The sequence below is a fragment of the Chryseobacterium sp. SORGH_AS_0447 genome (assembly GCF_030818695.1).
Lineage (GTDB): Bacteria > Bacteroidota > Bacteroidia > Flavobacteriales > Weeksellaceae > Chryseobacterium.
Map to the genome: position 1 here is coordinate 3,457,719 of NZ_JAUTAR010000001.1, position 57,671 is coordinate 3,515,389.

The window sequence follows — 57,671 nt, forward strand, 5'->3', positions numbered from 1 at the left end:
TATATTTCCGACAATGAAAACGGTAATATGTTCCTGAGATTCCATGATCATTTCGTAACCTTTCTGCGGATTCGGGGTTTCTTTACCCCATGTTTTTACAAATACGGAATACACTGTTACAGCAAGCATCGTAGGCACAGCCAGGAAGAATGAAAACTCCGCCGCTGCTTTTCTTGTCAGGCCCTGCGTCATTCCGCCGATAATGGAGGCCGCACTCCGGCTGGTTCCCGGCATCATCGCAAGACACTGCCAGAACCCGATGGTGACTGCCTTTTTTATGGTAATTCCTTTTTCGTCATCTATTTTTGGATTTTTAAACCATTGGTCGGCGAACAGCAAAACAACTCCGCCCAGCACCAGTACCGAAGAAATGGCGATCTGATTTCCTAAAACCGCTTCAATTTTGTCGTCAAACAAATATCCCAGCACCAACGCCGGAATAACTGCAAAAGCGAGTTTAAAATAAAACTGCAGGTTGTTCAGATCAAAAAATTTCTTCCAGTAAGCAACCACTACCGATAGGATCGCTCCAAACTGAATGGAAACCTGAAACATTTTTAAGAATTCGGTTTCTTCCAGACCCATTAAATTGGCGGTAAAACCCATATGGGCCGTTGAAGAGATCGGAAGATATTCCGTTAGGCCTTCTACAATAGCAATGATGATTGCTTTGATTAAATCCATAATATATTTAAAATTAAAAGATTAAGAAATTAAGAGATCCAGACCCTACGTTCTAAATTTCTCAATTCCTTAATCTCTGCAATAAAAGTTTATTTCTATTTTCTTTTCAGAATCGCGTAGACTTCGATCACAAAACCGATTACCACAAACAACGGGGCAATACGGATCCTGCGGATGGAAAAAATCCCTTCATTCCAGGAATCAGGGTTATACTTTCCGTCTACGGTGTTGGCATCAGGTCCCATCATCAGAAGGAAACCCACTACGATAAATGCGAAGCCGATCAGCATCCATTTAAAGTTCTGCTTCCCGAAATAGAACGTGTTTTCCTGTGGGGCTTCGGCTGTTTCTTTACCGAAGCTGTCGGCGGAAAATTTATTTGTTTTTTTGCTCATTGTTAAGAGTAATATAAGTCGTCAACGTTTGATCTTAAGAATCTCCAGGTAGCCACCACCGTACTTAAAACCGTGATGAAAATCCCCACGCCCAATACCAGCAGTACCAGCCAGAAATATTGGTTGTTGTCCTGTACGAAAGCAGATCCGATCTGGCTCGTAAAGTAATACCACACTCCAAAAAGTGCCAGAAGCCCAATTACGGAGCCGATAGCTCCCAATACAACCGCTTCGATAATGAAAGGCTTCAGAATAAATCTTCTTTTTGCCCCTACCAGCTGCATAGTTTTAATGATAAATCTTTTAGAGAATATTTTCAGACGGATGGAATTGTTAATTAATACCACCGCAAGAATTAAAAACAGAATGGAAAATCCCAATATCCATTTAAGAATCCGGCTGAGGTTGTTGTAAACATCCACCATCAGCGTACTGTCGTTCTTCACATCGATAATTCCCGGAACGGCTTTAATCGCCTTAATTGCCTGATCAATCTTTGTAGGATCTACATATTCCGGTTTTAAGGCAATTTCTACAGATGAGGGAAAAATGTTTTCTTCAAAAAGTGCATCCGCATCGATTCCCATTGCTTTTTTCGCTTCCTGGGAAGCCATTTCCCTTGTAATATAAGTGGCTTTTTTCACGGGTGCCAGTGTCTGAATTTCTTTGAAAACTTCGGCTTCCATTTTCGCAATCTTAGCAGAATCCTTTGCCTCATAGTTTTCATCAAAGTAAGCATTTACCACCAGCTGTTCTTTGATGTAATCGGAATATTTCTGGGCATTGATCAGAATAAGTCCCATTAATCCCAACAAAAATAACACTAAGGCAATACTTATTACTACTGTAATATTGCTAGACCTAAGCCTTTTCTTATTAAACTCATCTACAGATTTAGCCATTAATATTAAAATTTTTGGCTAAAATAGAAAAAATCTTCCGAAATTTGGGAACGAAAAGAGAAAATCACTGTTAATAAAATCATAAAAAACATTGAGTGTAAAAGCAAAAAAGCATCTTGGTCAGCACTTTCTGACGGATGAAAACATCGCAAGGAAAATCGTGGACGGTCTCAGTTTTGAAGGCTACCGGAGCGTAATGGAAGTAGGTCCGGGGATGGGTGTCCTTACGAAATACCTGCTGGAAAAAGACCAGCATATTTATCTTGCAGAAATCGATAAAGAATCCATAGAATACCTGAAAGACAATTACCCTAAAGTAACGGAAGAGACTTTTGTCGGGGATTTTCTGAAACAGGATTTTCAGTTTACGGATGGCGAGCAGATCGCAATTATCGGGAATTTCCCATACAATATTTCTTCACAAATTCTGTTCCAGATCATCGATCATTATGAATTGATCCCTGAAATGGTAGGGATGTTCCAGAAAGAAGTTGCTGAAAGAACGGCTGCTGTTCCGAGAACCAAAGATTACGGGATTCTTTCTGTTTTAATACAGGCGTATTATGACACCGCCTATCTGTTTACGGTTCACGAAAACGTCTTCAATCCGCCTCCAAAAGTAAAATCGGGAGTGATCCGGATCACGAGAAATCCGAAGGAAGGGCTTGCCGGAAATGAGGTCCTTTTCAAAAAGATCGTAAAGGCCGGTTTTAACCAAAGAAGAAAAAAACTTTCCAACGCCCTGAAAATTCTTAGCATTCCTGAAGCCCTGAAAACGCATGAATTTATGGATAAAAGGGCCGAGGAGCTCAGTGTAACGGACTTTATTGCCTTTACCCAGCTGTGGAAAGAAAACCAATAAGAATTTGATAATCAATAAAAAAACAAAGCCCTTCAGTTTCCTGAAGGGCTTTTGCATTGCATTATCGATTGATTTGATTATTTATTCTCTGTTTTTCAGAAGGATCCATCCCGAATGGTCCATATTCGCCTTAGATTTCGGATACTGGAAATTAAATTTATACCAGTACGTTGCCGTAGGCAATCTTTTTCCACCTAGCGTTCCGTCCCAAACCGGTGCCTGTTTCGAGAACCTGAATATTTCAGAACCATAACGGTCGTAAACAGATCCTGTAAAATTATTGAATGATCCAAGAGCCGAAAGATCCAGTGTATCGTTAACCCCATCCTGATTCGGCGTGATGATATTGGCAATGTTGAATGTAAAGAATTCCAACGCTCCTACACAATGCGTTCCTACGGTTCTTACCTGAATATTATAGTTGGCATTATTGATAAGACCAGTAAACACATTCGATGCCTGCCAGGTAATCCCGCCATCAACTGAATATTCTGCTGTCTGAGGGATATTGTTTATCATCGGCACTTCTGCCGTAATCGTCAGGGTATTGTTGCTGTACTGAAGATTTGTTACGTAAGGAGAGGCTGCAGCCATTACCTTAGCTGTGAAAGTTCTTTCGCAGAATCCGTTATTGATCTTCACCGAGTAAATTCCCCATTGGTCTACATCGATGGTTCTGGTAACGGCACCTGTACTCCACAGATAAGTATAATTCGGACCAGCTCCGGCATCAAGGGTTACCCGGTCTCCTGCACATATTTCTACATCACGTAAAGAAGAAACAATTTCCGGTACTACCTCAACGGTAATTTTAGCAGGAAGCAAAGATTTACAGCCTTTCGCTCCGATCGCGTATACCTGGAAGGTAGTCGTGTTATAGACGGTTGCCGACTGGGTGTTTCCTGTTCCTGAAAAGTTCGCCCATTGATATGTTACTCCGCCGGTCGCTGTAAGGTTTACCGTTGTCCCCGGACACACCTTAATAGCTGATGCCACAAGGCTTGCCGTAGGGGTAGTTTCTTTTAGCAGTTTTAATTCCACCATTTTACTACAGAATCCTCCGTTTGAAACCACTACATACAGGGTTTGACCATCAGTTCCATTATAGTGCAGAATATCGGTAATATAATTATTATTCGGAACGAGCGCGTCAGCCTGGTTCACGTAAAAACGGAATACTGCTCCGGGAGTTGTGCTTATGGATGGCATGGCATCCGTTAAATCGAACCAGGTTACATCCGGTGTCGCACATAGCAATAAAGTAGCATTAGCTGCTGCCGGAGTTGTGCCTCCGTTGATCTTAATGTTTGCTTTTCCCGGACAAGGACTCCCAGGGAAAGTTACCTGGATTTCGTAGTTCCCCGGCTGTGTTGCCGTAATGGTAGGTGAGGTTGCTCCCGGGATCGCTACTCCATTAAAGTACCATTGGTAATTCATATTCGGATCACTTACAGAAGCCGTAATTACCTGTGGAGTATTGTCACAGACATTAATTTCTTCCGGCAGTGTATCCCCAGAAGGATCAAGTAACTCCACACCGATGTTAAAAGATCCACCGTCTAAAAATACTGAAGAATCGTAACTGCTGTCAATAGCATCTGCCAAAACCATTTTGAAATGATAGGCCTGTCCTGGAACTACCGTTGCCGTTGCCTGCAAAGGAACTGTTCTTCCGTTAAAATTCGTTTCGATATTGGTCGTATTATAACCTCCAAAAAATGTAACATTTGGCGCGCCACATCCCATATTTGTTCCCGTAAAACTGTTTTGCGGGTGAATATTGGTTACGCTTACCGGTCCGGTTCCCGGAGCAGGCAATACAGCCATGTTGACATACGGTCCGCCAGCTACAGGTTTTAATAATAAAGCAAACGCATCTGAGAAACTACAAGGAAAACTTCCTGTATATTCTTCAGATGCAAAAAGATAATTGAATTTTACCTGGCTTGAAGTCGGAACAAAGTCAAATTCTAAAACAACCGCGTCATTAAGGGTTACAGACGGGTTTGTAGCCGCTACAAGATCAGGATCGCTACCTGTAGGCAAATCATCCCCTAAAGTAGAGCTTATATAAGCATTACCTGCTTTTTGGGCATATCCGGTGGATAATACGATTCCGTCTTTAAAAGGAAAACTGGTTGTTCCCCTGTTAAAATATCCCCAGGATCTATTCGTATTGGTTGCAGGCAGGTTTGGACTTACCTGGACATTAGATACATTAGGGGTAACACATGAATTTGTTCCTGAAGAAATCAAGACATCCTTTACCAGCTGCAGTGGCGTATATGCTGACGCAGGATAGGTTGGGACATTTACATCAATAAAAGCACCTGCCTTCATCGTCAAAGCAGAAGCCTTTTCTTGCTGAGGCTTTCTGTTTAAAGTTTTTTGCGAATATAGTAAACCCGATGAGGAAGCTAAAAAGGAAAACAGTAGGAGATATCTCTTCATAATATTTTTGTTTTAACAAATTTAATTTTTTTTTACAAAAATCATATATATAATATCATTTTTTATGAAGAAGTAATAAAAAAACCTCTCAAAATGAGAGGTTGTAATTTATATATCTTTTAATTTCTGTTTTTCAGCAAAATCCATCCACTGCGAAGCTCCAGTTTTTTACTTGCCGGGTTTTCCCACTGTACGCGATACCAATACGTTGCTGTAGGAAGGACAAGGTTTCCTCGCAGCATTCCATTCCAGACGGTATTGCTTTTACCGGCCTTAAACACTTCCTGTCCGTACCTGTCGAAAATAGAAGCGGCAAAATTATTATAATTGCTTATTCCGGTAAAGTCTACGGTATCGTTTTTACCATCCGAATTCGGAGTCACAGCATTCGTTACTATAAAAGTAAAGAATGAAAGAGAGGTGTAACATTTAGCGTCTTTTACCCTTACGAGCAAGGTATAATTCGTATTGTCCAGTACATTATAAAAAACATTGGACGCCTGCCAGTTGACTCCTCCATTAATGGAGTATTCCAGCGTTCCGTTGGTAGGATTTGTTGCTGTTAAGGTAAGTACATTCTTTTCATAGGTAACATTGGTAAACTGCGGCAATGACGGATTGATCAGCTGAGCCGAGAATACTTTGGAACAAGTTCCGTTGCTGATGGTTACCGAATATGTTCCCGGGGCAGTTACGGAAATCGTCTGTGTAGTTGCTCCCGTATTCCATAAATAGGTATAATTCGGTCCAGAACCTGCGTCTAAGACCGCGCTGTCTCCTGCACATGCATAAACGTCCTGTAAGCCGGAAACGATAGCCGGTACAACTTCTATGGTGATGGACGTTGGTGTAGCCACTTTACAGCCGTTTCCTCCTAAAGCATAAACAGAATATGTTGTTGTAGCTGTCGGGGAAACAATCTGCGTACTTCCGTTACCCGGCAATCCTACCCATTCATAAGTTACGCCGCCGGTCGCCGTTAAGGTAACCGATTCGCCTGCACAAATTTTGGATTTTGAAGCAGCAAGCACAGCTACTGGAGGACCTACAGTTACTGTAACCGTTGCTGGGTTTGTCGAAACGCAACCGTTAGCTCCTACAGCAAATACAGAATAAGTCGTTGTATTCGTTGGAGAAACAACCTGCGTATTTCCATTTCCGGAAAGACCACCACCCCAGTTATAAGTTACCCCTCCTGAAGCTGTTAAAGTAACCGATTCTCCCGGACAGATCTGTGCAGCGGTAGAGGTTAAAGCCGCTACCGGAGCGGTTGTATTTTGTGTTACCGTTCCATTAGCCGTATAGCTGCAATTCAGGTTACCTGGTTGGTTAACGTTCGTTACTGTTAAAGTATAGGTTCCTCCTGCATTTACGACAGGCGTTAATGTATTTCCTCCTGAAACAATGTTTCCTCCACCGGCAGCCGTCCAGGTTATTGTAGATCCCGAAGGAATAACCGAAGTAGAAGCATTTAAAGTAATCTGTGGCGTTGTACAGGTTATCTGCTGAGGCGAATTGATCGTTAAAGTCGTCTGTGGTGTCGACAGCAATTGTAAAGTTACTACATTACGGCATCCGCCATTAACCACTAGAACATAGATCGTCTGTCCTCCCGCACTGTTAAATGATGCAGGATTCGTAATGGTGTTGGCATTTCCGGCATTGGCATCTGCTGCAGTAAGATAATAAGAGAAGGTCACCCCGGAAGCCGTCGTAATCTGCGGTTGGGCTTCGGTTAAATTATAATTGATTCCTCCTTGCTGATAGCATTTCAGTAACGTTGCATTATTCACGGTAATCGGCTGTGAAACCTGGATGGTAATCGTTGCCGGAGTCTGTGAAACGCACCCGTTCGCTCCCACTGCTGTTACGGTATATGTTGTCGTTGCTGTCAGGGAAACCGTCTGGGTGGCTCCGTTTCCGGTAAGTCCTGTCCAGTTATAGGTTACTCCGCCGGAAGCTGTTAAAGTAATGGATTCACCGGAACAAATTAGCGTTTTGGAAGCTATAACTCCCGTCGTCGGTGGTGCACTGTCTCCAGTAACCGTAACACTTGCCGAATTCGTACAGGTTAAATTTCCAGGCTGATAGGTATTTGAAATAGTAAGTGTATAAGTTCCTGCCGCATTTACTACCGGGTTTAAAGTATTGGCCCCTGAAACGATATTTCCGTTGGTGGTTGTCCAACTGAAGGTTGCACCGGTAGGATAAACCGAGCCGGAAGCATTCAGTGTAACCTGTGGGTTTGCACAGGTAAGAACACCCGGCGTTGCGATGGTTGCTGTTATCTGAGCGGCTTTTACTAATTGCAACTCGGCTACTTTTGAGCAGAACCCGTTTTTAACCAATACATACACTGTCTGCCCCGCACTTGAAAAAGCGGTCGGTGTGGTAATCGTATTTCCGTTTCCGGCTAAAGCGTCCGATTGATTAATATAATAGGAAAATGTTGCCCCCGGCGTTGTACTGATTGAGCTCTGCGCTGAGGTTAAATTAAATACCGCATTTCCCTGGGTATAACACGCGGTGAGTGTCGCATTCTGTACAGTAGGTGATGTTCCGCCGACTACCGTTATAGAAGCGGTTCCCGGACATGTATTTCCAGGTAAAAATACCTGAACACTGTATACACCGGGCTGCGTAGCGGTATAAGAAGGCTGGTTGGCTCCGGGAATCGGATTTGATCCCAGATACCACTGATAGGTCGCACCTCCGCCCTGCACCGAAGCTGTAAAGGTTTGCGGCGCATTATCACAGACATTAACTGATGAAGGAAGCGCTACGCCTGCAGGGTCCAACAACTGAACCCCTATATCAAAGGATCCTGCTTCAAGAAAAACGGCAGAATCGAAGTTTGAATCCTGGTAATCCGCCAAAACCATCTTGAAATGATAGGTCTGTCCGGGAATTACGGTCGCCGTTGCTGTTAAAGGAACGGTACGGCCGTTAAAGTTGGTTTCTACCTGCGGAAGGTTATACCCTCCGAAATAAGATACATTAGCTGCCCCACACGACAACGGCGCACCGGTTTGATATTGCGTGGCAGGATGTATATTCGTTACACTCACAGGCCCAGCTCCTCCGGGAAGAACAGCAAGGTTGGTATAAGGATCCCCTACTCTTTTCAGCAACAGGGCAAAACCGTCACTGATGGTGCAGGGAAAGTTAGTCTGATATTCTTTTGAAGCGAAAAGGTATCGGAAACTTACTTTGGTAGATGCCGGAACGAAATCAAATTCAATAAAGGTGGCATCGTTCAGCTGGTTATTCGGAACTCCTAATGCTGCTGCCAAATCTGCGTCCCCGCCCGAACCAAGAGGATCACTCAAGGTTCCCTGAAAATCATTTCCGGCTTTTCTAGCGTATCCTGTGGTAAGAACGATTCCTTTAGCAAAAGGAAAGTTAGTAGATGCTTTATTAAAATATCCCCAGCTTCTGTTTTGGTTGGAAACTGCTAAATTCGGAGAGACAGTAACATTGGTTACATTGGCTGCTGAGCAGGTAGATCCGCCACTGATCAGCACGTCTTTTACCAGCTGGGTGATGCTGAAGCCGGATTCCGGATATGCGGCGGTATTTACATCTATAAAAGCTCCGGCTTTCATATTTTCCGCAGTTTTTTTACTGGCTACTCCTTTGCTGTCCCTGTTTTGGGCTGAAAGGAAGCCTGCTGCAAAAACTAAAAACAAAGCCAAAAATAAATTTTCTGTCCTCCTATTTAACATTTTATATTATTTTAAACAAAAATACTATTTTTTTTAATTGTATTTCAATTCCAAGCAAATTGCGTTGTCACTAATACAATTAAATTTATCGTAAAAAGATTAATTTTCATTCTTTTAAAACGAAAAAAAGACCAACAAATTGTCGGCCTTTTTTAGATATATTAAAAAATATTATTCAAAATTTTTCAGCAAGATCCATCCGGTTTTTACGACCGGCTTTTTGCTGGCTGGATCCTCAAAACTTACCTGATACCAATAAGAAGCGGTATTAAGACGTTTCCCCTGAAAATATCCATCCCAATAAGGCTGCAGTTTGCTTTCCCGGTACACTTCTTTTCCATAACGGTCGAAGATGGAAGCTTTGAAATCTTTATTATCATTTACTCCTCTGAAGTCGATGATGTCATTTACATTATCTCCGTTCGGCGTGATAACGTTTTTAATTACAAAGGTGAAATATTCCAGAAAACCTACACAACTTGTATTTTTTACCCTAACCCTAATGGAAACTACCGTATTTCTCGGTACATTGGTAAAGGTATTTGAATTCTGCCACGTTAATCCGTTATCTATTGAATATTCAAGCGAACCGTTACTCGGATTACTCGCGGTAAGGATCATGGTTCCGTTCTCGTTATAATTTACGTTAATGATTTCAGGAATAATCGCCTGAATAACCTGTACTGTAAATGTTTTTGAACATACTCCATTATCAATAACTACGGTATATGTTCCCGGCGTTCCTACAGAAATGGTCTGTGTAGACGCTCCTGTATTCCAAAGATAAGTGTAATTCGGTCCCGATCCGGCGTCCAATGTAATTTTGTCTCCCTGACAGATATAACCACCCTTCACATTAGAAACAATAGCAGGTACTACTTCTATGGTAACTGTTGCTGGAGTAGCAGACTGGCAGCCATTGGCAGCAATTCCATTTACAGTGTAAGTTGTTGTTACATTCGGAGTAACTGTTTTTACTGCTCCGTTCCCTGAAAGGCCGGACCATACATAGGTAAGTGCGCCTGCAGCAGTAAGCACTACCGATTCGCCCTGACAGATTTTATATCTTGGTGCAGTAAGTGTTACCACGGGCTTTACAAGATCTTCTAACACATTTACAGAAGCAGTAACTGTACAGGTAGCACCAGGCTGATACACTTTTGTAATCGTCAAGGTATAAGTACCTCCTTTATTAATTACCGGATTTGATGTGGTAGCCCCTGAAACAATATTTCCACCTGCAGAAGCTACCCAATTAAAGGTAGAACCTGTAGGATATACTGATGCTCCGGCATCCAGTGTAGTCTGTGGAGCAGCACAGGTAAGTTTTTGAGGAGTCGCAATAGTAGCTGTCATTTGCGGAGCTTTTACCAGCTGCAGCTGGGCTACTTTTGAACAGAATCCTTTTGCTACATTCACATAAATCGTCTGTCCGCCTGCGCTTGAAAAAGTGGTAGGGGTTGCAATGTTGGAATTATTTCCTGCTACGGCATCTGCCTGGGTTAAGTAATATTTAAATGTTACGCCGGTTGTGGTTGTTAAATACGGTTCTGCCTGGGTAAGATTAAAAGTAGCGTTTCCTGCAGCATAACAGGCCGTGAGTGTCGCATTCTGTACAGTGGGCGATGTTCCGCCGATAATGGTGACCGTCGCGGAAGCCGGACATGTACTTCCGGGAACCATTACTTTTACTTCATAAACTCCCGGTGTGGTCGCAACATAAGTACCGCTGGTCGCACCGGCAATAGCAACTCCGTCTTTATACCATTGGTAAGTAAGCCCAGTAACATTTGAAACCTGCGCTACCAAAGTTTGAGGGGTATTGTCGCACATATTAAGCGAACTCGGCAAAACTGCTCCGGTTCCATCCACAAGCTGGATTCCTATATCGAAAGAGCCTCCTTCGATAAATACAGCAGAATCATATGCGGTATCCCTAAAATCGGAAAGAACCATTTTGAAATGATATGAAACGCCTGGGGTTACACTGGCAATAGCCGTTAAAGGAACCGTTCTTCCTTCATAATTCGTTACAATATTAGATGCAGAATTATATCCCGCAAAATAAGTTTCATTAATCGCAGGACATACTCCTGAAATGGCCGGATGAATATTGGTCATTGATACAGGACCTGCTCCTCCCGGCAAAACCGCTACATTCACATAAGGTCCTCCTGCAGTAGGCTTGATCAGCAATGCGAAAGCATCCGAATACTGGCAAGGAAAAGAACCTGTATATTCTTCAGAAGCGAAAATATAGTTGAATTTAACTTGGCTGGAATTCGGCACAAAATCAAATTCCAACATAACATTATCTTTATAGTGATCATCAGGATTGGTGCTGGTATTAGGGACTGCTGCCAAAAGATCAGGATCGTCCTGCCCTGCCCCAGTTACCAATGTGCTTACACTGGAAGCTACGTTCCCTGCCTGCCTTGCATAACCGGTTGTTAAAACAATCCCATCCGTAAAAGGGAAATTGGTAGTTCCTTTATGAAAATATCCCCAAAACCTGTCGTTATTGGAAGTCGGCTGGTTTGGCGTTACCGTCACGTTTGTTACGTTTGGAACCGAACAGGTAGATCCGCCGTTGATCAGTACATTTTTTACAAGCTGCTCCGCTGTATAGGTTGACGGTGTATAACCGGCAGCATTTACATCGATGAAAACACCGGCTTTATTGTTTACCGAGGTTACAATATTTTTAGGTGGTTTTCTCTGGCCAAGTAATGACGCTGAGAGGGTTAGAAACACTAAGATAAAATAGTAGTTTTTCAGTCTATAATTTAACATTTTATTGTTGTTTGTTCAAAATTAATGATTTTTTTATTAAAATATTACCAAAATGGCGCTCATTTTATTAAAAATTTAAATCACCTTAAAAAATATATTTGTAAAGATAATATATCTGTATAAACGAAAAAGACTGATAAAAATTATCAGCCTTTTCATATATTTTGAGTCGTTATAAAGTATTTATTCCTTTTTAAGCTCGTCGATTTTATTCTGCAGTTCTTCGATTTTATCTTTCAAAGCTTTTATTTCGTTCTTATTAGAGCTTACATTGCTTTTGAGCATCACATTTTTAGCCCTTTCGCTGTGATCTTCGTCATCCTCCTCCTCATTAATTTCCTCAATATCTTCCTGGATATCTTCGATATCTTCGTTAATCTCTTCAATATCTTCACTGATTTCTTCAATGTCCTCGCTGATCTCCTCAATATCTTCCTGGATGTCCTCGATATCCTCCTGGATGTCTTCAATCTTTTCGTGGCTCTTGTTTACCGACATCTGAATGAAGATAGCCAGATAAATAGCTTCCAGCGAAACCACCGTCGTCAGGATCAGCAGCATTTTATCAAATTCCACCAGGTGCAGCACCGGTAAAAGGAAAGAAATAATAAAGAATAAAGTATGAGCGATGAGTGATGGTATAGAGCCTATCCACCAGGTGATGCCGTTTGCAATTTTTTCTAAAGCTTCTGTTTTTTCCTCGTACTTTTTCATTGTGTTCTGTTTTTTTATAACAATTCTTTGGTCACTCCCAAACCGAAAAGGGCAAAATCATATTTTGCGGGATCTTTATCGTCAAACGTTCTGATCACTAGATCCAGTTCTTCGACGGTTTTCCAGTCGTTCTGTTTTCTGGAGATCAGTCCTAATTTACGGGAAATATTCCCCGTATGCACATCAAGCGGAATCGACAAATACTTCGGATCAATTTTTTCCCAGATCCCAAAATCCACGCCGCGCTTGTCTTTACGGACCATCCAGCGAAGAAACATAATGATTCTTTTCGTGGAAGAATTTTTATAAGGCGAACTTACGTGCTTATGGCTCCGATGTTTTTCAATTCCCAGAAAACGCGCTCTGAACCGCTCGATAGCATGTCCGAAATTGGTCTCCGCATCCTGGACGGCAAATAGATCTTCCAGACTTTCATTTTTAGTATAGATCTTATTAAACTGCCTGATGAAATAAACAAAGTCTTCTCCGTTGAACGTCCTGTGAATGCTTTTATCCTCTATTCCTTTTAAATCTTTTTCCGAATGGTTCAGTATAAAATCATACGGTGAGTTTCCCATAATATCCAGCATCTTATCCGCTGATTTAATAATGGCTTTACGGTTTCCCCATGAGATGGTCGCTGCCAGAAATCCTGCAATTTCAATATCCTGCTGTAAGGAAAAACGGTGCGGGATCTGGATCGGATCATTCGCTATAAATTCCGGATGGTTGTACTGATCCGCCTTTTCATCTAAGAAGATTTTTAATTCTTCAAACTTCAACATCATTTTTTTAAATTTTTACGGGTTCCAACGCTTTCGGTAAAAAAGTATTCGGAAAAATGGTCCTCGCTTCGTCCGTAAACACCGTTAAATCTCCATACCTGTTGGAAAAATGTCCCAGTATAAGTTTACCGACCTCAGCTTTCTGTGCGATGACAGCAGCTTCACGGGCGGTTGTATGGCCTGTGTAATCGGCCATTTCTTTAAGATCGTGCAGAAAGGTAGCTTCATGATACAATACCGTCGCATTTTTTATAATCGGGATTACGCTTTCCAGGTACCGTGTATCGCTGCAGAAGGCATAAGAGACAGGCGGGGCAGGATCCACCGTCAGGATTTCATTTTTAAGGACATAACCGTCGCTCAGAACAAAATCCTTCCCTGCTTTCAAATTATGATAGTCACAGGTCTCAATTTCATTGTATTTGGCGATTTCCTTCATGTTCAGATGGCGATCTTTGGTCTTTTCCTTAAACAGATAACCGTTGCAGTAAATCCTGTGGTCCAAAGGAATGGTATAGACCTCTACCCGGTTGTCTTCATAAATTTTTTCCGAATAGTTTTTATCCAACTCGTGATACACCACTTCAAAACCGCGGTGGGTTTCCGTAATGGTGAAAATGGTTTCCAGCATTTTTTTAATGCCTTTCGGGCCGTAAACATGCAGCGGTGTTTCCCTTCCCAGCAGCCTGAAAGAGGCAATAAGCCCCGGTAAGCCAAAACAATGGTCGCCATGAAGATGGGAAATAAAAATATGATTGATCTTCGAAAATTTTGCCTTTGCTTTTCTCAGCTGCACCTGCGTTCCTTCCCCGCAATCGATCAGGAAAGACCGTTCTTCCATTTCCAGGAACTGGGCGGTCGGAGAAGAATTAACGGTAGGAATCGCCGAATTAAAGCCTAATATGGTTAAATAAGTACTCAAATCGATAGTTTATTATATACACAAATGTACGGATTAAGGTTCAGATTAAGGTTGAGGCAAAAGCTGAAACTCAGATTAGAAGCCGAATATACATTACCTCAAGCTTTGCCTTAGCCTTTATTCTTCAGAAACTCTAGAAACAAATCCAGTGCCTGTTTTCTGTGGCTGATCTTATTTTTATCCTGAGGTTCCATTTCTGCAAACGTCATGTCATATCCTTCCGGAACAAAAATCGGGTCGTAACCAAAGCCCTTGAAACCTTTGTTTTCTTCCAGCAGATTGCCGTGAACCCTTCCGTCGAAATATTTGGCTCCGTTTTCATCATAATAACATAAAACGGTAATGAAATAAGCTTTCCTGTTTTTAATGCCTTCCATTTCGCCGAGCACTTTTTCAATGTTTTTGGCAAAATCGTGGTCTCCCGCATACCGTGCAGAGAAAATCCCAGGTCTTCCATCCAAATATTCTACCACCAGGCCGCTGTCGTCTCCCAAGCTTGGAATACCTGTTTTTTCGAAGCAATATTTCGCTTTAATCAGCGCATTGGCATTAAAGGAATCGCCATCTTCAACAATCTCCTCGTGAATATTGTAATCCGTAAGACTTTTAACAACAAAATCATCGCCTAAAATCTGTTGGATCTCCTCTTTTTTATGTATGTTGTGTGTAGCAACCAGTAATTCCATCTCCGTTTTCATTTAATTTATATTTTATTTAAACACAAAATGCACCAATAATTTTCACAAAGAACTCGAATATTAGAAGTGAAAGATGCAGCAAAAATTTATTAGTAATCAGATTTTACATTTCAGAATAGTGAATTTTATACCTTCTCATAAACAGGTAAAAGAATAAGCAAAAAAGGATAATTCCCATTCCCAATATCATCCATTCGGATATTTTAAAAGCATCCGCGAAGCTTTCATTTTTAGTATAGGTAATAAGTAAGGTAGAACATAAATTGTTGAAGCCATGAAGCAGCATCGGCAGCAACAGTGATTTTGTTTTGTAATAAACTACGCCCAAGATACAGCCCAACAGTACAGCTCCGACAAACTGCCACGGATTCCCGTGGATCACCCCAAAAATAACGGAAGCTGAAATGATGGCTTTCCAGGGCTCCATGCCCTTATTCATCAATCCTTTCTGGATAATCCCCCTGAAAATAATTTCTTCGAAAATCGGGGCACAGATCACCGCTGTAATAATCATAACCACCGGATCATCGGTGAGTTTATCCATCAGCTGGGTGAAAAACTCGTAATATTTCCCGAAAAAAGGTCCTGTTGTGGGAATCTGTGAGGTGATGAATTCCGAAATGAACATCATCCCGAGCATCATCGGAAAAATGAGAAGATAAGTATAAAAGTTCGTCGGCGAAAAATTGAAATTAAGCTTTTTCCCCGTTGTCCTGCGTACGATAAAAAAATCAAAGAAAGCAATAGCCGAAACAAATCCTGCCGCATTGGTCAGCATAAAGAACCAATCCCTGTATTGAAGGTTTTCTTTAAAAGTAAACATCCAGAAGACATTGAAGAAAGAAGTAACCATGGTTCCGGCGAATAATCCAGCCAGCAGCACCAGGCCTCCGATCCATGTAAAGGTATACTTCGGATATTTATTTTCCATAGAGAATCGATGATTTTAATTTCAAACAAAGATAAATCAAATTATGGGAAAAGAGAATTCCGGCAAAAGAATTGCCTGTAAAACCTCATGCATTTTTTACACCACCATATCATGGAATCTGTTTTGTATAAAGTAACTTTGCTGTTTAATTTTTTACCATGGATAGATTAGTCAACCGGCCCGAAAGGGTTAACTTATCCTTACTTACCTATGTCTGTTTTACGTTCTTAGGGTATTTTGTTATAGGATTATCACTGTCTGTCCTTCCTATTTTTATCAATAAGAGTTTAGGATTCAGCCTTGTAGTTGCAGGACTGGTGATCAGCCTACAGTATGTTTCCACTTTCTTCCTGAGGGCGTATTCCGGGAAGATTATTGACGGTAAAGGTCCAAAACCGGCCGTCCTTTACAGCATGCTTGGTTTTTCCCTTACCGGAATTTTCCTGATCGCGGCTTATTATTTTAAAGCTTCGCCTTACCTGAGCCTGATATTCCTGATCATTACACGGCTGCTTACCGGCTGTGCAGAAGGATTGGTCGGGGCAAGCCCCATCAACTGGGCGATTATGGCGGTCGGTGAAGAACATACGGCCAAAGTTATCTCTTATAACGGCGTGGCCTCTTATGGCGCTCTGGCTATCGGCGCATCTCTGGGAATTACCATTGAACAAGATTTTAGCCTGTACGGTATCGGGATTCTCTCGATTATTTTAGGAATTGCAGGATTTTTATATGCTCGGACAAAAGAAAATAAAACAAATATTCACGTTCAGGAAGCCCAGTCTTTCTGGAAAGTACTAAGGAAGGTCGCTCCTTTCGGTGCTTGTCTTGCGTTGGGCGGTCTCGGTTTTGCCAGTATATCGACATTCATTACACTGTATTATAATTATTTTCACTGGAACAATGGCGCACTGTGCCTAAGTGTTTTCGGCGGACTGTTCGTTATCGGCAGACTGGTATTCAGTAATGTTATTAAAAATTACGGCGGGATCAACGTAGCCATTGTTTGTCTCCTGGTGGAAACTATCGGCCTGCTGATCATCGCTTTCGGAACAGATCCTGAGATGGCTCTCGTCGGGGCAGGAATTACAGGCCTGGGATTTTCACTGATTTTCCCGGCATTGGGTGTAGTAGCGATTAACAGCGTTCCGGCCTCTAACCAGGGATCTGCATTGGCAGGATACGGGCTTTTCATTGATCTGTCGTTAGGAGTTGCCGGTCCGCTGATCGGCGGAGTAGCGGATATTTACGGGATGGTTTATATTTTCCCATTTAGTGCCGGAATGGTGTTTATTGGTTTGGGGTTAGCTTTTCTACTGAAAAAGAGATCGAATTTGAAAATTTAAGCAGAAATCAGGTTAATGGGCTGGAAGAGGGAGGCTGGAAGTTTTTTCTGTCAGAGCTAACCACGAATGGTTTCACGGATGTACACGATTATTTATTGTGAAAATCGTAAAAGAATTCGTGCCATTCGTGTTTAGTTAAAAAAACTAAAGTTGGAAATCGATTTTCAGGATTCGACAAAATTCACGATTTTTGCAACTTCAAAATACGATATGTCAGACTTAATCAAAGAAATAGAGAAGAGAAAAACCTTCGGGATTATCTCCCACCCCGATGCCGGGAAAACGACCCTTACGGAGAAGCTGCTGCTTTTCGGGGGCGCGATTCAGGAAGCCGGTGCGGTAAAATCCAACAAAATAAAAAAAGGAGCCACTTCCGACTTTATGGAAATCGAAAGGCAGAGAGGGATCTCGGTAGCGACTTCCGTATTGGCTTTTGAGTATAGAGATCATAAAATCAATATCCTGGATACACCGGGTCACAAAGACTTCGCGGAAGATACTTATCGAACACTAACTGCCGTTGATTCCGTAATCGTGGTGATCGACGTGGCAAAAGGGGTTGAGGAACAGACTGAAAAACTGGTTCAGGTATGCCGGATGCGGAATATTCCGATGCTGGTTTTCATCAATAAGCTGGACCGTGAGGGTAAGGATGCTTTCGATCTTTTGGATGAGGTGGAGCAGAAATTGGGATTAACGGTTTGTCCGCTTTCACTTCCGATCGGGATGGGAAGCGATTTCCAGGGAATTTACAACATCTGGGAAAACAACATCCAGTTGTTTTTGGAGGAGAAGAAGCAGAAAGTTGGAGAAGCGATTAAGTTTGACGACATCAATGATTCTTCAATAGACGAGGTGATCGGCGAAAAAGCAGCCAATACTTTAAGAGAAGAACTGGATCTGGTACAGTCGGTTTATCCGGAATTCAACCGTGAAGATTATATGAAAGGTGATCTGCAGCCGGTTTTCTTTGGTTCGGCTTTAAATAATTTCGGAGTACGCGAATTGCTGGATGCCTTCATCGACATTGCCCCCATGCCGCAGCCGAAAGAAAGTGATACCCGGGTGGTAAAGCCTGAGGAAAGCACTTTCACCGGATTTGTTTTCAAAATCCACGCAAATATGGATCCGAAACACAGGGACCGACTGGCTTTCGTAAAGATTGTTTCCGGAACTTTTAAAAGAAATGAAAATTACCTGCTGGTAAGAGAAGGCAAAAAGATGAAATTTTCTTCGCCGAATGCTTTCTTTGCCGATAAGAAAGAGGTGGTGGACGAAAGTTTCCCGGGAGATATCGTAGGTCTTCACGATACCGGAAGCTTTAGGATCGGTGATACCTTAACGGGTGGTGAAAAACTGAGCTTCAAAGGAATTCCAAGCTTCTCTCCTGAGCATTTCAGATATATCAATAATAATGATCCTCTTAAAGCCAAGCAACTGGCAAAAGGGATTGATCAGCTGATGGATGAAGGGGTTGCCCAGTTGTTTACCCTGGAAATGAACGGCCGGAAGATCATCGGAACGGTGGGCGCGCTTCAGTACGAAGTGATCCAGTATCGTCTGGAACATGAATATGGAGCAAAATGTACCTATGAGCCGCTTTCGATGCATAAAGCCTGCTGGGTGGAAGCAGACGAAAAGTCTGAAGAATTCAGGGAATTTGCAAGATTGAAGCAGAGATTCTTAGCCAGGGATAAATACAATCAGCTGGTTTTCTTAGCAGATTCTTCCTTCACGATTCACATGACGCAGGAAAAATTCCCGAATGTGAAGCTGCATTTTATCAGTGAATTTAAAAATGCTTAATTAAAAGCTTATTTGATTATATAATCCGCGGAGTGTGGACTGCCCCCAAAAAGTTAGACACTTTTTAGGGGCATTTTTTATTTATGGGAATATCAAAATATAGTTTATCATTTAAGTTGAGTTGCATAGAAAGAATTGGGAAACAAAATCTTTCGGTCCGCTCTTTAGCTCGGGAAATAGGTTTGGATGAGTCTATTATTCGCAAATGGAAAAGGTTTTATGATTTATACGGAATTCAGGGTTTACAACGCAGGAGCAACCGCTGTTATGATGTAAAATTTAAGCTCAGGGTTTTGGAAACGATGGAGTCGCAAAACCTTTCTCTAAAGCAAGCTGCTGCCAGATTCAATATCGCTGCAGAATCCAGTATTAGTACCTGGCGTGTTGCTTACGAAAAATATGGTATTTTAGGGTTAAAGAATAAACCCATAGGAAGAGCATCAATAATGAGCAATTACAAACAAAAAAAGAAAAAGTCCGGCAAACCACTGACTAGAGAAGAAGAACTGTTATTGGAAAATGAAAGACTTCGGGCCGAAATCGATTTTCTAAAAAAGTTAGACGCCTTAGCTCTCAAAAACAACAAGCAGAAGCCATCGAAGAGTTAAGGCATCAATACAATCTCTCTGTGTTGCTGGATTGTGCAGGGATGGGCAGAAGCAGTTTTTATTATCATCAGAACAGAGCTCAGAGCGACAAATATTCTGATGTAAAAGCAATGATAAAACAAATTTATCACAGGCACAAAGGAAGGTTCGGATACCGACGTATTACTTTAACAATGAAAGAAAAAGGTGTCATCATCAATCATAAAACAGTTTTGAGATTAATGAAAACGTTAGGACTGAAAAGTATTATACGGGTCAAAAGATACAAATCTTACCGGGGTGAACAAGGGAAAATAGCACCCAATATTTTAAAAAGAAACTTTAAAGCAGAGCAGCCGAACAAAAAATGGGCAACTGATGTAACTGAGTTTAATGTCTCGGGAAACAAGCTTTATCTGTCTCCGATCATCGATTTATTCAACGGTGAAATCATCAGCTATAATCTCTCAGAAAGACCTGTCTTCGCGCAGATTACAGATATGCTGAAAAAGAGCTTAAAGAAAATTAAAAATACAGAAAATATCATCTTACATTCAGATCAAGGTTGGCAATACCAGATGAAGGCATATCAAAATATCTTGAAAGAAAAAGGAATCATCCAGAGTATGTCCAGAAAAGGAAACTGTCTGGACAATGCCGTGATTGAAAACTTTTTCGGAACACTGAAATCTGAGATGTTTTATACCAAAAAGTTTAAAACAATTGATGAGCTGAAAAAAGAGATAAAACAATACATCACTTATTACAATAATGACAGAATACGGTTAAATCTAAATGGAAAGAGCCCGGTACAGTACCGAACTCTTTTCTTTAATAATATTGTTTAATTTTGTCCAAACTTTTGGGTGCAGTCTAAATGTTTCTGCGGATTTTTTTGTTGTTGGGAATACGCGAAGGCGCAAAAAAAATTTCCAATTACACTGCAAAAGGCGCAAGGATTTTATCTCCGAAAAAATTTGACACCGCTGATTTGAAGAATATGCACTACATAGATTATTATTAACAAAATAAAAATTTGACACCGTTAAATTCTTTGCGTCTTAAAACACTGCCTTTTTCATAAACTTCGCGATGTTGCGTTTTCCAACAGTGCATCAGTTTACAAAACACAAATTTCAGCAAATCAGCCTTAGGCAAATCTTATTTTCATCTAAAATCCTTGTAAAACTTTTTGTAAAATAATTTTAATAGAATGATTTATAATCGAATATTACTTTACCATACTCATACATTCCATTTACAATCTTTACAATAGTTCTGCTCCTAATTTTACCTCATCGAAAAAATTAATGTTATGAAAAAATTCATTTTACTCGTGGCAGTATCAGGCACGTTCATTATGTGTAAAAAAGGAGAAACGACAGCTGCCCATCTGGAAGATACCTTTCATTCGGCAGACAGTACGGTCTCAGCAGCCTCTGAACAATTGAGCAAAGTAAGTGATCAGGCAAACGCAGTTTTGGATTCTGCCAGTGTAAGGATCAAAGATTTTGAAAATGCAAAGAATGAGGTAAAGGACAACATTGAAAACACTTCAAAAATCGTCGATTCTTTATCGGACAAGATTTCAAATGTAACCCTGGAATCAAAAACGGAAAAGAAAGATTCAGCTAAAAAAGACCGGAAGATCGTAGTGAATGTTCCGGCTCCGAAAATAATCCGGGAAACCAAAGTAATCTATAAAGAAAAGCCCCAAAAGGAGAACTTTGAATTGAATATTGCTAAAAATCAGCTGATGAAGACCGGTACATTAGAACTGAATGTAAACGATGCCGAAACCGCGAAGGAAATTGTAAAAGATGAAGTATCCAAATACGACGGATTTATTAGAAGCGAAAACATTTCGGTAGGTAATGACGACCGGAAAACCGCCTACCTGAAAATAAAGGTTCCGCTTCAGAAATTTGATTACCTGATGAGTGACCTGAGCTATAACTTGGGAGATGTGGAAAACAAAAGCATCAATGTTACGGGAGAGGAAATCGTGAAAGGTACCTTATGCGAAATTGATATTACACTCTACGAAACGGAAGGAAGCAATACAGAAAAAGCAAAACCGGAAACTTTTGGGGAAAGATCTTTCGCTGCCGTCTCTTCCGGCTGGAATGTCATTACTTCGATCTTCCTGTTCATCCTCCCGCTCTGGCCTTTGTTCGTACTAGGAGGAATCGGCTACTATTTTTATAAAAAGAGGGGTAAAAACACAAATCACCATGATCCTCATTGATTTCGAAAGTCCATCTTTGTGATGGATTTTTTTAGGCTGGAAGGACGGAAGCTGGAGGCTGGAAGTATTTCTTACCGGAACGACAACCAAAAGTTTTTAATGTCATATAGTAGTATTCATTATCCGGTTGAGGCTCAATTTAAAATTCCAAACTGCCTAAGTTATTTCTTTATGTTATATTAATAAAGACAAATTACATATTATCGAATTCACGCTAAATTACTTTCAGGATTTTTATTTTAATAATATTTTAATCAAAAATCCGTTTTCTGAAAAATTCTTATGTTTAAATTTACATCAGGATTAAAGGAAAATAATTTCATACAAAAAATTTAACCTTTGATCAAAATGACTATCCAATAGATAAAGCTGATCAATTTTAATTTTAAGATAAAAGATATATATATTATTAATATTTTGTGGTTCGTGTGAAGTAAAAAGGCTCTCAAAACTGAGAGCCTTTTACTATTTATGTATAATTAAGCAATTATTTTGCAATGCTTCTTGAAATAACGATCTTTTGAATTTCGGAAGTTCCTTCGTAGATCTGGGTAATTTTCGCATCCCTCATCATTCTTTCTACGTGGTATTCTTTCACATATCCGTACCCTCCGTGGATCTGTACTGCTTCGATAGTTGTATCCATAGCCACCTGAGAAGCGTAAAGTTTGGCCATCGCCCCGCTTTCTGAAATATCTTTTCCGGCATCTTTCTCTACAGCGGCTTTGTAGCAAAGCATTCTCGCTGCTGTAATCTGCGTCGCCATATCCGCCAGTTTAAATGCGATCGCCTGGTGGTTGATAATTTCAGTTTTGAACGCTTTTCTCGTTTTTGCATACTTCAATGCCAGTTCATAGGCTCCTGAAGCAATTCCCAACGCTTGTGAAGCGATCCCGATTCTACCGCCGTTCAACACTGCCATCGCAAAGTTGAATCCGAATCCGTCTTCCCCGATTCTGTTCTCTTTCGGCACTTTTACGTTATTGAAGATCAGAGAATGCGTATCGCTTCCTCGAATTCCCAGTTTGTCTTCTTTCAGACCGATCTCAAAACCTTCCCAGCCTCTTTCTACAATAAAAGCGTTGATTCCTTTATGTTTTTTCTCCGGATCCGTCTGGGCGATCACGATATAATAAGTTGCCGTTCCCCCATTGGTAATCCAGTTTTTGATCCCGTTTAGCAAATAATAGTCTCCTTTATCTTCGGCAGTCGTTTTCTGGGAAGTGGCATCGGAACCTGCTTCCGGCTCAGACAAAGCAAATGCACCGATGACCTGCCCGCTTGCAAGCGGCGTAAGATATTTTACTTTCTGCTCTTCGGAAGCGAATTTTTCAAGACCCGCACAAACCAATGAATTATTTACAGACATTACCACAGCAGCAGAAGCATCGATCTTGGCAATCTCTTCCATGGCCAAAACGTAGGAAACACTGTCCATCCCGGCACCTCCGTATTTAGGATCCACCATCATTCCCAAAAGACCCATTTCTCCCATTTTCTTTACCTGTTCTGCAGGAAACTTTTGGTCGCGGTCTCTCTCGATCACCTCCGGTAATAGTTCGTTCTGAGCAAAATCCCTTGCTGCCTGCTGAATCATCAGCTGTTCTTCTGATAAATTAAAGTCCATAAAAAAATAATAATTAGATGGTCGCTAATTTACACTTTTTGGTCAAATCTGAAAATAGAATGATAAATTAGAGTATCGCAAACAAAAACAGGAATTTATAAATATTCATTATATAGAAATTAAGATTGAATTATTAAATATATTAGGCCGTACCTTTTATTAATTTCTAATTAACACCAATGATTTTCTCAATTAAAAAAAATTCTTATATTTAAAATTATTAAAACATACATCAACAATCATGACCATCAAAAGATTATTCGATATACCCCACTATGCTTTAGCAACTTATCCAAAAACCGATATGTTTGTTACAAAGTACCATGGAGAGTGGAAAAAGACTTCTACGCAGGAGTTTGTGAATCAGGCCAATAAAATCTCCAGGGGACTGCTGAAGCTGGGAATAAAGCCGGGTGATAAAATCGCTTTAATCACCACCAACTCCCGGACGGAGTGGGCCATTATGGATTTGGGGCTTTCGCAGATCGGGGTGGTTTCGGTTCCCGTATATCCGAACATTTCACCTGAAGATTATGAGTTTATCTTTAATAATGCGGAAATTAAGTACTGTTTTGTTTCCGACAAGGACCTTTTGGGGAAAGTTGTAAAGGTAAAACACAACATCCCATCTTTGCAGGGTATTTTTACATTCGATAATATTACGGGAGCGGCAAACTGGAAAGAGATCATTGATCTTGGAGAGGACGATTCTACGCAGATTGAGGTGGAAGACCTTTCGAATACCATCAATTCTGAAGATCTGGCCACCATTATCTATACTTCGGGAACTACCGGAAAACCGAAAGGCGTTATGCTTACCCATCACAATATCGTTTCCAATGTATTGGGATCCGTACCGAGAATCCCAAAGAAAAAAAGCCTTGATTATAAAGACACCCGGGTATTAAGCTTCCTGCCGATCTGCCATATTTTTGAAAGAATGCTTTTTTACCTTTTCCAGTACAACGGTTTTTCCATCTACTTTGCAGAGAGCATCGACAAAATGGGTGAAAATGTAAAAGAAGTAAAGCCTCATTACATGAGTGTTGTTCCGAGACTCGTGGAAAAAGTATATGATAAAATTTATGCTACCGGCTCATCCGCAGGCGGCCTGAAGCAGAAAATATTTTTCTGGGCCCTGGATCTGATTTCCAAAAAGAAAACCGTTTCCAAGCCGTCAGGGTTAAAAGAAATTATTGCTGATAAGCTGGTCTTTAAAAAATGGCGAGAAGGGCTGGGCGGTGAAATTATCACGCTGGTATCAGGATCAGCCGCTTTATCGACCAGACTGAACCTAATGTTCCAGAATGCAGGCATCCCCATTCTCGAAGGTTACGGGCTTACGGAAACTTCACCGGTAATCTCCGTAAACAGCTTTGAAAAGATGAAAATCGGAACGGTTGGGCTTCCGCTTGATAATCTTGACGTTAAAATCCAGGAGGACGGAGAAATTACGGTAAAAGGGCCTTCCATTTTTAAGGGCTATTTCAAAAATGAAGAAATGTCGAAAGAAGCGTTTACGGATGAAGGTTATTTCAGGACCGGTGATATCGGCCACCTCGACAGCGACGGGTTTTTGCAGATCACCGACCGTAAAAAGGAGATGTTCAAAACATCAGGCGGAAAATACATCGCTCCTCAGACGATCGAAAACCAGGCAAAAGCTTCCAAGTTTATCGAGCAGATCATGGTGGTAGGCGATGGTGAAAAAATGCCATGTGCCCTGATCCAGCCCGATTTTGAATTTGCCAAGAGCTGGGCCATGAGAAATAACATCAGCCTCGGTTCTACTCCAAAGGAAATTGCACAAAGCGCTGAACTGAAAGACCGGATCAAAAAAGAAATAGACGGCATCAACGAGCACTTAGGAAACTGGGAGCAGATCAAAAGAATCGAACTGACCCCGGAAATTTGGGCTATCGACACCGGTCTTCTCACTCCTACGCTGAAGCTGAAAAGAAAAGCCATTAAAGAAAGATTTATAGATCTTTACAATAAGATGTATGAGCATCACGAATAAAGTAAAACCGCTTCTTTGGAAGCGGTTTTTTGATATGAGGAACTCAATTTTATTTTAAAAGCTTTTTAAAATGTAAATGCCCCGCACTTGTCATTCCGGAGGAATCCCAATATCATATTAGAGAACCGCATGGAAAGATTTGTGTCTAGATTCCGGAATGACAACTATAGTGAATAGATAATACTTAATTTAAAGATTTAACGCCACAATTTTCATTTCGCAAGAATCCCAATATACTATTAGAGAACCACATGGAAAGATTGCGTTTAGATTCCTGTGGAATGACAACTACGTCGCGAGATCATGAATTTTAAAATTTAGCATTATGCTTGTCATTCCGGAGGAATCCCAGCATAGTATTAGAGTGTGGACCTTGGGATTATTCTAAAAAACAATTGTTTCAAAGTGATAAAATAGATGATGCTTAAAATACAGAAGCTGCTTCACTAGTGAAGCAGCTTCTGTATTTTAAATCGTAATTAAATTAGAATTTAATCACAGCATTCATTCTTTCGTTTTCTTCCATTACCAATTCGTCGTCCACAAGGATTTTACCGGAATGTTCATCGATGATGATTTTCTTTCTCTGGGCAATTTCCATTTGCTTCTGAGGCGGAATGGTGAAGAAAGATCCTTTCGGAGCCCCTCTTTCAAGGCCTACTACGGCAAGACCGTTTGGAGAGTTGGTTCTGATTCTGTTGTAAGAAGCCAATAACCTTTCGTCGATTTTTGCAGCATATTCTTTAGACTGCTCGATCAGGTATTCTTCTTCTTTCTGCGTTTCAGCAATAAGCCCTTCAAGTTCTTCTTTTTTAAATTTAAGGTGATTCTTCAGATCATTGATTTTTGCATTCAATTCATCTAAAGTTTCGTTTTTGTGAGCAATTTTAGCACCGAATTCCTTAATTCTTTTTTCAGCAAGCTGGATCTCAAGTTCCTGATATTCCATCTCCTTGCTCAATGCTTCAAATTCCTTATTGTTTCGTACGCTGTCCTGCTGAGATTTGTATTTTTCAATTAAAGTCTTTGCATGGTTTATAACTTCATGCTTGGTCTTAATCTGGTCGTCCTGATCTTTAATATCTGCATGAAATTTTTCAGCTCTCTTCTCAAGACCTTCGATTTCAATTTCGAGATCCTCTACTTCGATTGGCAATTCTCCTCTTGTATTTCGGATTTCGTCCAATCTAGAATCAATGATCTGCAAATCGTATAAAGCTCTTAACTTCTCTTCAACTGAAATATCGTTGGTTTTTGCCATATCTTAAATGAAATAATTTACCGGGTTTGTTCTCTCAATAGATTTTGAGATTGCAAAGGTACTAAATTTTTGTGATAAAATTTCAAATAATTGTTGAGTTACAAATTGTTCTGATTCAAAATGCCCGATATCGCAAATCAGCATTTTGGATTCGGCGAGGAAAAAATCATGGTATTTGACATCTCCTGTAAGATAAGCATCACATTTTTTGGAAATTGCAGACCGGATTCCGCTTGCGCCGGAGCCGCCAAGCACCCCAACCCTCTTTATTTTTTTGCTGTTGAAACCGGAATGTCTGATCATCTCCAGCCCGAATTTTTCTTTTACAAATTTGAGAAAATCCCACTCCTCCATTGGCTCCTCCAGATCACCGTACATTCCAAGTCCGGAATACTGGTTGGTATTGTCCAGGCTGTAGATCTGATGTGCCACTTCTTCATAAGGATGGGCGGTTTTCATGGCATTGATAATCTGTCCCTGCTTATAATCTTCAAAAATTACGGAGATCATGTCTTCATCTGCATTTTCCCTTACATTCTGCTGTCCCGAAAAAGGATTCGAGCCTTTCACAGGCCTGAAAGTCCCGTCTCCGTTAATGGTAAAACTGCATTCATCATAGAAGCCGATGTTTCCGGCTCCCGCACTGAAAAGTGCCTCTCTTACTTTAGTGGAATATTCTTTCGGTACAAAAACCGTAAGTTGTTTGAGGTTATTTTTTTTAGGCTGAAGAATTTTCAGATTTTTTAATCCGAGCTGGCTGCAGATTCCCTGATTTACACCGAAGAAATCGTTATCGAAAGCTGTATGTACGGCGTAAATCGCTATTTTGTTTTCGATGGCTTTAATAACTGTTCTTTCTACATAGTTTTTTCCGGTGAGCGATTTTAACCCCGAAAAAATAATCGGATGAAAACATACAATCAGGTTACAGTTCTTCAAGATCGCCTCTTCCACTACATTCTCCAGGGCATCGTGACAAACAAGGATTCCGCTTACATCGCGGTCCCACGAGCCGCATAGTAATCCCACATTGTCGAAATCTTCAGCCTGATTTATTTTGATTCGTTCTTCTATTTTTGAAATAACCGTTCTTAGTTTCATGATGTAAAATTTGTAGTATGGCGAAGATATTAATTTTTTACCGGGTACAATTGTGGTTATGGCAGGTTATTTTTAGCTAAAGAAAACAGACGGATTCAATAATCCCATCGGATTGCAGAAATTCAGGCTGAAAAATTAACAACCGTCTATTCATGAAATTCAACATGAAAATGATTAACTTCGTTATGATAAACAATAATTCAATGGAAAGGGAGCATCAGCTGATTCCCGGAGATCAGCTCTGGAAAAGACATTTATACAGGATCATTTATAGGTCCGATACCAAGCTCGGAAAGCTGTTTGATATTACGCTGCTGATACTGATTCTTGTAAGTACCTCTATCATTATGATGGAAAGCATCCCGAAGCTTGATAAAAGGTTTCATTATACGTTCATTGTTTTGGAATGGATTATTTCCATATTTTTCTCCGCGGAATATTTCTCACGGATCGCTGTTGTTAAAAACAAAGGCTCTTATATTTTCAGCTTTTTCGGAATCATAGATTTCCTGGCCCTCGTGCCATTTTATCTCAGCTTTGTGTTTCCTGTGACCAAGTATTTCCTGATTTTCAGAATGCTGAGAATGCTGAGGGTTTTCCGGGTATTTAATCTCCTGGATTTCATGAATGACGGAACCGTTATTGTACGGGCTCTGCGAAACAGTTCCCGGAAAATATACATCTTCCTTTTGTTCCTGATTATATTCTCGGTGATTGTAGGCTCACTTATGTTTATGGTAGAAGGCGGAAGGCCGGGATTTGAAACCATTCCGCAATCCATTTACTGGGCGGTGGTGACGGTAACCACGGTTGGATATGGTGACGTATCTCCTATTACACCGATGGGAAAATTCTTTGCTGTGGTATTAATGCTCGCCGGTTATTCGATTATTGCTGTGCCTACGGGAATTGTAACGGCAGAAATGCGGAATAAGAGACAGAATCTTGAGAAAGTATGCGAAAGATGCGGAAATGAAGATATTGATGACGATGCAAGGTACTGCAAGCAATGTGGCAAGAAATTAGCTTAGTAAAAAAATATCAGTAATCTATTAATTAAAATACTACGGAATCATGGAACCTAAAAAGAAAAATAAGCCGAATATGCTGGTCGTTGTACTGTTTTCGGCAATTGTATTGATGATTGTTATCTACTTTATCCTTGTCACTTTCTTCCCTGCTGTTTTCTCAGGACTTAATACCGGAGATATCCAGCCGGTTCAAGACAAATAAAAACATTCGGTAACAGTTGATCATTTCGGACTTTATAACTGAAGTTCAATTGCGCCTATTAATCCGGAACTTTTCGAATGTAAAGAAACTAAGGTCCGGTATTATTTAACAATCTGAATATTTTAAGCATAAAAAAGGCGGCCAATTAAAGGCCGCCTTTATATTTTAGTAACCGGAATTACTTTTTAATGGCTTTAATGGTTTGTTTGGAACCGTCTTTCATCAAAAGAGTTACCATATACATTCCCTGCTTCAATTCTCCCAAATGGAGTTCAGAAGAAGGATTATCTATTGTTTTCACCAATCTTCCGGAAGCATCCGAAACAGAAACAGACTTCACCTTAGCAATATCCGAGATATTCAGTACTTCACTAAAAGGGTTCGGGTAAAGTTTGATCGTGTTTTTAGAGTTTGCTTTTACATCAGATGTTCCCAATGTTCCTTTGCTGATGTTGATTGTAAATGCTCCTTCAGGCTCGTCAGTGTAATCGCTGTAGTATCCTACATTTACATAATACGTATTTCCTGTCAAAGTAGGAATAGAAATTATTTCACTACCTCCACTTCCTGCAATATCCATAGAGCCTTCACAAACCAATGACGAACAGTTTCCGCTGAAAACACCGATTTTAGGATCAAAATCACTTCCTGCCGGCATCGTTACAGAAATATTAAATGTATCACCATCTCCTGTGAACTTAAACCAGGTTCCGTCATTCATTCCACTGGTGCTGCATGCTGTTATAAAGCCTCCATTATTGGTTGCTCCGCCACCATCATTCTGCACATAAGTATAAGGGAATGATGTCGCGGTAAGCGCTCCTGAACACTCATCATTTGCCGGAGGAGGAGGATAAGTTCCCACGCAAATATTGAAGCCCTGATTTTCTCCTGCTCCACCATAACTGTATACCCTCACCCAATAGGTTTGGCCCACTGTAAGCCCTGTTACCGTCCCGGAATTGGGATCTGAACACAACATGCTGGATAATGCACCACATCCTCCGCTAAATACTTGAAAATATGTATCCGTACTATTAATAGTTCCGGCAGAAACAACATTTAGAAGAGAGATTTTATGTCTGGTGGCAGTTGCTGTAAATTTATACCATACATCATCGTCCGCTGTTCCATAGCAAGGAGCCGGATCTACATTGGAATCTGTCGCACCCAGGGTATAGCCTGAAGTTACCGTTCCGCAGTTAAGGTCAGGATTTACCGTAAGTGCAACGGCCGCGGCACAATCATCATTAGCCGGTGGTGGTGGCACTGTGGTAAACATTACTTCACTACATCCTGCAGATTCTCCTCCTGAGCCTACAGATGTTACTTTAAGATAATAATTGGTTGAGGCAGCCAACGGAGATGAAGGGGTATAACTGTTGGTTGTAACCGATACCTGGTTCGCTACGTTAGTTCCTCCCAGAGTTGTTCCAATGGAAACTTTATAACTTGTTGCACCGGATACATTTCCCCACGTAATGGTTGGACTTAAAGGTACATAGGTTGAATTATTAGAAGGATAAGTTACAAGAGGACAGGCAGGAACAGGATTCGGAGCAAGACCGTCAAATGTAATGACCGATTTGTAAGCAGCCCTGTTAGCTGTTGTCGGCGGAGAAGCCGGGCTAGGATCGGTATAGTCATTTCTGAACCAAAGTGTCGAATTCTGTGCACCCGGATAAACATACATCGCTTCATCGTAATCATTGTCATCATACCCTGCAGAATTTTCTTCTGCTGCTACCAAAAGATTGGAAACATTGTTATAAGCAAATGGTGTAGGGAAAGTAATGCTGATTACTCCGTTTGCATTCGTTACCGTTCCGGAAAACACCTGCGTAAGCTGAGAAGATGGAATCCAGTCTGAATCTGATACAAAAGACGATTTTGTCGTCATTCCCAAGTAAACTACCCATTGAGAAGAATTGGTGAGCGAAGCTGACGGGTTAAGATAAAATTTAAGTCCCGTAATGTTTCCTGCCGCATTGGCATTGATTTCCTGCTTGGTGAAGATCTGCTGTACATAAGAATACCCATAATAGGTACTTATGGGAGCCACTCCAACATTGGTGCTTCCTGTTCCCAGATTGATCTGAGCGGGAAGACTCATACTTAGAAATAATAAGCATGAAAGTAGAAATTTTGTCATAAACTATATAATATTTGTTGTAATGAGTACTAAATTAATAATAATTATTCAATATATAAATGAATTTTTTGTTTTATTATAAAAAATCGCGACTAATTGATTAGCCGCGATTCATTTACCTATAATTAATATTAAAAATTATTTCTTAATGGTTTTTATGGTTTGCTTAGTACCATCTTTCATTTCTAAAGTTACCAAATACATTCCCTGTTGCAATTCTCCCAAATGAAGCTCAGAAGAAGGAGTACTGATGGTTTTAACCAGTCTTCCTGCAACATCGGTTACCAGAATGTTTTTCACATTGGAAATATCTGAGATATTCAACACGTCGGAGAATGGATTAGGATACACTTTGATATTTTTATCTTTAGAAGCAATCTCAGCAGTGCCTAAAGTTCCTTGTGTTAAACTAAAGTCGTCAACACCCAAATACCAAGGACTGAACGTTGAAGAAACATTTAATCCAAAACTATATGTTCCACTCACAGTCGGCGTAAAGCTAACGGTATATTGCGTGTAAGCAGTGGTTCCCTGAGTTGCAGAAATAAATGTTCCAAGATCTGTGGCACCTGTCATACTCTGAGTGGTATTTACTACTACATTACCTGTAAATCCTATATAACTGGATGTTGTACCATTTGTATTATAGTAGAATGAGAAGGTATATGGCGTGTTTGCTGTCAACTGGAAACGAGGTGTCCACAATTGACTTGGATTCGTTGATCCATATTCAAGCGTCATATAATTTGGAGCAGACTTAGGGGCATTATATGTTGTCGAGGAAGCATTCATGGAAGTCCACGATTTTGTACCCGAATTAACTACCCAGCAAGATGGTGCTATTTGCGAACCTATTGTAGTTAAACTGTCAAAATTCTCAGTCCAAGGCAAACTCGTTATCGAGCTGCTACAAGCAGTGGTAAAGTTTCGAATTGTACAAGATGAAGATACGGTACCTCCTGCATAAGCGTTAACAACATAATAATATTTTGTATTTGCAGCCAATGGAGTCGTGAATGTATAAGAAGTTACATTTCCAAGATCTACATTATTCAGTACATCAGTTCCTCCTGAAGTTGTTCCTACGGTTAACCTATATCCTGCAGCATCCGTCATTGTATTCCATGTAATAGTAGGAGTTGTGGATAATCCCTGAGCAGAGGCTACAGGCGCTGTAACAACAGGACAGAACGAAGTTGTTGTGAAGGAAATAGATCCTGTCCACATACTTTTATCTGTTGAACTACAGTTTGATCTTACCCAAACATAATAGGTAGTTGAAGGTGAAAGCCCTGTGACATTGTAAGAGGTTGCAGCATTCGCACTAACTGTAGGGGTTGTAGTGGACACAGGAGCAGTATTGGTCGTACTATAATAAATATCATATCCATTAGCTGGTGCTGAAGCAGGTGCAGTCCAGCTGATAGTCGCCTGCAATGCAGAAACATTTGATGATGCTAAGCCGGAAACTTCTAAACATGAAGGGATAGGCTCAACGCTAATATCATCAAAACGAATGGATCTGTAAGTTCCACCTCCGGAATGTCTGAAGGCAATATATTGATTTGTTCCTGAAGGAATGTTCACAGCATATTGTGTAAATGTAGTTGTTAGAGCTATAGGGCTACCAATGGCTACAAATGTAGTAGCGTCGTTTGGATCAGACAGTGTACCTACTTCCATTGTATATCCGGAACCACCTGCATTTGCTTTGAAACGAACCCTGTTCGAACCGCTCATTAAATTGGTAGTCAAAGGAGAAACAAGCATACCTCCACCTGTAGATGCAGCATCACTATAAATATAATAACCGTTAGGTGCTGAGGTGTAATATGAGCTTGACACATATCCATATCCTGCCCAACCAGAAGGTTCAAGATACTTCCAACATGTAGGTGCATTGGTATTTGTTGAAGATCCTGTAGAAGTAGTATCAAAATTCTCTGAATATGGTACTTGGAAAGGATTACATGAGGTCGTAAATGTAGATGATCCTACCCACGAACCTTTATCGGTTCCGTTACAGTTTGTTCTTACCCAGAAGTAATATTGAGTAGCAGAAGTTAAACCTGATAAATTCGCTGAAACCACACCTGCAGCAGTTGATCCGGAAGCTGTTGTAGAGTTACCGGGAGCTGTAGATGAGGTACTATAATAATATTCATATCCATTAGCAGGTGGAGAAGAAGGAGCCGTCCACCCAATTGTTGCCGCGGTGGTGGAGACATTTGAGGAAGTCAGTGCTGTTACTACACTTGGGCAATTAGCTACAGTAGTAAAAGATCCTGCTGTCGCATATCCGTTACCTGTACCTGCCAGATTCGGTATATTGGAATATATGGATTGTGCAGATCCGTTTAAAGCTTGTACCTGTACTTGGTAAGTCGTATTTTGCGCTAAACCTGTAAGTGTAGCCGTAGTTGCTGAAACAGGATTTCCGCTGAAATTTGTCCAGTCACAGCTTCCTAAAACTCTGTATTGGATATTGTAAGCCGTTGCGCCGGTAGGAGCCGTCCAGCTCAGGGTTGCCCCATTATTGGTAACTGCTGTAGTAGCAGCAAAAGTTCTTACAGGTAGCTGGGTTCCCGGAGTCCAGGTATATTTTAAGCCTGTTGGGATTTTAACATTAACATTAGTCGTTCCCGAAAAAAGCATGGTGCTTGAATTCGCATTACCGGTTACGGCTTTCGACCAATCACACGTTGTTCCGGCTGGCACATTACCAACCATGAGGTTATTTACGTTTGAAGCATACGTTACAGAATTCCCTCTTATACCTACTTGAGGTGTCGTGCTGCCGGTTGATGCAGTTCCCGGATTTGTATTGTTTCCATAAACAATATTAATTTCCCCTGTTGCATATACTAGATGAATCTGAAAATTTAATTTTTCAGTAGATCTATTATAATAGTTAGCATGATCCTTATACTGAACCACAAATTCAGTTCCCAGATCCTGGTATCTGATTTCAGGAGCAGCGGTTGTATTGGTTGTAGGATCCGTTCCTGCGTCTTGCCCGAAAGCAGAAACAGCACCTAATGTACCGGTATCAAGTGTTGATAATGGTGTATAGGTGTAGTTTAACGGCGCAGCACCAAAAGTTATAAATCCATTCGTACTGATATAACAGGTTGTAACAGTAGTCCCACCAAATGGAAAAGGTGAGCTAAGTGTAATTGCAGAAGAAACAGTATTATCATAGGTTCCTGAAGCAAAAACGGTCCCACCCGTTATAGGAGTATACGTAGTGCCCGTACTCTTTGTAAAAGAATAACCAGCAATGTTAGTCTGTGCAGACAGCCCTACTCCTAAGGACATCATACACGTGAGTAGAAATTTCTTCATTCTAAGTAAATTAAATTAGTACGATAAAATTATTAAATAATATTTAAATAAAACACAATTAAAAACTCAAAAAATTAAATTTTAATTAATTTTAAAACATTTATTTTAATTAAAACATATTATTTTTCACTTAATGTTGAATATATAATAATTTTTACAAAAACATAACATATTGTAAATTAATCAGTTAAATATTTATCACAAATTATTGATTTACAATTGATAAGAATTTCCTAGCACAAAATAACTCAAAAAAAATAGCGGCAAAACTGCCGCTATTTCTATTATTAAAATAATCTATCAAAAAAACTATTTTTTAATGGTTTTAATCATTTGTTTGGAACCATCCTTCATTTCTAAAATTACCAGATATATGCCTTTCTGCAATTCTCCAAGGTGAAGTTGAGCGGAAGGATTTGCTATGGTTTTTACCAATCTTCCTGCAACATCGGCTATAAGGATATTTTTGATATTAGAAACATCAGAAATGTTCAGCACATCGAAGAATGGGTTTGGATAAACCTTAATACCGTTATTTCTTACAGAAGTTTCAGAAGTTGCCAGAGAAGGATTCAGTTGATAAGTAATATCATCTATCAATACGCTGTTGGCAGGGGTCCCGGTATGTCTGAATACAAGCTTATTAACGCCCGCAGGCACTCCTGTAATATCAAGTGAATAATTATCTACAGCAGTCGTACTGGTGGAAGTATAGCTTCCTAATACTACAAAAGTAGAAGTATCAGCTGGATTTGTCAAATAACCGATCTGAACAATTCCTCCAGCAGTAAAGTTAGCTCTTCCTTTAAATTGGAGTGTATAGTTGCCCGATTGTAAATTGGAAAGCTCAGGCGTAGCAGCCATACCGGTAGAAGTACCGAAAGTATAGATATACAAAGCATTTGGAGCACTTACTGCACTACTGGCAGTAACAGTAGCATAGGTTAAATTGGATCCTATACTGGTCCAACATACTGGAAGACTTCCTGTAGCAGTAGTGTCGAAATTCTCATTTAATGTAGTTACAGCAACACATGATGTATTGAAACTAATAGGACTTGACCAAGGACTTGTTGCTGCTGCACTACAAATGGATCTTACCCAAACATAATACATCGTAGCAGGAGCCAGTCCGCTTATTGCCTGTGAATTTCCTGTAATACCCGTTATATTCGGAGCGGTAGTACTGGTAGGTGCTGTACTTGAAGTACTGTAGTACAACTCATATCCGTTACCCGGAGCAGTTGCCGGCGCAGTCCAGGAGATTGTAGCCCCGCTGGAAGTTATGCTGTTTGCCCCCAATGATGTAGGTTCCGCGCAAGCAGGAATTGCTTCTACTACAAAATCATCGATATGGAAATCTACATCAGGTGAAGTAGAGCTCGTACTTGCTACGAAGGCAATTTTAACTGTTCCGCTATATCCGGTAAGATTTACTGTTTCGGTCTGACCCGTGTTTGAATAAGATCCTGCACCGGTATATGTTTTTAAAATATTGGTATTGCTCCAGGTTGTTCCACCATCAGTAGAAATAATCATACGTACCAAATGTGTCCCAAGCGTAGTCTGAGAAGTTGTACCCGAGTAATTTGTAACAGCCATTTTGTATTTTACTCTGTAAACACCTGCGGTATTACCCAGATTAATCGGTTGAGAGATCAGCCAGTCGCCGGTATTGGTTCCATATAAATTGATTTTAACGCCAGCATTGGTTCCCGCATTTCCGAAACCTGTAGCAGACGCCCATTTACTGGCACCATAAGTCAGCGTAGAATTGGCCGCCACAGCCCCTTTAGCTACGCTCCAGCATGTTGGTACAAAAGAAGAGAACGCCTGATTGGCAGTCGGTGCATTTTCCACACCGCAAACGGTAGTGAAAACCCTCTCGCTACAAGTTGCGGAAGGTGTATTTGCTGTATAGCCGCTTACTGAATAATAATATTTTGTCGCCAAGTTCAGCGGAGATGCAAAAGTATAGGAAGTAACATTTCCTAGATCAACATTATTAAGAACATCAGTACCTCCTGCAGTAGTACCAACTCGCAATTTGTAACCGGTTACCCCATTAATTGAGGTCCAAGTTATTGTTGGGGTAGAACTTACATCCAGAGCACCACTAGCAGGAGCCGATACGGTAGGACATAAAGAAGGAGTGGCAAAAGTACCGGAACTTGACCATACACCTTTGTCTGTTGCATTACAGTTTCCTCTAATCCAATAGTAATAAGTAGTACCTGGAGTAAGTCCTGACAGATTAGCTGTAACGATACCGGCACCTGTTGAACTGGAAGGTGTGGTAGTAATAGTAGGAGCAGTAGAAGAAGTACTATAGTAATACTCATACCCGTTGCCTGGAGGCGTAGTTGAAGCAGCCCAGCTGATCGTTGCTGCATCCGGGGTAACTGCAGATGAAGTAAGGCCCGTAACTGTGCTGGCACAGTTGAGTGATGTTGTAAAAGATCCAGCCGTCACATATCCGTTACCTGTACCTGCTAGATTCGGTATATTGGAATATATAGATTGTACAGATCCGTTTAAAGCTTGTACCTGTACTTGATAAGTCGTATTTTGCGCTAAACCTGTAAGTGTAGCCGTAGTTGCTGAAACAGGATTTCCGCTGAAATTTGTCCAGTCACAGCTTCCTAGAACTCTGTATTGGATATTGTAAGCTGTTGCGCCGGTAGGAGCCGTCCAGCTCAGGGTTGCAGCATTATTGGTAACTGCTGTAGTAGCAGCAAAAGTTCTTACGGGTAGCTGAGTCCCTGGAGTCCAAGTATATTTTAAGCCTGTTGGGATTTTAACGTTAGCATTGGTAGTTCCTGAAAAAAGCATGGTGCTTGAATTCGCATTACCGGTTACGGCTTTAGACCAATCACATGTTGTTCCAGCTGGTACATTACCTACCATCAGGTTATTTACGTTTGAAGCATACGTTACAGAATTCCCTCTTATACCAACCTGGGGTGTTGATCCGGAAGTTGAAGTTCCTGGATTTGTATTGTTTCCATAAATAATATTAATTTCCCCTGTTGCATATACTAGATGAATCTGAAAATTTAACTTTTCAGTAGATCTGTTAAAATAATTAGCATGATCCTTATACTGAATTACAAATTCAGTTCCGAGATCCTGGTATCTGATTTCAGGAGCGGCGGTTGTATTGGTTGTAGGATCGGTTCCTGCGTCTTGCCCGAAAGCAGCAACAGCACCTAATGTACCGGTATCAAGCGTTGACAATGGTGTATAGTTTGTCGTTGACGGAGCAGCACCAAAAGTTATGAATCCATTCGTGCTGATATAACAGGTTGTAACAGTAGTCTCACCAAAAGGAAAAGGTGAACTCAGAGTAATTGCAGAAGAAACAGTATTATCATAGGTTCCTGAAGCAAAAACGGTCCCACCCGTTATAGGAGTATACGTAGCGCCCGTACTCTTGGCAAAAGAATAACCGGCGATGTTAGTCTGTGCAGAAAGCCCTACGCCCAAGGCCATCACACCGGTGAGTAAAAATTTTTTCATTATATAGCAAATTAAAATTAGGGCTGCTAAGATATAAATAAACCATAAGTAATTCACTAAACCTTTACTTATTTTATTAATTCACTAAACAAAGAAGAATATCAAGAGTAGAAAGATAAACAAACATTTAATTTTATTATCAAAATAACAACTTAAATAAATAATATAAAATACTGAAGCACAGTATTTTAAAATTACACATATATTAGCAAATTACTCTATTACTACATTTTTAAAAAATTATGCATCGCATTATTTTTCTTTACATAATTAAATAAAAAATAGTGGCAATTTTTAGCCACTATTTAGATTTATGTTTAAAAATTAAAGTAAAATCGCTTTTTAATTTAAATAAAACTCATATTTATTCAACAATTGAATTTCCTTGATCAACTCACCACTCAGATTGACGGAATGCTTCATCGACTGTACTTCAAGGTGCTCCACTTTTGAATCCTCCTCGACATTTTTAATGTAAAATTTCAGCTTCTGATTTCCTTGATTTTTCTCAAGCACATTTCTGAAAAAATGCAGATCTTCGGGACGGAAATCCATCACGTCCATCACCAGCGAGATGCTTTTCGCGAACCGTTCAAATGCTTCCTGAAGCTCAATAACCTCATTTACATTCACGAACACCCGGCCGTCCTTCACCTGGGCAAATTTAATTTTAAAAATAACGAACCGCTGAACTTCGAGCTTTTCTTTCAGTTTCATATAATCCCGGTCCCCTAAACGGAAAGAATACGATCCTGAATAATCTTCCAGGGTGACAAAAGCCACTTTCTCACCGCTTCTGAATCCGTCCTGTACACGGTATTCGGTAATAAGTCCGGCTACGGTATACTCTTTTCCTGCACCTCCGTTTTCTCTTTCTTTCTGCAAGGTTTTCCAGTCTTTTTTCTTTTCTTCAAACAGTTCTTCCTGCTTATTGGCAAAAGCCTGCTCTTTGTAGGCATCCACCTCATCAAGATTCAGAAAATGGAAAACCCCTTTCGGTTCTGCTTTTTTGGTGATTTCTTCTATAATTTCCTCTTCGCCGGTAAGCAGTTCGTCGGAAACGATTTCCACGAGGCTGGCAACATCTTCAGGCGCTTCCTGCTCCAGAATCGGAACCTCATCTACCACCAACTTTACTTCTTCATCTTTTTCCAAGACCGCTTTTTTGGAAAGCTGCCCCTGCATAAACTGGAACTGATATTTAAATTCATCCAGCGGGTGCGCAGAGAGGTAGAAGCCTATGGTTTCTTTTTCTTTATTCAGCTTATGCATGTTTGGCCATTCCGGGCACGGCGCAAGCTTGGGCTGTTCAATCTGGACTTCCTCGGCAAAATCTGCAAACAGGGAAAATTCCATTTCGTTCTTGCTTTCCTGGAAGCTCTGTCCGTAGCGGATCAGCCGTTCCAGGTTAGTTTTTCCTGCCATATCAATATCGAAATATTGTCCGCGGTGGAATGAATCCAATTCATCGAAAGCTCCGGCAAGCACCAAACTTTCCGCTACCCTCTTGTTCATCTGGGAAGGCACGATTCTCTCGAAAAAATCATAAATATTTTTAAATCTTCCATTCGTCCTTTCCTTGGTGATCGCCTCACTCGGCCCCTCCCCGATTCCTTTGATGGCTCCGAGACCGAAGCGGATCTGCCCTTTCTCGTTTACTGAAAATTTATACTGCGATTCATTTACGTCCGGCCCCAATACATCAACCCCCATACTCTTACAATCTTCCATGAACATGGTAATCGATTCGGTATTGTTAATGTTGTTGCTCATCACACTCGCCATGTACTCTGCCGGATAATTGGCTTTAAGAAAAGCCGTCTGGTAAGCAACAAAGGCATAACAGGTGGAGTGGGATTTGTTGAAAGCGTATTCGGCAAAAGCCTTCCAGTCGTTCCAGATCTTTTCCAGACGGGTCTCGTCCAGATTGTTCTTTCTTCCGCCCTCAATAAATTTAGGGTACATTTTATTCAGAACGTCGATCTGCTTTTTACCCATGGCTTTTCTCAGCGTATCGGCTTCACCTTTTGTAAAGTTGGCCAGCTTCTGAGACAGCAGCATTACCTGCTCCTGATATACGGTAATTCCGTAAGTTTCCTTTAAATATTCTTCAGTTTCCGGTAAATCGTAAACAATTTCTTCAATCCCATGCTTCCGGTTGATGAAATTCGGGATATATTTAATAGGCCCTGGACGGTATAAGGCGTTCATGGCGATAAGGTCGGCAAAAACCGTCGGTTTCAGTTCCCTCATATACTTTTGCATCCCGGGACTTTCGTACTGGAAAATCCCGATCGTTCTTCCTTCTTTAAACAGCTGATAAGTTTTGGTATCATCCAGAGGAATCTCATCAGGGTCGATATCTACCCCATGTCTTTCTTTTACCAGCTTCAAAGCATCTTTAATGATAGTCAGTGTTCTGAGCCCCAGGAAGTCCATTTTCAGAAGGCCGGCACTTTCTGCCACCGAGTTATCGAACTGAGAGACCAAAATATCGGCATCTTTTGCCGCAATGGTTACAGGCACCAGGTTACTTACATCTTCAGGCGTAATTATAACCCCACATGCGTGAATCCCGGTATTCCGGATACAGCCTTCCATCTTTTTCGCACTGGCCAAAACACTGTGCCGCGGATCGGAAGAACTGTCGAGCACCAGCCTCATCTCATCAACAAGCATCTGGTCTTCCGGTCTTAATTTATCATATTTAGACAAAGCCTTCGCGATATTCATTCCGGGAACGGAAGGAATAAGCTTGGCAATGTTGTTGGTATCGGGAATCGGGAGATCCAAGACCCTTCCGGCATCTTTAATGGCCGATTTACCCCCCAGAACAGAGTAGGTAATGATCTGCGCCACCTGATTCTGACCGTATTTATCGATTACCCATTTGATAATCCTGTCACGGCCTTCGTCATCGAAATCGATATCGATATCCGGCATCGAAACCCTTTCCGGATTCAGGAACCTTTCAAAAAGGAGATCGTATTTAATCGGGTCCACATTCGTAATTCCGATACAGTAAGCCACCGCAGAACCTGCTGCAGAACCCCTGCCCGGTCCTACCCAGACACCCATATTCCGGGCTTCGTTACAGAAATCCTGTACGATCAGGAAGTAGCCGGGATATCCCGTGTTGGCAATAACCTCAAGTTCGAAATCGAGACGCTCTTTAATTTCGTCGGTGATTTCAGCATATCGTTTTTTTGCACCTTCATAAGTTAAATAGGTAAGATAAGCCATCTCTCCTCTTTTTCCGCCGTCAACATCATCTTCCGGATGAATGAATTCCTGTGGAATATCGAACTTCGGAAGTAAAACGTCGCGCTTTAGGGTATAAGGTTTAAATTTGGCAAAAAACTCCTCATAAGCATCGAAAGCATCCGGATAAGCCAGAAAAGCCTCTTTTATCTCATCGGAATTTTTGATGTAATATTCTTCCGTTGCAAGCCCCCTTCTTTTTCCAAAACCTTTTCCTACCGGAGTCGAAAGCTTTTCACCGTCTTTGATACAGCTTACGATATCCTGAATATTCGAGTCGTCTTTATTGGTATAAAACGTTTCGTTCTGGGCTAAGATCTTAACGTTGTACTTATCGGCAAAATGCAGCAATACATCATTCAAGTGCTCTTCTTCAGGCAGCTTGTGATTCTGAAGCTGAACGTAGAAATCATCTCCGAAGGTATCCTTCCACCAATTTGAAAAGCTCCTCACCTTTCTGTTCTCCGGTATTTAAGATCGCATCAGGAATATCTCCGTGGATCCCGGAAGTCAGCGCAATAATTCCTTCTTTATACTGCGCGATAAGGTCACGGCTCACCCTCGGCACCCCGAAATAGAAACCTTTCAGGAAACCGATACTGGAAAGCTTCGCTAAGTTTTTATACCCGTTAAAATCTTTCGCAAGAAGAACAACCTGTGTTCTCCTATCCGGATCATCTTTGGTAAACTGCTTCTGCTCGTAACGGTCTGAAATGTAAAATTCGCAGCCCACCACGGGGATCAACGGTTCTGAAACCGGCTCGGGATCGTTGAATTCCGTTCCGTTTTCTTCCGCTTCCTGTTTTTTGGCTAAATATTCCTTATGTTTTTTTGCGCGGTCGCCATTTGCCCCTTCCACGGCAGAAACAAATTTAAATGCTCCCATCATATTTCCAAGGTCCACCATACCGACGGCCGGGAAATTATTATCGGTTGCTTTTTTAATTAAATCGTTAATGCTTGAAGTAGCGGTAAGGGTAGAGAAAACACTGTGGTTATCGAAATTGAAATATTTCCCCAGATCGATCTCATCAATGCTTCCGAAATCCTGCTGCTTCTTTTTATTGTTGAAATCCGCAACCTGCCTTCTGATGACAATATTGAAGGGTTTGATCGGATCCGGATGCAGTGTTTTGAAATAGGTCAGCTGATCCTCGGAAACCTTTAATATTTCGGCAGGAATAATCCCGATCCTCATCATTTCAAAGAACACCTGCGCCGTCGCATTTACGTCGGCTGCCGCGTTGTGGGCTTCGTCAAACTTATGCCCGTACAGTTTTTCGTAGAGCTCCTCCAGCTTCGGAGATTTGTATCTGCCGCCTTTTCCTCCGCCAAGCTTGCAGAAATCGGTTCCCAGAAGCATCGTATCTGCTTTCGGCTTTTCCTGGAGATTGTCTTTTATATTTTTCCTGTAAAATTCGGCACCGACAATATTGTAATCGAATTCAACATTGTGTCCGGAAACTACTCTTACCTTTTCAAGTACTTTAGAAAATTCGTGCAGTATTTCTTCAAGATCACGCCCCTCGTCGTTGGCGATTTTTGTTGTGATCCCGTGAATTCGCGCCGCGTTGAAGGGAATATCATATCCTTCCGGCTTTATAATATAATCCTGATTTTCTATTAACGTCCCGTTATCATCATGCAACTGCCATGCAATCTGAACCATTCTTGGCCAGTTGTCTGAGTCTGAAAGCGGAGCGTTGAAATTCTTTGGTAAACCTGTGGTTTCTGTATCAAAAACTAAATACATGTATTATTTCAGCTTTTATTTAAAAAGAGAATGTAAAGTTACTTCATTTTTTTGACGTTACAGACAAAATTCACTTGTTTTTAAGGGTTTTGGAATCTCCATTTTAAGTATTGGTAAAAGCATCAGCTGACACATAAGATCAGCTTTTAAAATTAATAAAGAAATCATTAAGATTAATTAAAATTTAATTAAGATCTGTGGTATACAGCCTGTTTCGTTATCGATAATTCTGAATCTTCTCTACATTTGTAATGAAATATCTACATAATCGCTAACGGCATGAAAAAACATCTAATTCTGGCAGGTACCTTGTTCTGCCTTTCCATGTATGCACAAAAAGGCAACGAGAATTTAAGAAGAGAATTTGAAAAGCAGAAAGTAGAAAATGAAAAAAAGTTTGATGCTTATGCTGCAAAAGTTTACGGTAAAAACCCGGACAATACAACACAGAAAAAAATAGATTCGTTAAAATCCCGTCTTGGCGGCTTTCACTTTGATATTCCTTATTTTCTTCAGGAACAGGATACCCGCCAGCTGATGAATTCCAATTCGGACCAGCTCAACACGGCCGGGAATGTTTCAGGACTTGCCGGCTCTTTTAACGGAGAAAATATTAAATACACCATCTTCGACGGTGGGAGGATCTACGAAGCCCATACGGCATTCAATAATGCACCAGGAAGGGTTACGAACAAGGAAGACAGCTCGCAAAGCTACTCTGATCATTCTACGGGAGTCGGGAGTTTTGTAGGTGGAAAAAGTGTGCCTCTATCCAACAGCAGCGGAGTCTCGGTAGGAAATGCCAAGGGAGTCGCCAGCAGCTCTACCATGGACAGTTATATGTTCAGTACCACTACCCTGCCGGGCGATACTTCAACCAGCACGGTCTATCAGAAAATACAGACCTCCCAACCCAATATCTCGAACCACTCGTACGGAATTAATGCCGGCTGGAATGAAAATTACGACAGCAATGGAAATATTTCTTCGTACGTCTACAACGGTTCCAAAAGCGGAGGCTCTTTTTATGATTTTCAAGGGACCTACGATTCAAACGATTACAATTATGATGCGCTGGTATACACCAATCCTTCATTTATTATCGTAAAATCTGCCGGAAATTATTTCGGAATGGGGCCTAACGGAACAGGCTCTACTGCTCCTAAATATTATAAAACGTCCAGCGGGCAAACTGCCTTCAGTTCCAGTGATACACTCCCAGCCAATAACTGCTCCCTTGGCTATGACTGTATCGGTCCCGGATCACTGGCAAAAAATATTATTGTAGTGGGCGCTACGGATATCATCAGTACCAATAATTACCGTTATACAGCATCTTCCGATGTGGTGCATTCGGACTACAGCAGTGCAGGCCCGCGGGATGACGGCGGTATAAAGCCGGATATTTCTACGGTAGGAACTGATGTTCTGTATGCTTCAAGTTCTGCCACCGGGAGCAGCGCCTGGGCACAGGGAAGCGGAACCTCCTTTTCTGCACCGGTGGTGACAGGAATTATCGGACTCTGGACTCAGATTTACAAGCAGCTGTTCAATAATGCCTTGCTGAATGCCGCTTCTGCAAAAGTTCTTACCGTCCATTCAGCATCTGAAGCAGGAAATATAGGACCGGACCCGTTGTTTGGATGGGGTTTTATTAACGCGAAAAAAGGAGCAGAATTATTGGTAGGAAAAGCAAACAATACAGTCGTTTTTAACAATGAAACACTCATCAGCGGGGTTAAAAACAATAAAATTATTACGGCAACCGGCAGTGAACCGCTAAAGGTGACCGTTAGCTGGACTGACCCTGAATACACTCCCAATTATCAGTATGTCTCAGACGTTTATAACAACAGAACTTCAAAGCTGATCAACGATCTCGATATAAGAATCATTGACACGACGAACAATACGATATATTATCCCTGGAAGCTCAATGCCACCAGCCCGATGACGCCTGCAACCAAAGCAGACAACACCGTGGATAATGTAGAACAGGTAGTACTCGACAACCCGGTAGCGGGAAGAATCTACCGGGTGGAAGTCGGCAACAAAGGAACATTGGTTGATGACTCCGGGAATCCTGCACCGCAAAATTATTCGATCATGGTGACAGGCCTGACGCAGCAGTCTGTTTTAGGAACCGGTGAAGTAGTAAAAGACAACGGCATCATCATCGCGCCAACCATCACCAAAGACTATGTGAAAGTACTGAAAGCTCCTGCCCGATCTGCATTTACCGTGTATGACCTGTCCGGTAAAAAACTGCAGACCGGCACGGTAAAAGGCAGCGAGGAAAGCATCGATCTTTCTTCTTACGTTAAAGGAATATACATCATCGAAGTGAAAACCGGCAGCAATATCATTTCCAAGAAAGTAATTAAAGAATAGATAATTAATCACTTACAGCTTTACAATCCATAAAACACTAACGACTGTTAGTGTTTTATTTTTTTGTTTATCTTTGCCTTCTATGGAAAATACACTTCACGAAAAAGTTTCTCAGGATATTTTGCTAAAGGCTTACAATCACATGATGCTTGCCAAAGCGATGGCAGATATCTACGAAGAAAACAGAAATGTTACCAAATACGTCCACAGTACTTCAAGAGGGCATGAAGCCATCCAGCTGGCCACCGCCTATCAGCTTAAAAAGGAAGACTGGGTATCTCCTTATTACAGAGACGAAAGTATTCTGCTGGGAATCGGTTTCGAGCCGTATCAGCTTATGCTGCAGCTGTTGGCAAAAGCTGACGATCCTTTTTCAGGAGGAAGATCCTATTATGCCCACCCTTCAAGCAGGGACGAAGACAAACCGAAAATCATCCATCAAAGTTCGGCAACGGGAATGCAGACGATCCCAACCGCAGGGGTTGCCCAGGGGATCAAATATATCCAGGATTTTAATTTACAGCAGTTTGAAAACAATCCGGTAGTTGTCTGCAGCCTTGGTGACAATTCCGTAACGGAAGGTGAAGTGAGTGAAGCACTTCAGTTTTCCGCATTGCACCAGCTTCCGATTATTTTCCTGGTACAGGACAATGAATGGGGTATTTCCGTAACCAAAGATGAAGCAAGAACCTGCGATGCCTATGAATTTGTAGCAGGATTCACCGGATTAAGCAGAATGCGAGTAGACGGAACCGATTTCATTGAAAGCTTTGAGGTGATGAAAAAAGCGGTGGATTTTGTACGTACCGAAAGAAAACCGTTGGTTGTATGTGCCAAAACCGTACTGATCGGTCACCATACTTCAGGAGTGAGAAGAGAATTCTACCGGGATGAAGAGGATTTGACCAAACACCGTGCTAAGGATCCGGGAGAAATCCTCAGAAACCATCTGATTGAATCTGGAGTTGACGAAGAATTATTAAAACAGATTACCAAAAAAGCCCGTCTTGAAGCGGAAGAAGCTTTTGAAAAGGCTAAGAAAGCAGAAGATCCAAAGCCTGAAACGGTGATGGAGCATGTTTTTGCACCGACACCAATAACCGAAGAAACAGGAACCCGCGAACCTCAGGGCGGAGAGAAAATCGTAATGGTAGATGCTGCCATTCATGCCATTCAGGAGCTGATGTGGAAACATCCGGAAGCTTTGCTGTACGGGCAGGACGTCGGCGAAAGAATCGGCGGGGTTTTCCGTGAAACAGTAACGCTGGGAAAGAAGTTCGGAAGCAAAAGGGTTTTCAATACGGCGATCCAGGAAGCCTACATCATCGGCTCTACAACAGGGATGAGTGCCGTTGGGCTAAAACCGATTGTGGAAGTACAGTTTGCCGATTATATTTATCCGGGAATCAACCAGCTGATTACGGAGATTTCAAAATCAAGTTATCTGAGCCAGGGGAAATTCCCTGTGAGCAATATCATCCGTGTTCCGATCGGAGCTTACGGCGGCGGCGGACCTTACCACAGCGGAAGCGTGGAAAGCATCTTAGCCAATATCAAAGGGATTAAAATCGCCTATCCAAGCAATGCAGCCGATTTTAAGGGCTTATTGAAAGCAGCTTATTATGATCCGAACCCGGTGATCATGCTGGAGCATAAAGGTCTCTACTGGAGCAAAGTTCCGGGAACCGAAGATGCTAAAACCATCGAACCGGCAGAAGATTATATCCTGCCTTTCGGAAAAGGAAAAGTTATTATCGAGGCGGAGAAAGATGAAACCGAAAAAGGAAGGACCATATTGGTCGTGACCTACGGAATGGGCGTGTACTGGGCAAAAGAAGCCGTGAAAAACTTTAATGGAAGAGTTGAAGTCATCGATCTGAGAACATTAATTCCTTTGGATGAAGAATTGGTTTTCGAGCGGGTAAAAGCCCACGGGAAATGTATTGTCCTAACGGAAGAGCAGCTGAACAATTCTTTTGCAGAAGCTTTCGCCCATCGGATTTCTAAAAACTGTTTCCGCTACCTTGACGCTCCGGTAGAAACTATGGGATCGCTGGATGTTCCGGCAGTGCCCATCAATCTGGTGCTGGAAAAGGAAATGCTGCCGAACGCAGAAAAGCTGAGCGCAAAAATAGAAGAAATGATGAACTATTAATTCAGATAAAAATAATGCAACCTCCGAATCCGGAGGTTTTTTTGTACCCGGCTTTTAGCTATATGTAAAAGTAAGCTGCAGACAGTGATGTTAAAAGGAAAACTTCCTGCCTATCCTATTCCCTATTCCAATTTGTCAACCCAAATTCTATCGCAGAATTATTAAATAAAATCAATCTATAACTCTGCACCTACCACAAAAACATGGTATCTATTTTGCTTATTGTTTCGCTAGTTTACAGCTTATGATTACAACAAAATACGTCAACTACAAGCAGATTCTCAATTTATCAGGATTCCACATGATTTTGATTTCGGCCTGGTGTACACTGATTGCCATTCTTTTTCACTTTTTTCACTGGGACTGGATGATTATTCCCTGGGTTCCCGTAGCGCTGATCGGTACTGCTGAGGCTTTTTTGGTAGGTTTTAAAAACAACCAGGCCTACGACAGATTATGGGAAGCAAGAAAGATATGGGGCGGAATCGTTAATTCCAGCAGGATGCTCGGATCTATGGTGTACGCGTTTCAAACGGACAATGAAGAAATAGGAAAATTTAATTTGGAAGACCGCCGTAAGAAAATCGTATGCCGCCATATTGCATGGTTGTATCAGTTGCGTGAACAGCTTTTGATTCCTACCGAATGGGAACACATTAAAGTGGAAGAAGATCAGTTTAAAAATATCGATCATAAACGAAACCGGCTGATTAAAGCAGGATTTCCGGATTACGGAAGAACACCCATTTTTCTCAATAAATATTTATCTGAAGAAGAAGTAAGCTTACAGTCCCATTACAAGAATTTTGCAACTTATCTGATAGCCCAGCAGTCAAAAGATGTAAATGAGCTTAAGAATATGAATGTTATTTCAGATTTCAATCAGAAGCAGCTGCAGGATTGTCTGAATGAATTTTACACCCTTCAGGGACAGGCCGAAAGAATTAAGAAGTTTCCGTTGCCCAGACAGTTTGCGAGTACGGCTTTTGTTTTCAATATCATCTTTATCATGCTGCTTCCTTTAGGTTTAGTTAGTGAATTTGCTAAACTGGGAGATTGGGGAATCTGGGCATCCATCCCGTTCTGTATTACCATCGGCTGGATCTATATTATTATGGAACTGGTGGGCGATTACTCGGAAAACCCTTTTGAAGGGCTTATGTTCGATATCCCGATGCTTTCAATCTGCCGTACCATCGAAATCGATCTTCTGCAAATGACGGGAGAAACAGAGCTGCCGGATCCGATTGCTTCGAAAAACGGAGTTTTAGTTTAAATTTAATTTAATAATATTATCTTAAAACCATTGAGATTTCAGTAATCTTAATGGTTTTATAGTTTTTTAGCCGCTAAATATCTAAAATTAAATCCTGACCGCATTACAATATAATAGCCGTAGTATTTTTTACTTCAGAGATCATAAACGAGCTATGGGTACTCGCAATATGCTGCAAAGTAGTAAGTTTGGAAAGCATAAAATTGCGGTAATCTTCCATATCTTTTACACCGATTTTTAAAATATAATCGTAATCTCCGCTCACGTGAAAACACTCGGTGACTTCCTGCAGGTTCATGACTTCTTTTTCAAATTGGAGAACGTATTCCTTTTTATGCTGGGTGAGTTTGATATGGCAGAGCACAATAAAATCTTTGTTGATTTTATGCCGGTCCAACAAGGCTACGTATCTGGAAATCACCCCTGTATTTTCCATTTTTCTGATGCGTTCATACACTGCGGTAACCGACAATCCGAGCTTGTGGGACAGCTCTTTGGTGGTCTGTTTGGCATCTTCCTGCAAAAAAAGAAGCAATTTTTTATCGGTTTCATCAAAATTCATAGATGATTTTTTGGTAATTTTTTATTTAAATCAAATATAATAAACTTTTTTTCTATCAATTTAAATATAAATAGATTTATATTCTAATAATTCAAAATTATATTGTAATAATTCCAGAGGTTGATCATATTTACAGCATAAAATCGATGCGATATGAAAGACTTTAATGCCGCCAATGAAATCCAGGACTTGCAGTATTTCGGAGAATTCGGAGGAGTGAATCCTTCTATTTCAGACAGTTCGACTTATACCTTCCTGTCTGCCAAAACAATGTTTGATACTTTCGAAGGAAATGCCGAAGGATGTTATCTGTACTCCAGGCACTCTTCCCCGATGAACCTGTATCTTTCTCAGGCACTGGCAAAACTTGAAAATACCGAAGCAGCCAACGTCACCGCTTCAGGAATGGGAGCCATTACTTCGGTACTGATGCAGGTCTGCAAAAGCGGCGACCATATTGTTTCGAGCCGGACGATTTATGGAGGAACCTACGCTTTCCTGAAAAACTTTTTGCCGCCTTTCAGCATCAATACCACATTTGTCGACATCAGCAATTTTGAGTCTGTAGAAAACGCTATTAACGAAAACACCAAAATTATATATTGTGAGAGTGTAAGCAACCCGCTTCTGGAAGTTGCTGATCTGAGAAAATTATCCGAAATCTGTAAAAGGTACAACCTGAAACTGATTGTAGACAATACATTTTCCCCACTTTCCATTTCTCCCAAATTGCTTGGTGCAGACATCGTGATTCATTCCCTGACGAAATTCATCAACGGAAGCAGCGATACGGTAGGCGGCGTGTACTGCGGAACCCAGGAATTTATCAACGATACCAAAAATGTAAACAGCGGCGCCTGTATGCTGCTGGGCCCCACTATGGACAGCTTCCGTTCGGCAAGTATCCTGAAAAACCTGAGGACGCTCCATATCCGGATGAAGCAACATAGCTACAATGCGATGTATCTGGCAAGAAAATTTGAGGAAGACGGACTGCGGGTCGTATATCCCGGCCTGAAATCCCATAAAAACCACGAACTCATGAAAAGCATGATGCACGAGGAATACGGGTTTGGCGGACTATTGACTTTGGATGCGGGAGCTACGGAAAAAGCCAACGAACTGATGGAACTGATGCAGCAGGAAAACCTGGGCTATCTTGCCGTAAGCTTGGGCTTTTATAAAACCTTATTCTCCTGCTCCGGAAGCTCTACCTCCTCCGAAATTCCGGAAGAAGAACGGGCAGCCATGGGAATTTCCGACGGACTGATCCGGTTCTCTATAGGACTCGACCACGATATCGAACGAACTTACGAAAAAATGAGAGAATGCATGCTGAAAACAGGTGTTCTCAACCATGAGACCATCTCCATATCCTAACTATTGTAAAAAGCTGTTGTTGATTCGACAGCTTTTGTTTTTTAGATCTGAACACGGAGTGCACTAAGTTTTTTGGGATACTGACTGTTTTTGAGGTTCACAAAACCGTTTCACTTAAAGAAGCCTAAATGAGTTTCAACGCAGTCTAAATTTTAAAATGAAATAATTAAGTTGTTTTTAAAATTGGCAAAATCATTTGAAAATAAACGATCAATTTTTATGGAAATGGCTTGGGAAAGCCTCTTCCGGCTTCATTTTGAAAATATTAAGCAGCACCCATGATTTCAAAAACCCGTAACCATACGAAAACATCTGGATATAGGTGGCAATAACGGCCATTCCGGTGATGCTGATGTTTTTGGTAACCAGTAAAGCATGGAAGACAACCATAAACGTATAAAGCCCGTAAAATGCCAGGATGATGCCTTTCCCCATGATGAAATATTCCAAAAAGCCCATGATATATCCGATCAGGAATAAAGTGGGGAATGCGAAAGAAATTTTCACATAATTTGGATGCCGCTGGTTAAGGATCGGACGGGCACAGCCAAACTGATAAACCTGTTTTGAAAACTTTCCGAAATCTACCCTGCGCTTATGATATACCGCAATATCATCAAAGAAAGCCGTGGTAAAACCGTTTTCCCAAAGGGTCATGGATAAATCCGGATCCTCGCCGATGCGCATTTCGGAAAATCCACCTACTTTTTCAAATACTTCTTTTTTAACACCCATATTGAAGCTTCTCGGCTGAAATTTTGAAACCGCTTTTTTATTCCCCCGGATTCCGCCTGTGGTAAAAACTGAGGTCATGGAATAGGAAATGGCTTTCTGCATCAAGTTAAATCCTTTATGCGCCTTATCCGCACCTCCAAAAGCATCGCACGGAATTTCGAGGATGTCTTTTTTAATATTTTCAATATAATCCTTCTCAACGATCACATCGCTGTCCACAAAAACCAGCCATTCGTTTTCGGCTCTCCCGGAACCGTAATTTCTCGATAAACCGGGACCCGAATTGTCTTTCCTAAAATATTTAATCTTTAAAAATTCTGTAAAATTTTCAACAGTAGGTTTCAGATCGATCATGGAGCCGTCATCTACAATAATGATCTCAAATTCCCTGTCTGTCTGTGCAGTAAGAGAATTCAGCAGTTCAAAAAGTTCGTCCCGACGGTTAAAAATGGCAACAACAATGGAAATGGTAGGCTTCAAATCTGAAAATTTTTCAAAATTACTTATTAAAGGGAGAATGCGCAAAGCATTTATGATAATTTATAAACAGGAAATTTCTTCAGATCGTATCCAATGTGAAAATTATTAGATAGTAATTGGTTTTGAATTTAGAACTCCTGTTAATTTCGGCTGAACTAAAATATACGCACTGTCAGGCTGAGGCTCTCGAAGCCTTTACTGACGGACGCAAAGATCCTTCTAGAGCCTCAGGATGACACAACGCAAATACGATCTGAATTATATTATGTTGAAATAAAATAACATTTGAATTCAAACCAAAATGTACATACGCACTGTCAGGCTGAGGATCGCGAAGCCTTTACTGACGACGCACAAAGATCCTTCGAGAACCTCAGGATGACATAACGCTAATACTATCTGAATTATATGCTGTTGAAATAAAATAGCATTTTGACTCAAACAAAAATGCATGTGTGAAACTATTAGGCTGAGGCTCGAAGCCTATCCGAAGCAAGTGACCTTCAGAAAATCATCTTTATTTCTTCCACACATCACTTTGCTGACATCAAATTGAAAGATGTATACATTTAATAAAAAACCTCCCGCAATGCGAAAGGTTTGTATTATAATTAATTTTCCAGCTTATGCACTTTTTTCGTGCCTTCATACATTTCGTACTGTAAAAACCGGGTTTCCAGTTTCCCGTTGAAAAGCTTGATCTTTCTCGACGGGCGGAGACCGATTTTCTTCACCGCCTCCAGGTCGGATGAGATCAGCCAGGCTAATGTATTCGGGTAATGGGTTTTAAAAGTATCCCCTATTTTCTTGTAGAAATCATCATCATTAATGGAGATTCTCTCATCATATGGCGGGTTGAATACCATCAGCAACGGGAAAAGTTCTTTTTTGGAATCGAAGAAATTCTGCTTTTTCACTTCGATCACGTCTTCCATTTCAGCAGCCTCAATATTCATTCGGGCAGCATTCAGCATACGGGCATCAATGTCGTATCCGACAATCTTTCCGGTGAATTCTTTTACCCGGTTGATGCGGAATTCCTTGATTTTCTTGAACAGGTCGGCATCATAATTTTTCCAGTTCTGAAATGCAAATCCTCTTCTGAAAATCTGGGCCGGCAGATCCAGGGCAATCATGGCTGCCTCGATAAGAAGGGTTCCCGAACCGCACATCGGATCAAGGAAGTTTCCTTTCCCGTCCCATCCTGCCAATTGCAGCATACCGCTGGCCAGTACTTCGTTAATCGGCGCTTCCCCCTGTTCCCTGCGATATCCTCTTTTAAATAAAGGATCGCCTGAAGAATCCAATGAAATGGTAATCAGTTCACGGTCGATATGAAGGTGGAATTTGATATCCGGATTCCTAGTCTCCACATTTGGACGCCTTTTGAATTTATCCTGAAAATAATCCACGATCGCATCTTTCATCTTTAGGGTCACAAACTGCGAATGTTTGAATGTTTCAGAGTTTACCGTAGCGTCAATCGCAAACGACTGGTCCACGTCCATAAATTCTTCCCAGTTGAATTTAAAAAGACGGTCATAAAACTGATGCTGGTTGAAAGCCTTAAATTCATGGATCGGAACCAAAATTTTCAGTGCGGTCCTGGCAGAATAATTAATTTTATATAAAAAGCCCAAATCGCCCTCACAATTTACGGCACGGTTTTTCATTTCCACCTTTCGCCCGCCCAGCTTTTTGATTTCTTCGGCAAGAATCTGCTCCAATCCGAAGAATGTTTTTATCTGGATCTGTATATTTTCTGTATTCATGATGCAAAAATACAATTTTAGTTGTTGGTTATCAGCTTACCGATGAGAGAAATCGCTGCAAGCTTTGAAAACCGTGGGTTAACCGCTATGGACAGTCGGCCAAAAAACACTATTTTTGCAGCATGGAATGGTTTGAATCTTGGTTTGATACCCCTTATTATCATCTGCTGTACAGCAATAGAGACTACACGGAAGCAGAAAACTTCATCACGAAGCTTACATCGGATCTGCAGCTTCCTCCAAATTCCAGGATCATCGATCTGGCCTGCGGCAAAGGAAGGCACTCTGTTTTTCTCAATAAACTTGGATATGATGTTTTGGGACTGGATCTTTCCAGGCAAAGCATCGAATTCGACAAGCAGTTTGAAAACCAGACCCTGCTTTTTGATGTGCATGACATGAGAAACCCGATTGATGCCGATCCTATGGATGCGGTTTTCAACCTGTTTACAAGCTTTGGGTATTTTGATAATGAAAATGATGATAAAAAAGTATTCCAGTCGGTTTATAATGTATTAAAACCTGGTGGTTTTTTTGTGCTGGATTACCTGAATGAGGAATTTGTACGAAAAAGTATCGTTCCGGAGTCTACCGTTACCCGCGGAAATATCGAATTTAAAATCCTGAAGAAAATAGAAGGACGCCATATCGTAAAAGATATCAGGTTCGAAGCAGACGGTAAGCCTTTTCATTTCTTCGAAAAGGTAAAGCTGCATACGCTGGAAGCGATCAATTCATACGCTACGGATTGCGGTTTTGAAAGAATAAAAATCTGGGGCGACTATCAGCTCAACGGGTTTAATAAGGAAACTTCAGCCCGTTGCATTAATCTATTCAGAAAAAAATCATGATTACGGTACTTTTACTGATCGCCAGTGTGATTGCAGGGGTATTTCTGGGAAAGTATTTCGGTAAAAAAGAAAAACTGGCCAAAAATTTACTCATCCTGAGTGCCGGCTTTCTGATTACAGTCTGCCTAAACGAAGTATTTCCTCAGGTTTATACTTCCGGAACGGGCAAGAGCTTAGGAATTTTTGTGATCGGCGGTGTCCTGTTACAGATGATTCTTGAAGCTTTAACAAAAGGTTTTGAGCACGGCCATTTCCATCATCACAGCGAGCATAACATTTTGCCGGTGGCCTTGATGGTGGGACTTTTCATTCATGCTTTTATCGAAGGGATCCCTTTAGCCAATGAAGAGCATGATTTTTCCCCTTATCTGTTGGGAATTGTTTTTCATAATTTGCCGATATCATTTATCCTGGGTGCTTTTCTTTTTAACAGAACTCATAAACCGAAATCTGTTCCTTCATATCCTTCCCTGCTGATCGTTGCTTTATTTGCTTTAGCTTCACCGATGGGTATGCTGCTGGGAAATTATTTCAACCCGGATCTGCAGCCGTATTTCCTGGCGATTGTCGGTGGGATTTTCCTGCATATATCTTCGGTAATTATTTTTGAAAGCAATAAGAACCATAACATCGACTGGGTAAAGATTGGACTGGTTATCTTAGGGGTTTCCCTAGCACTTATCATGCATTTGTTCCACACTCATCCATAGATTTGACAATATTATTTATTTAACAATAAAGCATAAAAAAGGCTCTGATTTTACTCAGAGCCTTTTTTTATATTCAGAATGATCTTTTATATTAGAATTTCCATCCAAAAGTAAGGAAGAAATTATTTCTGATATTCTTCACGTCTGATACCGCATAAGCATCGCTGGAGATCAAACGGTTTGGAGAGTAATATCCTGCTTCATAATTACTGTCTACATTACCGTATAAGAACGGATTACTGTATTTGGAAGATATATTCTGATAAGACGCATCGATATAGAATGATCTGAAATCATATCCCAAACCAAAAGATAAAGCATTTCTGTCATTTAAGATCAGGTTGCTGTAAGACTGGTTTTCGGAAACACTTCCGTCATTATTATATCTGTCGATTGTCAGCGCATCGAAAGGGCTGGATGCATATGAATATCCTCCTCTCAATCTAAACTGCTTGATTCTGTACTCTGCACCGATCTTTAATTCGGATAAGTTTTTATAATTATCCTTAAAGAAGTCGTTCATTTCGGTTTCAGCATCTCCGTACACTTTGTATTTCGGCTTTGTCAGACCCAATGTGTAATCTACGTTTAAAGCAAAGCTTTTGCTGGCAATAAATGCCGCACTTACCGTAGCTTTCATCGGAGTGGTCAGCCTTCTGTTTTCAGCAGCAAAATCATCTCCTGTGATCGGATCGTTGTAATAATTGTAACCTCTGTCGATATTCCAGAAAGTCGGAGTTTCCAACGCTGCCCCTAATCTGAAGTTCGAGCTTAGTTTTCCGATAACCCCTAAGGAAGCAGAAAAACCGTTTGCTTTTTCAGTAAATGGCGTATTCTGCTTACTGAAGTACTCGGAATTTCCATTAGACAGAGAGTTGAAGATTGCCGTATCCGACTGGTCAACAGATGAATTTAAAAAATTCAATCCGGCTCCCAGGTATAAATTATTGTTATAGTTTGCTCCTACCCCGAAACTTGTTTTGGATAAATACCCGTAACGGTCATAAGCATGTCTTCCGAATGACGAACTTCCGCCATCAGGAAAATCATAAACCAGGTTATTATTTCCGGGAGTTTCTATATAGTTTTCTACAGACTGATTGGAATAATTTACCCCGATATTAATAAATTTCCATGCACTTTCAGTCATCAGCTGAAATGTCATTACTGCTCCCAAATTCCCCAGGTCTCCTTTATTGATGCTGTATCCGTAAGACGAACCTGCATAAGACGAAGTATTCTTATTGTTGGTAAGAGAAAGCGTTCCTGAAATCTCTCCCGAAATAGCGACTCCCAAACCTGCCGGGTTGGTCAGAAGCGAATTGGCATCGCCTCCTAAGGCTCCGTTGGAACCACCCATTGCGTTAAACTTAGCAGAACCTACATTCGGTGCATTGGAGTATACATCCACCGTATTTCTAATTATAGAGACATCCTGAGCCTGCGCAAAAAATGCGGCAGAGATGCTCATTATTGCTAAAGATTTTTTTAACATTATTTTTTTGAATAGTTATAATTTTAATTATCTGCCACCTCGGAAGCCTCCGCCTCCACCGCCACCGGATCTGAAGCCGCCACCGCCGCTTCCACCACCGAAGCCACCGCCTCCTGATCTGAAGCCGCCGCCGCTGTTGGAATTGTTGAATCCGCCGTTGTTTCGGAATCCGCCGTCATATCGAGGCTGAGATTGCTGTGGATAATTGTAGCTTGGTCTTGGCTGACCCTGGTTACGGAAACCTCCCTGAGGTCTCATCCCGCTTTGGCCGTTTCTAAATCCACCATTGGCATTTCCTTGTCTGAATCCTCCGCTGTTACCTCTGAATCCACCATTGTTCATATTGGATCCGGAATTTCTGAAACCTCCCGTGTTGGTATTGCTTCTTCTCATTCCTCCGGAAGTCACGCCGTATTTATTGCCAAAGCTTCCGTTGTAGGTATTAAATCCTCTTCCGTTAGCGCCGCTTCTTCTATAGTTCGGTGCATAGTAGCCTCCGCCCCAATAGCTTCCGTAGCCCCATCCGTATGGAGAACCCCATCCCCAGTATGGGTTATAAGCGCCGTACCAGCCGCCCCAAGGGTATCCCCAGCCGGCATTCCATCCGCCCCAACCCCAGGAACCACCCCAGCCCCAGGAAAGGCCAAGTCCCCAGCCGTAACCGCCATAGCCGCCCCATCCCCAGTAAGGGTTATAGCCGCCGTACATACCGCCCCAACCCCAAGGACCTCCCCAGCCCCAGG

At 41.1% G+C, this 57,671-nt stretch carries 36 protein-coding genes and 2 pseudogenes (2 of these 38 cut by a window edge); 15 read left to right on the forward strand and 23 right to left on the reverse strand.

Annotation, left to right across the window (positions count from 1 at the left end; translation table 11 throughout):
• The 3 genes from QE422_RS15765 to QE422_RS15775 form a co-directional block, all read right to left on the reverse strand.
• Positions 1-684 carry the 5' portion of an undecaprenyl-diphosphate phosphatase gene (locus QE422_RS15765; protein ID WP_307460441.1) on the reverse strand. Its footprint begins 135 nt before the window's first position, so 684 of the gene's 819 nt are visible here — the first part of the coding sequence; its start codon is at positions 682-684; its stop codon lies off the left edge, out of view.
• Between the two features lie 95 nt (positions 685-779).
• Positions 780-1,079: a DUF3098 domain-containing protein gene (locus QE422_RS15770; protein ID WP_307460443.1), complete on the reverse strand. Its 300-nt coding sequence runs from the start codon at positions 1,077-1,079 to the stop codon at positions 780-782.
• A 2-nt stretch (positions 1,080-1,081) separates the two neighbouring features.
• Positions 1,082-1,981 (reverse strand): ABC transporter permease, encoded by a 900-nt coding sequence (locus tag QE422_RS15775; RefSeq protein WP_307460445.1) that lies wholly within the window; start codon positions 1,979-1,981, stop codon positions 1,082-1,084.
• A 91-nt stretch (positions 1,982-2,072) separates the two neighbouring features.
• Here QE422_RS15775 and rsmA point away from each other — a divergent pair, with 91 nt between their 5' ends.
• Positions 2,073-2,843: a 16S rRNA (adenine(1518)-N(6)/adenine(1519)-N(6))-dimethyltransferase RsmA gene (gene rsmA, locus QE422_RS15780; RefSeq protein WP_307460447.1), complete on the forward strand. Its 771-nt coding sequence runs from the start codon at positions 2,073-2,075 to the stop codon at positions 2,841-2,843.
• Positions 2,844-2,924: 81 nt separating this feature from the next.
• Here rsmA and QE422_RS15785 read toward each other — a convergent pair whose 3' ends face one another.
• The 8 genes from QE422_RS15785 to QE422_RS15820 all read right to left on the reverse strand — a co-directional run bounded on the left by QE422_RS15785 (position 2,925) and on the right by QE422_RS15820 (position 15,862).
• Positions 2,925-5,294, reverse strand: coding sequence for a choice-of-anchor L domain-containing protein (locus tag QE422_RS15785; RefSeq protein WP_307460451.1), 2,370 nt, complete (start codon positions 5,292-5,294; stop codon positions 2,925-2,927).
• A gap of 119 nt (positions 5,295-5,413) precedes the next feature.
• A complete protein-coding gene (locus QE422_RS15790) occupies positions 5,414-8,989 on the reverse strand; it encodes a choice-of-anchor L domain-containing protein (protein ID WP_307460454.1) in 3,576 nt (1,191 codons plus the stop codon).
• A 201-nt stretch (positions 8,990-9,190) separates the two neighbouring features.
• Complete coding sequence (locus QE422_RS15795) at positions 9,191-11,812, reverse strand: choice-of-anchor L domain-containing protein (protein WP_307460458.1); 2,622 nt, start codon at positions 11,810-11,812, stop codon at positions 9,191-9,193.
• Positions 11,813-11,995: 183 nt separating this feature from the next.
• Positions 11,996-12,526: a DUF1003 domain-containing protein gene (locus QE422_RS15800; protein WP_307460460.1), complete on the reverse strand. Its 531-nt coding sequence runs from the start codon at positions 12,524-12,526 to the stop codon at positions 11,996-11,998.
• Positions 12,527-12,540: 14 nt separating this feature from the next.
• Positions 12,541-13,311, reverse strand: coding sequence for a TIGR02757 family protein (locus QE422_RS15805; RefSeq protein ID WP_373463440.1), 771 nt, complete (start codon positions 13,309-13,311; stop codon positions 12,541-12,543).
• Positions 13,312-13,318: 7 nt separating this feature from the next.
• Positions 13,319-14,233 carry a ribonuclease Z gene (locus QE422_RS15810; protein ID WP_307460462.1) on the reverse strand — a complete coding sequence of 305 codons (915 nt, stop codon included), beginning with the start codon at positions 14,231-14,233 and terminating at the stop codon, positions 13,319-13,321.
• A gap of 110 nt (positions 14,234-14,343) precedes the next feature.
• Positions 14,344-14,931: an RdgB/HAM1 family non-canonical purine NTP pyrophosphatase gene (gene rdgB / locus QE422_RS15815; protein WP_307460464.1), complete on the reverse strand. Its 588-nt coding sequence runs from the start codon at positions 14,929-14,931 to the stop codon at positions 14,344-14,346.
• Between the two features lie 103 nt (positions 14,932-15,034).
• Positions 15,035-15,862, reverse strand: coding sequence for a CPBP family intramembrane glutamic endopeptidase (locus QE422_RS15820; RefSeq protein ID WP_307460466.1), 828 nt, complete (start codon positions 15,860-15,862; stop codon positions 15,035-15,037).
• Positions 15,863-16,020: 158 nt separating this feature from the next.
• Between QE422_RS15820 and QE422_RS15825 the strand changes: the two genes are divergently transcribed.
• The 5 genes from QE422_RS15825 (at position 16,021) to QE422_RS15845 (ending at position 21,849) form a co-directional block, all read left to right on the forward strand.
• A complete protein-coding gene (locus QE422_RS15825) occupies positions 16,021-17,208 on the forward strand; it encodes an MFS transporter (RefSeq protein ID WP_307460468.1) in 1,188 nt (395 codons plus the stop codon).
• 210 nt (positions 17,209-17,418) lie between these two features.
• Positions 17,419-19,014, forward strand: a complete 1,596-nt coding sequence (locus QE422_RS15830) for a peptide chain release factor 3 (RefSeq protein ID WP_307460470.1) — start codon at positions 17,419-17,421, stop codon at positions 19,012-19,014.
• 83 nt (positions 19,015-19,097) lie between these two features.
• The gene (locus QE422_RS15835) at positions 19,098-19,622 is read left to right on the forward strand and encodes a transposase (protein ID WP_307456351.1); all 525 of its coding nucleotides are present in this window, start codon (positions 19,098-19,100) and stop codon (positions 19,620-19,622) included.
• Entirely contained in the window at positions 19,610-20,449 is an 840-nt protein-coding gene (locus tag QE422_RS15840) for an IS3 family transposase (protein WP_307462308.1), read from the forward strand. The genes QE422_RS15835 and QE422_RS15840 overlap by 13 nt, the downstream gene beginning before the upstream one ends.
• Before the next feature lie 467 nt (positions 20,450-20,916).
• The gene (locus QE422_RS15845) at positions 20,917-21,849 is read left to right on the forward strand and encodes a DUF4349 domain-containing protein (protein WP_307460472.1); all 933 of its coding nucleotides are present in this window, start codon (positions 20,917-20,919) and stop codon (positions 21,847-21,849) included.
• Between the two features lie 487 nt (positions 21,850-22,336).
• On the opposite strand, the gene QE422_RS15850 is transcribed toward QE422_RS15845, so the two are convergent.
• Positions 22,337-23,476: an acyl-CoA dehydrogenase gene (locus tag QE422_RS15850; protein WP_294285168.1), complete on the reverse strand. Its 1,140-nt coding sequence runs from the start codon at positions 23,474-23,476 to the stop codon at positions 22,337-22,339.
• A gap of 241 nt (positions 23,477-23,717) precedes the next feature.
• Between QE422_RS15850 and QE422_RS15855 the strand changes: the two genes are divergently transcribed.
• Complete coding sequence (locus tag QE422_RS15855; protein ID WP_307460477.1) at positions 23,718-25,496, forward strand: long-chain fatty acid--CoA ligase; 1,779 nt, start codon at positions 23,718-23,720, stop codon at positions 25,494-25,496.
• 484 nt (positions 25,497-25,980) lie between these two features.
• On the opposite strand, the gene QE422_RS15860 is transcribed toward QE422_RS15855, so the two are convergent.
• Both QE422_RS15860 and QE422_RS15865 read right to left on the reverse strand, forming a co-directional pair.
• Positions 25,981-26,757, reverse strand: a complete 777-nt coding sequence (locus tag QE422_RS15860; protein ID WP_307460479.1) for a zinc ribbon domain-containing protein — start codon at positions 26,755-26,757, stop codon at positions 25,981-25,983.
• A 3-nt stretch (positions 26,758-26,760) separates the two neighbouring features.
• Entirely contained in the window at positions 26,761-27,858 is a 1,098-nt protein-coding gene (locus tag QE422_RS15865) for a Nif3-like dinuclear metal center hexameric protein (protein ID WP_307460481.1), read from the reverse strand.
• A 203-nt stretch (positions 27,859-28,061) separates the two neighbouring features.
• Here QE422_RS15865 and QE422_RS15870 point away from each other — a divergent pair, with 203 nt between their 5' ends.
• Positions 28,062-28,889: an ion transporter gene (locus QE422_RS15870; RefSeq protein ID WP_307460484.1), complete on the forward strand. Its 828-nt coding sequence runs from the start codon at positions 28,062-28,064 to the stop codon at positions 28,887-28,889.
• A gap of 43 nt (positions 28,890-28,932) precedes the next feature.
• Positions 28,933-29,091, forward strand: coding sequence for a hypothetical protein (locus QE422_RS15875; protein WP_307460487.1), 159 nt, complete (start codon positions 28,933-28,935; stop codon positions 29,089-29,091).
• 178 nt (positions 29,092-29,269) lie between these two features.
• On the opposite strand, the gene QE422_RS15880 is transcribed toward QE422_RS15875, so the two are convergent.
• From QE422_RS15880 to dnaE, 4 genes and pseudogenes are all read right to left on the reverse strand, one after another.
• Positions 29,270-31,243, reverse strand: a complete 1,974-nt coding sequence (locus tag QE422_RS15880) for a T9SS type A sorting domain-containing protein (protein ID WP_307460490.1) — start codon at positions 31,241-31,243, stop codon at positions 29,270-29,272.
• A gap of 138 nt (positions 31,244-31,381) precedes the next feature.
• Positions 31,382-34,588: a fibronectin type III domain-containing protein gene (locus tag QE422_RS15885; RefSeq protein WP_307460491.1), complete on the reverse strand. Its 3,207-nt coding sequence runs from the start codon at positions 34,586-34,588 to the stop codon at positions 31,382-31,384.
• 309 nt (positions 34,589-34,897) lie between these two features.
• Positions 34,898-38,107, reverse strand: coding sequence for a fibronectin type III domain-containing protein (locus QE422_RS15890; protein ID WP_307460493.1), 3,210 nt, complete (start codon positions 38,105-38,107; stop codon positions 34,898-34,900).
• Positions 38,108-38,449: 342 nt separating this feature from the next.
• Positions 38,450-43,121, reverse strand: a pseudogene (dnaE, locus tag QE422_RS15895) (DNA polymerase III subunit alpha).
• Positions 43,122-43,400: 279 nt separating this feature from the next.
• On the opposite strand from dnaE, the gene QE422_RS15900 reads away from it, so the two are divergent.
• The 3 genes from QE422_RS15900 to QE422_RS15910 all read left to right on the forward strand — a co-directional run bounded on the left by QE422_RS15900 (position 43,401) and on the right by QE422_RS15910 (position 48,943).
• Positions 43,401-45,512 carry a S8 family peptidase gene (locus QE422_RS15900; protein WP_307460496.1) on the forward strand — a complete coding sequence of 704 codons (2,112 nt, stop codon included), beginning with the start codon at positions 43,401-43,403 and terminating at the stop codon, positions 45,510-45,512.
• 82 nt (positions 45,513-45,594) lie between these two features.
• Positions 45,595-47,667, forward strand: a complete 2,073-nt coding sequence (locus QE422_RS15905; RefSeq protein WP_307460500.1) for a thiamine pyrophosphate-dependent enzyme — start codon at positions 45,595-45,597, stop codon at positions 47,665-47,667.
• 244 nt (positions 47,668-47,911) lie between these two features.
• Entirely contained in the window at positions 47,912-48,943 is a 1,032-nt protein-coding gene (locus tag QE422_RS15910; RefSeq protein ID WP_307460502.1) for a bestrophin family protein, read from the forward strand.
• 103 nt (positions 48,944-49,046) lie between these two features.
• Here QE422_RS15910 and QE422_RS15915 read toward each other — a convergent pair whose 3' ends face one another.
• Positions 49,047-49,505 (reverse strand): Lrp/AsnC family transcriptional regulator, encoded by a 459-nt coding sequence (locus tag QE422_RS15915; RefSeq protein WP_307460505.1) that lies wholly within the window; start codon positions 49,503-49,505, stop codon positions 49,047-49,049.
• Positions 49,506-49,658: 153 nt separating this feature from the next.
• On the opposite strand from QE422_RS15915, the gene QE422_RS15920 reads away from it, so the two are divergent.
• Positions 49,659-50,885, forward strand: a complete 1,227-nt coding sequence (locus QE422_RS15920) for an aminotransferase class I/II-fold pyridoxal phosphate-dependent enzyme (RefSeq protein WP_307460509.1) — start codon at positions 49,659-49,661, stop codon at positions 50,883-50,885.
• Positions 50,886-51,095: 210 nt separating this feature from the next.
• Here the strand turns inward: QE422_RS15920 and QE422_RS15925 are convergent, their stop codons facing one another.
• Positions 51,096-52,100, reverse strand: coding sequence for a glycosyltransferase family 2 protein (locus QE422_RS15925; protein ID WP_307460512.1), 1,005 nt, complete (start codon positions 52,098-52,100; stop codon positions 51,096-51,098).
• Between the two features lie 611 nt (positions 52,101-52,711).
• The gene (locus tag QE422_RS15930; protein WP_307460514.1) at positions 52,712-53,872 is read right to left on the reverse strand and encodes a class I SAM-dependent RNA methyltransferase; all 1,161 of its coding nucleotides are present in this window, start codon (positions 53,870-53,872) and stop codon (positions 52,712-52,714) included.
• A gap of 104 nt (positions 53,873-53,976) precedes the next feature.
• Here QE422_RS15930 and QE422_RS15935 point away from each other — a divergent pair.
• A pseudogene (locus QE422_RS15935) lies at positions 53,977-54,723 on the forward strand (cyclopropane-fatty-acyl-phospholipid synthase family protein); the annotation flags it as partial.
• Entirely contained in the window at positions 54,723-55,433 is a 711-nt protein-coding gene (locus tag QE422_RS15940; protein ID WP_307462388.1) for a ZIP family metal transporter, read from the forward strand. The pseudogene QE422_RS15935 and the gene QE422_RS15940, both read left to right, overlap by 1 nt.
• Positions 55,434-55,524: 91 nt before the next feature.
• Here QE422_RS15940 and QE422_RS15945 read toward each other — a convergent pair whose 3' ends face one another.
• Positions 55,525-56,904, reverse strand: a complete 1,380-nt coding sequence (locus QE422_RS15945) for an OmpP1/FadL family transporter (RefSeq protein WP_307460519.1) — start codon at positions 56,902-56,904, stop codon at positions 55,525-55,527.
• Positions 56,905-56,955: 51 nt separating this feature from the next.
• Positions 56,956-57,671 carry the 3' portion of a prolyl-tRNA synthetase gene (locus tag QE422_RS15950; protein ID WP_307460522.1) on the reverse strand. It continues 364 nt past the right edge of the window, so 716 of the gene's 1,080 nt are visible here — the last part of the coding sequence; its start codon lies off the right edge, out of view; its stop codon occupies positions 56,956-56,958.

What these genes read in the sequence shown, in the direction of transcription:
- QE422_RS15770 (WP_307460443.1), bottom strand. Translation starts at nt 1,079, where the DNA reads ATGAGCAAAAAAACAAATAAATTTTCCGCCGACAGCTTCGGTAAAGAA.
- QE422_RS15775 (WP_307460445.1), bottom strand. Translation starts at nt 1,981, where the DNA reads ATGGCTAAATCTGTAGATGAGTTTAATAAGAAAAGGCTTAGGTCTAGC.
- QE422_RS15785 (WP_307460451.1), bottom strand. Translation starts at nt 5,294, where the DNA reads ATGAAGAGATATCTCCTACTGTTTTCCTTTTTAGCTTCCTCATCGGGT.
- QE422_RS15795 (WP_307460458.1), bottom strand. Translation starts at nt 11,812, where the DNA reads ATGTTAAATTATAGACTGAAAAACTACTATTTTATCTTAGTGTTTCTA.
- QE422_RS15800 (WP_307460460.1), bottom strand. Translation starts at nt 12,526, where the DNA reads ATGAAAAAGTACGAGGAAAAAACAGAAGCTTTAGAAAAAATTGCAAAC.
- QE422_RS15805 (WP_373463440.1), bottom strand. Translation starts at nt 13,311, where the DNA reads ATGTTGAAGTTTGAAGAATTAAAAATCTTCTTAGATGAAAAGGCGGAT.
- rdgB (WP_307460464.1), bottom strand. Translation starts at nt 14,931, where the DNA reads ATGAAAACGGAGATGGAATTACTGGTTGCTACACACAACATACATAAA.
- QE422_RS15820 (WP_307460466.1), bottom strand. Translation starts at nt 15,862, where the DNA reads ATGGAAAATAAATATCCGAAGTATACCTTTACATGGATCGGAGGCCTG.
- QE422_RS15825 (WP_307460468.1), top strand. Translation starts at nt 16,021, where the DNA reads ATGGATAGATTAGTCAACCGGCCCGAAAGGGTTAACTTATCCTTACTT.
- QE422_RS15830 (WP_307460470.1), top strand. Translation starts at nt 17,419, where the DNA reads ATGTCAGACTTAATCAAAGAAATAGAGAAGAGAAAAACCTTCGGGATT.
- QE422_RS15835 (WP_307456351.1), top strand. Translation starts at nt 19,098, where the DNA reads ATGGGAATATCAAAATATAGTTTATCATTTAAGTTGAGTTGCATAGAA.
- QE422_RS15845 (WP_307460472.1), top strand. Translation starts at nt 20,917, where the DNA reads ATGAAAAAATTCATTTTACTCGTGGCAGTATCAGGCACGTTCATTATG.
- QE422_RS15850 (WP_294285168.1), bottom strand. Translation starts at nt 23,476, where the DNA reads ATGGACTTTAATTTATCAGAAGAACAGCTGATGATTCAGCAGGCAGCA.
- QE422_RS15855 (WP_307460477.1), top strand. Translation starts at nt 23,718, where the DNA reads ATGACCATCAAAAGATTATTCGATATACCCCACTATGCTTTAGCAACT.
- QE422_RS15860 (WP_307460479.1), bottom strand. Translation starts at nt 26,757, where the DNA reads ATGGCAAAAACCAACGATATTTCAGTTGAAGAGAAGTTAAGAGCTTTA.
- QE422_RS15865 (WP_307460481.1), bottom strand. Translation starts at nt 27,858, where the DNA reads ATGAAACTAAGAACGGTTATTTCAAAAATAGAAGAACGAATCAAAATA.
- QE422_RS15870 (WP_307460484.1), top strand. Translation starts at nt 28,062, where the DNA reads ATGGAAAGGGAGCATCAGCTGATTCCCGGAGATCAGCTCTGGAAAAGA.
- QE422_RS15875 (WP_307460487.1), top strand. Translation starts at nt 28,933, where the DNA reads ATGGAACCTAAAAAGAAAAATAAGCCGAATATGCTGGTCGTTGTACTG.
- QE422_RS15880 (WP_307460490.1), bottom strand. Translation starts at nt 31,243, where the DNA reads ATGACAAAATTTCTACTTTCATGCTTATTATTTCTAAGTATGAGTCTT.
- QE422_RS15885 (WP_307460491.1), bottom strand. Translation starts at nt 34,588, where the DNA reads ATGAAGAAATTTCTACTCACGTGTATGATGTCCTTAGGAGTAGGGCTG.
- QE422_RS15890 (WP_307460493.1), bottom strand. Translation starts at nt 38,107, where the DNA reads ATGAAAAAATTTTTACTCACCGGTGTGATGGCCTTGGGCGTAGGGCTT.
- QE422_RS15900 (WP_307460496.1), top strand. Translation starts at nt 43,401, where the DNA reads ATGAAAAAACATCTAATTCTGGCAGGTACCTTGTTCTGCCTTTCCATG.
- QE422_RS15905 (WP_307460500.1), top strand. Translation starts at nt 45,595, where the DNA reads ATGGAAAATACACTTCACGAAAAAGTTTCTCAGGATATTTTGCTAAAG.
- QE422_RS15910 (WP_307460502.1), top strand. Translation starts at nt 47,912, where the DNA reads ATGATTACAACAAAATACGTCAACTACAAGCAGATTCTCAATTTATCA.
- QE422_RS15915 (WP_307460505.1), bottom strand. Translation starts at nt 49,505, where the DNA reads ATGAATTTTGATGAAACCGATAAAAAATTGCTTCTTTTTTTGCAGGAA.
- QE422_RS15920 (WP_307460509.1), top strand. Translation starts at nt 49,659, where the DNA reads ATGAAAGACTTTAATGCCGCCAATGAAATCCAGGACTTGCAGTATTTC.
- QE422_RS15930 (WP_307460514.1), bottom strand. Translation starts at nt 53,872, where the DNA reads ATGAATACAGAAAATATACAGATCCAGATAAAAACATTCTTCGGATTG.
- QE422_RS15945 (WP_307460519.1), bottom strand. Translation starts at nt 56,904, where the DNA reads ATGAGCATCTCTGCCGCATTTTTTGCGCAGGCTCAGGATGTCTCTATA.